This is a genomic window from Nitratireductor lacus (assembly GCF_056431025.1).
This window is the reverse complement of the sequence record NZ_JBWKMB010000002.1, coordinates 226328-272383: the sequence shown is the minus strand read 5'-3', so window position 1 is coordinate 272383 and position 46056 is coordinate 226328. Positions and strand designations below refer to the sequence as shown.

Genomic DNA, 46056 nt, shown 5'->3' with positions numbered 1-46056 from the left:
CGGATCCAGCCCAGTCCGAAACAGACATTCCAAATTCTCCTCAAGCTAAATGCCTGAGATGAATCATGATTTGGCATCAATTGCAACTGTAGTACTAGGGCATTTTGCAGTCAGGTGGAATCACCTGACGTCAGCACAAATGCAGGAAATCAACAGATAGAGCGGAGTGGCGTTTCCGTGAAACGGTGAAACGCTCTAATGGGCCCGAGGCCGCTCTTTCCGGTGGGAGATGATGGCGGGATCGGCGGGCCGGGTCTCGTTGCCAACCCGTTCTGCGACCACGATCAGACCTTCTATCGGTTCTCCACGGTCCATCCGGATCGTCGCCTTCTCGAGCAGCACGGGGTCGAACCCGGCTTCGGTAAGGACCGCACGCAGGTGTGGTTCGGAATGGGCGTAGCGGCGCGAAGCACGCAGCACCATTGCTTCGGGGCCCGTGTGATGCTCGACCGAGAAGACGAACAGCGTCCCCGGCGCGAGCGATGCACCGGCCACGGCAAACAGCCTTTCAAGTGCCCCCAGATACATGAACACATCCGCCGCCGTCACCAGATCTGCCGCGCGCGGAAGATCGGCGAGTGCTGACAGATCCGCCCGTGCCAGCCGGTCGTAGATCTGCTTGCCTTCTGCCCGCCTGAGCATCTCCGCGGAAATGTCGATCCCCTCGAGAAAGCTCACACGGGCTCTCAGTCGTTCGCCCATCAGACCGGTGCCGCAACCGAGATCAACGGCATGGGCGAAGCTTTCCCTGCCGACACGCAGAAGCGCCTCGTCCAGCAATTGCGGCACACGATAACCGAGCCTGTCCACCAGCGCGGTGTCGAATGTATCCGCATATTGATCGAACAGCGCTTCGACGAAAGCGGAAGGCGCAGCACCAAGCCCATCCAGCGCGCCGTGCAGCTCCAGCTTCAGCGCTGCCCCAAGCCGGTCTTTGGCGTCGAGCCGCAGAACCGTGCGCCAGGCTTCCACGGCGGCAGCGATTTCGCCGGCTTCAGCAAGCATCTCCCCATGGCGATAGTGTCCGGCCGCCCAGCCGGGCGCGAGCTGCAGCGCGTCGCCCAGAAGCGTGGCGGCAGCCTTAAAATCCCCAGTTTCGAAAAGCATTTCGGCGTATTCGGCCCGGCGGTCGGCCAGGAGATTGCCCGAGGTAAAGGTGAGCGGGTTCATGCGGTGCGTGTGTTCCGGGAGGGCCCTTGCGCGGGCGGTGAGCGCTTATGCTCCCGGAAATCTCTCCTGACAAGCCTGTCTTTCGCTGCCGGAAAAATATCCTATCTTCTGATGCCATGAAGCCGCAGAACCTGCTCCAGCCACGTCCGGCGGGGCTTTATTGCCCGCCCGGCGATTTCTACATCGACCCCGTGCGCCCGGTGGAGCGGGCCATGATCACGCATGGCCATGCGGACCACGCCCGCGCGGGACATGGACATGTTCTGGCGACGAGGGAGACGCTCGATATCATGGAACTGCGCTACGGCGCGGGCTTTGCGGCAAGCCGGCAGCCCATCGGCTATGGCGAGCCGCTTCAGCAGGATGGCGTCGCCGTCTCGTTTCACCCGGCGGGCCATGTGCTCGGTTCCGCACAGATCGCGGTCGAGAAGAATGGCCTGCGCATTGTCGCTTCAGGCGATTACAAGCGCCATCCCGATGCAACCTGTGCACCGTTCGAACCGGTGCGCTGCGACGTCTTCATCACCGAGGCAACCTTCGGCCTGCCGGTTTTCGTCCATCCCGACCCCATGAGCGAAATACGGCGTCTGACCGCCTCGCTGACGCAGTTTCCCGAGCGCGCGCACATCCTCGGCGCCTATTCGCTCGGCAAGGCCCAGCGCGTCATCAGCCTCCTGCGGGCAGCCGGCCATGATGCGCCCATCCTTATTCACGGCGCGCTGGAAAAGCTCTGCCATTACTATCAGGAGCAGGGCATCGATCTTGGCGAACTTGAACCCGCAACGGTCGAGGAAGGCATCGAGGACCGCGCCGCGGGCCGGGTTGTCGTCGCGCCCCCATCCGTATTCGGTGAACGCTGGACGCGGCGTTTCGCCGACCCGCTCAATGTCTTCGCCTCCGGCTGGATGCGGATTCGTCAGCGCGCGAAGCAGCGCGGTGTCGAGCTGCCTTTGATCCTTTCCGACCATGCCGACTGGAACGAGCTGACCGCCACCATCCGCGAAACGGAAGCGAACGAGGTCTGGGTGACGCATGGACGCGAGGAGGCCATCGTGCGCTGGTGTGAACTGAACGGTATCATGGCCCGCCCGCTCAATCTCGTCGGCTATGAAGACGAGGCCGAGTGATGCAGCGCTTTGCAGATCTGCTCGACCGCCTTGTCCTGACCCCGTCGCGCAACGGGAAAATCCGGCTTCTCACGGATCATTTTCGCGCCGTGCCCGATCCCGACCGTGGCTACGCTCTGGCCGCGCTGACCGGCGGGCTCGACTTTCCCGCCGTCAAGCCCGCCATGCTTCGCACCCTGATCGGCGAGCGCATGGACGAAGTGCTTTTCGCTTACTCCTACGACTATGTCGGCGATCTCGCCGAGACCATCTCGCTTGTCTGGCCATCCGCAACCGAGGGCGAGACCCGGCCACCTCCGCTCTCGGAGATCGTTGAAACGCTCTCCAGGCTTGGACGGGCCGAGGCACCCTCCGTCATCGCGGGCCTGCTCGACCGGCTCGATCCTTCCGCCCGTTTCGCGCTCATCAAGCTTGCGACCGGCGGCTTGCGGATCGGCGTTTCCGCTCGGCTTGCAAAGCAGGCGCTGGCCATTTTCGGCGACCGCGATGTGGGCGAGATCGAAGAGCTCTGGCATGGGCTCGAACCACCCTATGAAGCGCTCTTCGCCTGGCTCGAAGGAAGAGCCGGAAAACCCGTTAGCGATGCGCGGGCGCTGTTCCGCCCTGTCATGCTCGCTCATCCGGTCGGCGACGGCGACCTCGCAAAGCTCGATCCGGCTAACTATGCGGCCGAATGGAAATGGGACGGCATTCGGGTGCAGGCGGTCTGTGAAGAGGGCGTAAAGCGGCTTTATTCACGCACGGGAGACGATATTTCCGGCGCGTTTCCGGACCTTTTGGCGGAATTCCAGGCCGAAGTAACGCTGGATGGAGAGCTTCTGGTCGGAAATCCAAGATTCAGGACCGGAACATTCTCGGATCTGCAGCAGCGCCTGAACCGCAAAACGGTTTCAAAAAAGATGCTGGCCGAATACCCGGTCTTCCTGCGCTGCTACGACCTTCTGCGGATCGAAGGCGAGGATCTGCGTTCCCTTGCCTTCACCGATCGCCGGGCGGCACTGCAAAAGACGCTTCCGGCCTTGTCGCAGGACCGTTTCGACCTCTCGCCGCTTGTCGGCTTTGCAAGCTGGGAAGATCTGGATGCCAGGCGCCGCGCGCCGCCCCACCCAGTCATCGAAGGCGTTATGCTGAAACGGCGCGATTCCCCCTATGTGCCGGGGCGCCCGAAGGGGCCGTGGTTCAAATGGAAGCGCGATCCGTTTACCGTCGATGCCGTGCTGATGTATGCCCAGCGCGGCCATGGTAAACGGTCAAGCTATTACTCCGACTATACGTTCGGCGTGTGGAAAGGGCCGGAAGAGGCGCCCGAACTGGTGCCTGTCGGCAAGGCCTATTTCGGTTTCACCGACGAGGAACTGAAGCAGATCGACAAATACGTGCGCGACAACACCATCGAACGGTTCGGCCCCGTCCGCTCGGTGCGCGCCGAACGCGGTCACGGCCTCGTTCTGGAAATCGCTTTTGAAGGGTTGAACCGCTCGACCCGCCACAAATCGGGCGTCGCCATGCGCTTCCCGCGCATCTCCCGCCTGCGCTGGGACAAACCGGCAGCCGAGGCAGACCGGCTTGAAACGCTGACGGCCATGCTCGCTGACTAGATCGCCGTGCGTCCATCCGGACGCACAAAGGACGATCTAAACTATTGATGGAGCATTGGAATAATCCGAAAACCGGATCCCACTTTTCGATCCGATGCTCTAATGCATGTCGCTTTCAAATGAACTCATTTGAAAGTGTTACAGCGTCCTTTGCGCGTCTTATAAGACGCGCGGCGCTGTAGAAGCCAGAACTACCGCGTGGCTATGGCAGCGCGGATGGAGAAAACGTCAAGCGCGTGCCCTTCGCCCGTTGCATCGGGAATGATCGTGATCGTGCCGCCACCACTGGGCGACTCATTGGGCAGCTCGACTTCGAAGAGGTAGTCAGCGCGGGTTGGCCCCACCACGTAACGGGTGCGCCCGCAACCGCCGAGTGCTCCGAAATTGCAGGACAGCGAGAGCTGCGTTTCCTCGCCATCCTGCGCCCGGGCCTCGATGCTGAAAATGGCGTTTCGTCCGGAAAGTGTCTCCAGAACGCCCTGTCCGACATCGAAGGAGATGCCGGCGCTGCCAGCGGTGCTTACGCGCAGGAATATCTGATCGTCATTGCGCATCACGTCGATATTGCCGCCGTCCGGTGCCGAAACACTGGTCGGGTCGGCCGGGTCGAACACTGTGATCCACTGGCCGGCCGCCCGGCTTCCGCGTGATCCGGAAGATGACGCATCGTCGCCGCCTGAAAAACTGTCCTCCTCAAGGGCCAGCGGCGGGTTGCGCACACTGGTGTCGCGCTCATCGCTGGACATCAGGATTCCACTGGACATGGTCCACCAGAGCCCAATGCCGGCGAAAGCCACCAGGGTCGCCACCAGAAAAAGCATGGCGTAGGGACGGCGCTGCCGGGGTAGCGCCGCGCGAATACGGCGCTTTGCATCCTCCTGCGAGGGCTCATCGGGAGTGAAGCCGCGGTCACGAGGGTCAATCCGTGGTGCGAAATCGCCATTGTCGCCCTTCGGGCGCGGCGCACGGCGCGGCTCCGGCGATACGTGCGGTGAAGAAGCCTGTCGCCGACGCGGTTCGGGCTGCGAAACCGGAGGGGCCTCCGCCTTCGGCGCCGCCGGAGACGAAGGCGCGGCGGCAGGCACGAACTCCGTCTCGATCTCCGTAATCGTAGCCTTCAGATTGTCGCGTCTTGCGAGCTTCGCGTCTTCTGAAAGATCGTCGCGCGCTTCGAGCGTGCGTTCCAGTGCGGCAAAGGCAGAACGATAAACCTTCTCACGAAAAGGCCGTTTGCTCGCATCGCCCTTTTCGAACGCCTTTCTTATCGCATTTTCTATCGCGTCCAAGGCTGGCTGCCCTCTTTGCCTGTCATTGCCCCATGGTTAACCTTTGGTGAGTATGCAATCAACGGTCATAACAAGGTGTGAACAATCGGCTTCTCCCGCCCAGGCACGTGGAATCCGGTTCAATGTCCATCCCAATCATGCCCCAAGGAGTTCAGAATGCGGGATTTCGCGCTCGAGGTTCACTTTTCCCGCTGGGAGTTCAACGCCCGGCATCACATGACCGCTTCCGACATGGAGAGCATGACGCTTGGCGAACTGACGCAGATGGCCGGGCCTTCCGCGCGCGAAAATCTTGATGCGCTGTGGCTCGGCTATACGGAAACATGGGGCGCGCCCGACCTGCGCGAGGCCATTGCCGCCACCTATGACGGTCTTTCCGCGCGTGACATTCTCTGCTTCGCCGGGGCGGAGGAAGGCATCTATGCGGCCATGCGGGTGATGCTTTCATCCGAGGATCACGCCATCGTTTCCGTTCCAAACTACCAGGCTGCGGAGACCGTGCCGCTGGGGCTGTGCGCGGTGACCGGCGTTCCGCTTCTGGAAAACGACAACTGGCGGCTCGATCTCGATGCGGTGCGTGCCGCGATCCGTCCCAACACGAAGCTCATCTCGGTCAATCTGCCCAACAATCCGACCGGCGCCCTGATGCCGCAGGAGGATTTCGCGGCCCTCGTGGCGCTATGCCGCGAGCACGATCTCTACCTTTTTAGTGATGAGGTCTACCGCCTGCTCGAACGCGACGAGGCCGGGCGCCTGCCGCAGGCAGCGGAAGCCTATGAAAAGGGCGTTTCCCTCAACGTCATGTCCAAGGCCTACGGCCTGCCGGGCCTGCGTATCGGCTGGATCGCCAGCCGCGACACGGCGCTGTTGCAGAAGCTGGAGCGCTACAAGCACTATCTCTCCATCTGCAATTCCGCCCCGAGCGAACGGCTGGCGGTCATGGCGCTTTCGGTGAGCGACCGGATCCTCGCGCGCAATCGCGCGCTTATCGCAGAAAATCTGGAGAAGATGGATCGTTTCTTCGCAGAGTATCCGGACCTGTTCGACTGGCGGCACCCGGATGGCGGCTGCGTTGCCTATCCACGCTACAACGGGCGGGACGGTGTCGAGCGCTTCTGTCATGACCTCGTGGAGCAGGCGGGCGTTCTGCTGTTGCCCGCCTCGGTCTACCATTCAGAGCTGATGAAGACGCCTGCGGGGCGCTTCCGCATTGGCTTCGGACGCAGGGGCATTGAAGCCGGGCTTGCGGCGATGAAGGACTTCCTCGCGCGCCGGCACAACGACATCGCGCCCGGCTGAGAAAGCATCGGCACAAAATGTGCGGCCGGAGGTTTTCAATACGGGGTGAGATGCTGTAAAGCTTTGACGTTTACGAATACGTCAATTAAGGGGATAGCCAATGGCGCTTCCGGCCGTTTTCGACACATTGCGTTTGCCCGTCGTCGGCGCGCCGCTGTTCATCATCTCGCATCCGCCGCTGGTGGTAGCGCAATGCAAGGCCGGTGTGGTGGGCTCGTTTCCCGCGCTCAACGCCCGCCCCAAGGAACAGCTCGACGAGTGGCTTTCGCAGATCACCGAAGAGTTGGCCGCGCATGACGCACAGAACCCGGATCGCCCCTCCGCCCCCTTCGCGGTCAACCAGATCGTTCACCGTTCCAACGACCGGCTGGAGCACGATCTGAGAGTCTGTGTGGATCACAAGGTGCCGATCGTCATCACCTCACTCGGCGCGGTCGAGGAAGTAAACCAGGCCGTCCATTCCTATGGCGGCATCGTGCTGCACGACATCATTCACGACCGCCATGCACGGAAGGCCATAGAAAAAGGCGCTGACGGGCTGATCGCGGTTGCAACCGGGGCCGGCGGCCATGCCGGCACGCTTTCTCCCTTTGCCCTGGTGCAGGAAATCCGCCAGTGGTTCGACGGGCCGCTGCTTCTTTCAGGCGCCATCGCCAATGGCGGTGCGGTTCTTGGCGCACAGGCCATGGGCGCGGATCTTGCCTATATCGGCTCGCCGTTCATCGCCACACACGAAGCGCGTGCGCCGGACGATTACAAGGAAATGATCGTCTCTTCGCGCGCAGCCGATATCGTCTATTCCAACCTCATTACCGGCGTGCACGGCAATTATCTGAAAGGCTCCATCGTCAAGGCCGGCATGGACCCCGACAACCTGCCGGAAGCCGATCCGTCGAAGATGAATTTCGCCAGCGCCGATGCAAAGGCCTGGCGCGACATCTGGGGCAGCGGACAGGGTGTCGGTGCGGTGGGCGAGATCACCGGAGCAGGCGCGCTGGTGGATCGGCTTGTGGACGAGTACGCAGCCGCAAGAAAGCGGCTCTGCGGCCCTCGCTAACAATTTCGCGCATTACCCCGGCAGGCCGTCCAGCCGGGTTACCTCATCCAGCCCGTTATCCCAGTTCGCCCGGCTGGAAAGACAGATATGCGCATTGGGCCGGATATCAACGGGCGTATCTAGGCTGCCGGCAGGAACGACGATCATCGCGCCCCCCGCCTCCGCCCTCGGCAGGGCTGAACCACAGCTTCGGCAGAAGCTCCTCCTGTGTCGCGCATCGGGCACGCGATAACTCTCGATACAGTCTTCGCCTGAAAGCCAGGTGATCTCGGCCTCGCTCGAAAACAGATTGGCCGCATGGGCGGAGCCCGATCCTTTCCTGCATCGTGAACAGTGACACAGATAAAAGCGCTCGAATGTGCCTGAGATCTCAAATCTCACCGTGCCACACAGACACGTGCCGGAATGCTTCGTACTCATGGTTTGTTTCCCTCCAGACAGCGCCCCTTAGGGGCAGGACCCATTAACACATCCGGCAGAGAACCGCATTCGATGCGTACCACCCCGTACCTGCCGGAGCTGTGCACTGTCAAAAAACCGTCACCCAGGCGACATCCAGGTTTCATCCACACCCATTAGGCGAAAGAGCAACAAGGGCGGAAAGCCCGCGGGAGAGCCGCAACAAGGCGCTTAACGGGATCAGCAAATGCTTGAAATTCGACAGGTCACCCGACGCTTCGGACAGAACACGGCCGTGCGCGACGTGGAACTGGAAATCGAACAGGGCCAGATGGTCGGTGTCATTGGCCGCTCGGGCGCCGGAAAATCGACGCTTCTGCGCATGATCAACCGGCTGATCGATCCTTCAGAGGGCTCGATCTCATTTCAGGGCAAAGAAGTATCAGCTCTTAAAGGCGCGGAGCTTCGCCGCTGGCAACGCGACTGCGCCATGATCTTCCAGCAGTTCAATCTGGTGCCGCGCCTCGACGTGCTGACCAATGTCCTGCTCGGGCGCCTCAACCATCGTTCCACCGTTCTCAACCTGATGAACATGTTCACCCGCGAGGAGCGCATCCGCGCCATCGCCGCGCTGGAGCGCCTCGACATCGCCCAGACCGCGCTGCAGCGCGCCGGCACGCTTTCCGGCGGTCAGCAACAGCGTGTGGCGATCGCCCGCGCACTCATGCAGGAGCCGAAAGTGATCCTCGCCGACGAGCCGATCGCCTCGCTCGATCCGCTCAACGCCAAGGTGGTGATGGACTCGCTTGCCGATATCAACGCCCGCGAAGGCATCACCGTCATCACCAACCTGCACACGCTCGACACGGCGCGCGCCTATTGCAACCGCATTGTCGGCATGGCCAAGGGTGCTGTCGTGTTCGACGGTCCGCCGGAAGCGCTGACCAGCGAAGCGGTGCGCACGATTTACGGCGGCGAGGAAGGCGCGGAGCTTTCCGAAGCGATCACCTCCACCAGCATCAATGTCCCGGCTCCACAGCCGGCAAGAAAATCGACCGGTCAGGCTCAACCGGCGCTCGCCGCCGTCTGACCCACGGGATCGCCTGGCCCGCGTAACGGGCCGCTCTGCCTGAAAACCCGCCGGCGGGAAAAGCCGGCACCCAAATGGAGAGACGTCATGTTCAAGAAAGCTCTTATGGGCGCCGTAGCGCTCACCGCAATGATGGTCGGCGGCGCACAGGCCGAAGACCTGAAGGAATTCCGCATCGGCATTCTCGGCGGCGAAAACGAAGCCGACCGCCTGCGCAACTTCTCCTGCATGGTCGACAAGCTTCCCGAGGTTCTGGGCGTCGAGAAGGTCGCTCTGTTCCCGGCTGCCGACTATGACGGCGTGATCCAGGGCCTGCTCGGCGGCACGCTCGACTATGCCGAGCTCGGCGCTTCGGGCTATGCGAAGGTCTATCTGGAAGATCCGGAGGCCGTTGAGCCGATCCTCACCACGGTGCAGACCGACGGTTCGACCGGCTATCACTCGGTCATGGTGGCCCGCAAGGATTCCGGCATCAAGTCGCTGGAAGACATGAAGGGCAAGAAGCTCGGCTTCGCCGACCCGGATTCCACCTCCGGTTACCTCGTACCCGCCGTCACGCTCCCCAAGGCCATCAACGCTTCTGTTGAAGAGTTCTTTGGCGAAACCGGCTTTGGCGGCGGCCATGAGAACCTGGTTCTCGAAGTTGTGAAGGGCACGTTCGACGCCGGCACGACCTGGGCTTCGGGCGTTGGCGAGTTCTCCGACGGCTACACCTCCGGCAACCTGCACAAGATGGTCGAGAAGGGCATTCTCGACATGGACGATCTGGTTGAGCTCTGGAAGTCCCCGCTGATCCCGAACGGCCCGGTCGTGGTTCGCACCTCCATGGACGCCGACATGAAGAACAAGTTCAAGACCTTCATGATGGAGATGCCGGAAGCCGATCCGGAGTGCTTCGCAGCCATCCAGGGCGGTGACTACAAGGGCTACACCGAAGTGACGCCGGCATTCTACGAGCCGATCATCGACGCCCGTCGCTCCAAGATCGGTTCCTGATCCCTTTCCCGCAATCTGACGCGCCGCCGGCCCGTGCCGGCGGCGTTGTCGCACAGGCGTGCCAGACATGACAGCAACGACCCATTCCCCGCTTCTTTCCGAAGCCGGCCAGGCCGTGGAGCGCCACTGGCGCGAACTGGCCGGACGCCGCCGGCTCTACACCATTGGCGGCATCGTGTTCATGGTTCTCGCCATGAGTGGTTCGCTCTGGTTTGCCAATGAATCGAACGCCGGCAAGTTCTTCGACCGCCTGCCCTATCTGTTCGATTTCGTGGGACAGATGATGCCGCGCGATGGCTGGGAAATCTGGCGCGCCCTTTTCGACCTGCCCTCGCCCTATGACGATGGCAGCCTGAAATACAATTATCCCGATGGGCGGATCTATCTCACCGAGACGTTCTATCTGCCCGAATATTTCTATAAAATGCTGGAGACCATCAACATTGCGCTGGTTTCCACGCTGATCGGCTTCGGCCTTGGCTTCGTTCTGTGCTTCCTGGCCGCATCGAACCTGACGACCCGGCGCTGGCTGCGCTTCTTCGTGCGCCGTTTCATGGAACTGCTGCGCGCCTTTCCCGAAATCGTCATTGCCGGCTTCTTTCTGGCCGTGCTGACCATCGGCGCCGTGCCCGCGATCATCGCAGTCTCGATCCATACGATCGGGGCGCTCGGCAAAATGTTCTTCGAAGTGGTCGAGAACGCCGATATGAAAGCCGAGGAGGGCCTGCGCGCTGCCGGTGCGAACTGGGTGGAGCGCGTGTGGTTCGCCATCGTGCCGCAGGTCATGCCCAACTTCCTGAGCTACGCGCTCCTGCGTTTCGAGATCAATGTGCGCGCTTCCACAATCATCGGTGCAGTGGGGGGCGGCGGTATCGGCGAGGCGCTGCGCCTCTCGATCAGTCGCACGCATGAAGCAAAGACGCTCGCCATCATCCTTCTCCTGTTCTGCACCATCGTCGCGGTCGACCAGCTTTCGGCCTGGCTGCGCGGGCGCCTCGTCGGCAGGCAGGCATTCGAATTCGGCCGGGGAGGCTGACCATGACCGAAACCGAAGCCAACGCCATCGTCGCGCGCCACACGGATGTTTTTCAGCGCCCGCTGCTTGAGCGCTTTCGCGCCGCGCTCATCATCGCTGCCGTCGCGCTCTATATGGTCTTCGCCTGGTGGCTCTTTGCGGTGGGACAGGTGATCTCCAACGGCAATTGGGATATCGCCGGAAGCTATCTGGCCGACTGGGTTTCCTACGAGGTGCGCCCGGACATCGAATATGACGGCGAAGCGCTGGATGTTTCCTTCCCCCGTTTCTCGCCGCTGGGCGACGATCCGAAACCGGACTGGGTGGTGACGGAAACGGCGACCGTCGAACGCCGGAGCGCAACGACCAGTGCAGCCGCCGGCTCCGACGGCGGCCAAACCAGCGGCGCCGGCTTCCTCGGGTCGCTGGACACGAAACCGGCTGCGAAGGACGGCGGTGGGTTTCTTGGTGCCATGTCGTCTCCTTCCACGCCATCAGAAACTCCGTCCGTAAACACCGCACCGGCGGAACCGGTGGCGACCCGCGAGGAAGCCATTGTGAGCGCCGATGTTTCGTTCGGTGGCGACACGCATATCCGCGTTCAGCCGGGCTTTGTTTCGGTCTCGCACAATGGCGAAACACTGGAACTCGATATCAAAGAGGGGCAGACCGTTCATGCGCGCAGCCCCCTGCCCGACTGGGCAAGCCAGCGGGCACCCGGCTCCAAAGTGATCGCGCGCTTCGGCTTCGCCGGCCGCGCGGAAATCGAGGATGACGAAGTCAAGATACGCCGCCGCTTCCTCGGTTGGGAGAACTTCTTCTTCGACACGCGATCTCCCTATTGGGGCATGCCGGTCAGCGAGGTTCTGGGCACGATCTTCTTCGGCAGCCGCATCGAGGAAGGCCGCTCCAATCTGGCCGTTGCCTGGGACAACATCGTCAACAATGCCGACTGGCAGCATGGCGATGTGTGGCTGAAGCTGCTGCAGACCATCGTCATGGCGTTTGCCGGCACGGTGTTCGCCTCGCTTCTGGCCTTCCCGCTCGCCTTTGCGGCCGCACGCAACATAATGCCCAACCGTTTCATCAACCATCTCTTGAAGCGCTCGTTCGACTTCCTGCGCTCGGTGGACATGCTGATCTGGGCGCTGTTCTTCACCCGGGCGTTCGGGCCGGGGCCGCTGGCCGGCATTTCGGCGATCTTCTTCACCGATACCGGCACCTTCGGAAAGCTTTATTCCGAAGCGCTCGAGAACATCGACGACAAGCAGCGGGAGGGCGTGCGCTCCGTCGGTGCGGCCCCATCCTCGGTCCAGCGCTACGGCGTCGTGCCGCAGGTTCTGCCAGTGTTTTTGAGCCAGTCGCTGTATTTCTGGGAGTCCAACACGCGCTCGGCCACCATCATCGGTGCAGTGGGAGCAGGCGGCATCGGCCTCAAGCTCTGGGAGGCGATGCGCACCAATCAGGACTGGGAAAACGTGGCTTACATGGTGCTTCTCATTCTGCTGGTCGTTTTCGTCTTCGACAATATTTCCAACATGCTGCGCCAGCGCCTCATCGGCAGGCAATGAGGTGGATGATGACGCAGCGGAAATTGGCTGATAGCTTCTGTGGTCCTTTCGAGGGATTCGTTAACCTGTCACACAAATCGCCTATTGCACCGCAATCGGCGAGGAAAAGCTCATGCGCTACGCAATCTACTTCACACCTGAACAAGACGACCCGCTGACGCGGGCCGCCGCCCGCTGGCTGGGACGTGACGCCTTTACCGGCATGCCGCTGACCCCGGTGGAGGCCGGGCCGTTCTCGGCTGCGGAGATTTCGTTTCACACGGCTGCGGCACGCCGCTACGGGTTTCACGCGACGCTGAAAGCCCCGTTCCGGCTTGCCGAAGGCCAGAGCGAGCAGGGGTTGATCCAGGCGCTGACAAAGTTCTGCGCGCAGATGGAACCGGTAACGATCCCGCGCGCGGTGGTGCGCAGACTGGACGGTTTCTTCGCGCTGGTGCCGGAAGAACGGTCTGAACGGCTGGATGCGCTGGCGGGCAGCATCGTGGAGAGCTTCGAACCCTTCCGCGCGCCGCTGACGGCCAATGAGCTTGAACGGCGCAACCCGGAAAACCTCTCACCCGGACAGCTCAAGAATCTGCACAAATGGGGCTATCCCTATGTGTTCGAGGAATTCCGCTTTCACATGACCCTGACCGGACGCGTGCCACAGGCCGAAGCGCCCCGCATGGAACGCGCCATCGATGCCTTCTTCGGGCCGCTTTTGTCGGAACCATTGGAGATTGGCTCGCTGGCCCTGTTCATCGAGTCGGAGCCGGGCGCGCCGTTCCAGGTGAAATCCTTCCAGACGCTCGGCTGGAGCAAGACAAGAAAGACTGCCTGATAATGACGAACGAACTGGTCCTCAAAAATGCCCGCATCGTGCTGCCCGATGAGGTGATCGAAGGCAGCATCTCGATCCGTGACGGGCGCATCGTCGACATTGCCACAGGCAATACCTCTGTCGGTGAAGATATGGACGGCGATTACGTCCTGCCGGGCCTTGTCGAGCTGCACACAGACCATCTGGAGCGCCACTACGCGCCACGCCCGAAAGTGCGCTGGAACCCAATCGCCTCGGTGCTCGCGCATGATGCACAGATTGCGGCATCCGGCATTACCACCGTGTTCGACGCGCTGCGGATCGGCCTTGATGAAGACAGCAATCTCGGCGCGCCGGAAATGCGCGAGCTCGGCCACGCCATCGAAAACAGCGTGGAAGCGGGCCGCCTGCGTGCCGACCACTTCCTGCATCTGCGCTGCGAGGTCTCCGCGCCCGATTGTCTGGAGGGTTTCGAGCTTTTCAGAAACGACAGCCGGGTAAAGCTGGCTTCACTGATGGACCATTCGCCGGGCCAGCGCCAGTTCACCAGCATCGAGACCTACAAGGTCTACTACATGAACAAGACCGGCATGACGGAAGAGGATTTCCGCCAGTTCTGCGACAAGCGCATCACCCAGTCGCAGACCTATTCGAGCAGGCATCGCAACGCCATTGCCGAAATCTGCCGGGACAACGGCATCATTCTGGCAAGCCATGACGACGCCACGATGGAGCATGTGGACGAAGCCGCGACGCAGGGCGTGCGCGTCGCCGAGTTCCCCACCACGCAGGAGGCCGCCAGGGCTTCGCGCGAGGCCGGCATGCAGGTTTTGATGGGGGCGCCCAATGTGGTGCGTGGCGGATCGCATTCCGGCAATGTTTCGGCTCGCAGTCTGGCGGAAGGCAAGACGCTCGACATTTTATCCTCGGACTATATCCCGTTCAGCCTCGTTCAGGCCGCTTTTGCTCTCGGCGAGACGGTGGAGCACATCTCGCTGCCGCAGGCTGTCGCCATGGTTTCGAAGAACCCGGCAGAAGCCGTCGGGCTCGATGATCGCGGCATTCTCGAACAGGGCCGTCGCGGCGACATGATCCGCGTGCGGGTGGACGAGCATGTGCCGATCGTGCGCTCGGTCTGGCGCGAAGGAGCGCGGGTGGCATGAGGTCCTCGGCCACGCTGGAGCGCGTCATCGACGAGCAGGATTTCCCGATCCGACACGGCGTTTTCATCGCCGTCGCCGGCCCCTCGGGCGCCGGCAAGGATTCGGTGATGGACTATGCGCGCCAGCGACTTGGGCCACAGGACAGCGACGTCACCTTCGTGCGCCGTGTCATCACCCGCGAGATGGACGGTGCCGGCGAGGCCCATGACTGCCTCACCCGCGCCAGTTTTGACGAGGCGGAAAGCAGAGGCGCATTCGCTGTAAGCTGGGAAGCGAACGGGCTGAAATACGGCCTGCCCGCCAGCGTGGACGGCATCGTGCGCGAAGGTCATGTGGCAGTCGCCAACGTTTCCCGCGCCGTCATCCCGCTCCTGCGTGAACGCTATGGCAATGTCATTGCCGTGATCGTGACCGCATCCCGCGAGGTCCTTGCCGAGCGGCTTTCAAGCCGTGGCCGCGAGACCCGCGAGGAAGTGCTGGCGCGTCTCGAACGGGCGCACGCGAAGGAGCTCGCCGTGGAAGACGCAACGGTGATCGACAATTCCGGCACGCTGGAAGAGGCGGGTGAAAAGTTTCAGGACATTCTGCGCCGCGCCGCTGCCTGGAGCGCGGTGAGCGACAGCGTCTGATCCTCGCCCCTGTTTCAGATATCCTGGCTGATGCCGACAGCCCCTCTTGGCGTGACTTCTGTTCTGGTTTAGTTCTAACCCATCTTGGAACACCGGACGCACCCCATTGACGGCATTGCCGCGCCTTTCCTGCCAGCGCCCTTCAGCGAGTGGTTCGCCACGCGTGGGTGGCAGCCGCGCGCGCATCAGCTCGAACTTCTGGCGCGCGCACAGGCCGGTCGCTCGGCACTGCTGATCGCGCCGACGGGTGCCGGCAAGACGCTTGCCGGTTTCCTGCCAACGCTCACCGATCTTGCAAACCGGCCAAAACCCCGCCCCGGCGAAGCGCGGCGTGGCGTTCACACGCTGTATATATCGCCGCTCAAGGCGCTCGCCGTCGACATTCAGCGCAATCTGAACATGCCGGTGGCCGAGATGGAGCTGCCGGTGACCATGGAGACACGCACCGGCGACACGCCCACCCACAAGCGCCAGCGGCAGAAGCATGCGCCACCCGACATTCTGCTGACGACCCCCGAACAGCTTGCGCTTCTGATCGCCTCGCCCGATGCGGAGCGCTTCTTCTCGGACCTCAAATTCGTCGTGTTCGACGAATTGCATTCGCTGGTGATCTCCAAGCGCGGACATTTGCTCTCACTCGGCCTTGCGCGGCTGCGCCGTCTGCGACCGGAGTTGCAGACCATCGGGCTTTCGGCGACCGTTGCCGAGCCTGAAGCACTGCGCCGCTGGCTGGTGCCTCAGGACAGGCCCGGCACCATGGCCGATATCGTGACCGTGTCCGGTGGCGCAAAGCCGGACATCACCATTCTGGAAACGGAGGAGCGCGTCCCCTGGGCCGGGCACTCCGCGCTTTATGCCATTCCGAAGGTCTATGAGGCGATCAAGACGCATCGCACCACCCTGCTCTTCGTCAACACGCGCAGCCAGGCCGAGCTTCTGTTTCGCGAATTGTGGCGCGCCAACGACGACAATCTGCCCATTGCGCTGCATCACGGCTCGCTCGATGTCGGGCAGCGGCGCAAGGTCGAAAAGGCGATGGAGACCAACAGCCTAAGGGCCATTGTCGCCACGTCAACGCTGGATCTCGGCATCGACTGGGGCGATGTGGATCTGGTCGTGCATGTAGGCGCGCCGAAGGGGGCGAGCCGGCTGGCGCAGCGCATTGGCCGCTCGAACCACCGCATGGACGAGCCGAGCCGCGCAATCCTCGTGCCGGCAAACCGTTTTGAGGTGATGGAGTGCCGCGCGGCACTTGAGGCAAACTATCTGCGCGCACAGGACACGCCACCACTGGTGGAAGGGGCGCTCGATGTGCTGGCGCAGCATGTGCTGGGCTCGGCCTGCGCCGCCCCCTTCGACGCCGATGTGCTCTATGGCGAGGTGGCGGGGGCGGCCCCCTATGCCGCGCTCGACCGGGAGACGTTCGACCGGATTGTCGCGTTTGTGGCGACGGGCGGCTATGCGCTGAAAAGCTATGAGCGCTATGCCCGCATCCGCAGGACGAAGGACGGGCTATGGCGCATCGCCAACCCCCGCATAGCCCAGCAATACCGGCTGAATGTCGGCACCATCGTGGAATCCCCCATGCTCAACATCCGCATGGTGCGGCGCGGCCGGGGCAACGCCTCGCGCGGGGGGCCGGTGCTCGGCAAGGTGGAAGAATATTTCCTCGAAACCCTCACGCAGGGCGACACCTTCCTGTTCTCCGGCCGGGTGCTCCGCTTCGAGGGTATCCGCGAGAATGAGTGCCTCGTTTCGGCTGGCGGCGGCGAGGACGCCAAAGTGCCCTATTATGCCGGCGGCAAGTTTCCGCTCTCCACCTATCTGGCAGCGGAGGTGCGCGCCATGCTGGCGGACCCGAAGCGCTGGAAGGCGCTGCCGCCGCAGGTGGCCGAATGGCTCGCCATCCAGCGCGACAAGTCCATTCTGCCGCGCCGCGAAGACCTTCTGGTCGAAACCTTTCCGCGCGGCAACCGCTTCTACATGGTGCTCTACCCGTTCGAAGGACGGCTCGCACACCAGACGCTCGGCATGCTCCTGACCCGCCGGCTCGAGCGTGACGGCGCACATCCGCTGGGCTTCGTCGCCAACGACTATGCCATTGCCGTATGGGGCCTCAACGATATGAGCGTCATGCTGAAAAGCGGCAAGCTCAGTCTGGCCGCGCTTTTGGACGAGGACATGCTGGGCGATGATCTGGAGGCATGGATCGCCGACAGCTGGCTTTTGAAGCGCACCTTCCGCAATTGTGCGCTGATCTCGGGGCTGGTCGAAAAACGCCACCCCGGACAAGAGAAAACCGGCCGGCAGGTGACCGTTTCAGCCGATCTCATTTACGACGTTTTGCGGGCCCATGAGCCCGACCACATTCTCATGCAGGCCACATGGGCGGACGCCGCGCAGGGGCTACTCGATGTCAGGAGACTGGGCGAGATGCTGTCGCGCATTCGGGGACGAATCGTGCATAAATCGCTGACGCGCATTTCGCCGCTGGCCGTGCCCATCATGCTGGAGATCGGCAAGGAGGCCGTGGCCGGCGACGCCAACGAGGCACTGCTCGGCGAAGCTTCGCGGCTTTCCGGCGAGGAGCTAATGCAGGAGGCTCTTGAGGCATGAACAGCCTTGCACCCGCAACCGATGCAAGCACGGCGCTGACGGTCCGGATCGCCGGCCACGAGGCCGTGTGCGACTGGCGCGGTGTGCTGTTCTTTCCGGCGATGGGCCTTATGGTCGTCTCCGACCTGCATCTGGAAAAGGGGGCGGCTTATGCCAGGCGCGGGCGGATGCTGCCGCCATACGACACCGCTGCGACGCTGACGCGGCTCGAAAGCGTTTTGGCAGATTACGATCCCGAGATGGTCATCAGCCTCGGCGACAGCTTTCATGACGAAAACGGAGCCGCCGAAATGCCGGCAGCGTTCCGTGATCACCTTGTGCGGATCATCGGCAGGCGCGACTGGCACTGGATCGCCGGGAACCACGACCCTGCACCGCCACCATATCTGCCCGGTCGCTGCGCGCAGGAAATCGCCGTCGAAGGCCTCACCTTTCGCCACGAGCCCGCGCGCGGCGCCGGCCCCGGCGAGATCGCCGGGCACCTGCATCCGGGAGCGCGCATCGTAAGACGCGGGCGCTCGGTGCGGCGGGCCTGCTTTGTCTCCGACGGGGAGCGGCTCATCATGCCCGCCTTCGGCAGCCTGACCGGCACCCTCAATGTGCTTGACCGCGCTTTCACCGGTCTGTTCGCGCGTGAAAGGCTCGCGGCCTACATGCTTGGACGGCAGGGCATCTACGCCATTGCCGGCAGCATGCTGCGCTAGAGCGGTGCACCGTTTCATGGAAACGTCGCTCCGCTCCATCTTGTTATTATTGCGCAATTTCCAACAGAAAACTGGTACCCACTTTTCCTGGAATTGCGCCAGGATCAGTCCTTGCGGAAAATCAACCGCCCGAGCCAGCCTGTCACGATGGCGATCAGCACCGCCAGAATGCCGTAGAGCATGCTGTTCTGATGGGCAAACTGATAGAGGCGCTGCTCAAGCCCCGCCTTGCGGATGGTGAGCTGGGCCGACGTCTCGCGCAGGAACATGCCGTTGCGGAACAGAAAGGCGCGGGCCCTGTGCGTGCCGACCGCAACGTTGGGTGCCAGCCGCAGCGAAGCCCGGAAGAGGCTTTGCGACAGAAAACGCACCGCGCCCGCCCGCGTCGAATAGAGCCCCTCGGCCTCTTTACGCTCCCGCAAAGCACGGGTGAACTCCTCGATCGTTTTCGGATCGCCATCCGCATCGAGCGGCTGCAGATGCAGATTGTCCGCCCCAAGCGCGAGCTGCCGATAGCCATCCGGCGCGGTGATGTCCTGGGGCGCGCGCGTCAGCGCCATGGAATAGGACGCCGGCACATCGCGGAAGATGACGGACTCCGTGTTGATCCACATGCCAGTGACACGGGTTTTCTTGCGCACCGTTACGGCACGCGGTGGCCCTTCCAGAACCACGATCACGTCGTAGCGCCCCTGCCGGGAAACCAGTGGGTCGGCGTTGTCCAGCGCGCCGAAAATTGTGAGTTCCGCGCCGCTGAAATCCGAGGTGATCGAAACCTGGTCCGTGGACAGACCAATCTGGATGTTTTCCGGGATGTGGTCCTGCGCCCGGGCGGCCAGCACGGGCACCAGAAGGGCAAGCGTGGATAGCATTGCAAAACGCATCGCTCACACCCCTCCCATAGAGAGGGAGTAGACGCTCTCGGGCCGAACGAAGAGGTCGAACCCCAGACGAAGCGCCACCGCCAGAACGAGCAGCGCCAGAAGCGCCCGCAACTGCTCGCCGCGAAGCTTTTGCCCGACCCTTGCGCCATATTGCGCACCGGCAACGCCACCGACCATGAGGAGAAAAGCGAGCACCACGTCGACGGTCTGGTTGGCCGTCGAGTGAATGATCGTCGTGAAGGCCGCCACGAAAATGATCTGGAATAGCGACGTGCCAATCACGACATTGGTCGGCACTTTCAGAAGGTAGATCAGCGCCGGCACCATGATGAAGCCGCCACCGACACCCATGATCGATGCCAGGAAACCGATGAACGCCCCTAAGGCCAGTACCGGTATCACGCTGACAAAGAGCTTTGAGGCGCGAAAACGCATTTTCAGCGGCAGGCGATGAATCCAGTTGTGCTGGCCGGGTTTGCGCAGCGTCACCGTCTGGCCGCCGCGCGAGCGTCTGATGGCACGCACGCTTTCCATCAGCATCAGACCGCCGACCACGCCGAGAAACGCCACATAGAGCAGCGAGACGATCAGGTCGAGCTGTCCCAGCCGCCGCAGATAGGCGAAGACGGAGACACCCAGCGACGCACCGACAATGCCGCCGGCCAACAACACCGTGCCAAGCTTGAGGTCGAGCGACTTGCGCTTGAAATGCGCCAGCGCGCCGGAGAAAGATGAAGCGATCACCTGGTTGGCGCCAGTGGCAACCGCAATGGCGGGCGGGATGTTGTAGAAGATCAGAAGCGGCGTGATGAGAAACCCGCCGCCGACGCCGAACATGCCGGAGAGAAAGCCGACCGCGCCGCCCATGGCCAGCAGCACGAAGACATTGACGGACATTTCGGCGATTGGGAGATAAATACCCACCCGCGGCACCCGAATAACTGTTTCCCCGACGGCGGCGCCGGGCGAGATGTGGAAGCATTATGCGTGCTTCCGTTCTGCGCTCTGGCGATCACGAAGTCAAACCGAGTTGTCTCCGAATCGGGAAAAGTTTGAACGACTTGCCCGGCGAAGGTGAAGTGCGTCCGTTCGGACACACTTAGGGTCATGACCCTAAAAGCCGGCTGTCCATCAAATGCGAAGCCGCCTTACTGAGCAGCAGCCGCTGCCTTGTTCTTTTCCAGAAGTGCGCGCACCAGCGCCTCATCGACCTCTCCGGTCGGCGTCATGCCGTTGGCCTTCTGGAATGCGCTGATCGCCGTCTTGGTCCTGGCGCCCATGATGCCGTCCGGCTTGCCCGCATCAAACCCCTGCTGATTCAGGATGAGCTGAATGTTGGTGACCGCCTTCTTCATGTCGACGCTGGCGGTCAGCTCACGGCTCTCACGCCAGGATTCAGGCACATCGACCATGTTGACGGCAGGATCGATGGATTTGGCCTTCCACAAAGCGGTCTTGTTTTTCGCCTGTTCCAGTTTTTCAGGCGAAAGGGCAGCCGCGATCTCGTCGCGCTTGCTGGCAGCATCCCTGTCACCGCCATTGGCGACGATGGCAAACCACTTATAGGCTTCGGTCAGGTCCTGCGGCACCCCCATGCCCTTGGCCGAAAGAATGCCAAGGTTGAACTGGCTGTCCTTGACGCCATGCTCCGCCGCTTCAAGGAACCAGCGTGCGGCAGAGCTGTTGTCTGCCGGCCCGTCGGCACCCATGGCATAGAGAACACCCAGATTGTGCATGGCACCTGCATTGCCCTGCTGCGCCGCAAGCTGGAACCACATCTTCGCCTTTGCCGCGTCGCGCTCGACACCGGTACCCTTCTGGTAGAGATCACCGACCCGGTATTGAGCGGGCGCGAAGCCGGCTTCAGCGGCCTTCGTGTACCATTCGACGGCCTTCGCCATGTCCGCCGTCGTCCCGCGTCCTTCCGCATAACGGCTGGCAATTTCGAAATACGCCTTCGGATCTCCTTCGGCAGCCGCTTCGCGAAGCGGTATCGGCCCGGCATCCATCGGGATTTCATCCAGCGAAACCGTTTGAACGGCTTCCACAGGCGGTGCTTTCGGAAGGCTGACCGTCTCGGTTGTTAAAAGTGGTTCCTCGAACTTGCCCTGCGCAGGCGCGTCCATCTGCGGCATGGAGGCCAGCGTGTCGACGGTCTCATCGACTGCCTGGTTGGGAGTCGACCCGTCCAGCGGCTGCTCATCCACAACACGCACCCGGCGATCTTCCGCCTTTGAGCTGGTGCCGGCCACAACGGCTGCAGGCTCCGGCGCCGAGCTATCGCTTGCGACTGGCATCGGGATGGACGTCGAGTTCGACAGGTATGCCTTGCCGACCTGATAGCCGCCGGCGGCGACAATGCCGGCTCCAAGCATTACCATAAGCGGTTTTCTGCTGCGCTTCAGGAGGCGCCCGAGACCGAAGCGGCCGGTTTCTTCCGTCGCTTCGGCCCTGCGCTTCTTCAGGATCTCTGCCTCGGCCGCTGCAGCCTGCGCCGCCCGCCTTGCCGCAGCAATGAAATCCGATTTCGCAGCGTCGTCCGTCTCCGAGCGAACCGGTGCCTTCTTCTCATCACGCACACGGCGCAGGATTGCATTGAGATCGGGAGCACCAGAGCCCGGTTCGAGTGGCTCATTGATGCGTTCAGCATCCAGCTCCACCGCCTCAAGGCTTCCATCGGCCTCTTCGAAAACGTCTTCCTCGATATCAGCCTGCTGCTTTTCGCCGCGCGTGCTCCATGCCCGCGACAACCCGCCAAGAAGCGAGGTGCGCCCTGGCTTTACCTGCTCCTTCTGCCCGTCCTCATCCAGAGCCGCACGGGCCGCAGCAGCGGCAGCCTCGGCCGGCGAACGGTTTGGTGCCGGTTCATAATCGCGCGTCACCGTTTCCACGGCCTCATCGCCTGCCGGCGAAATCGACGGTGCGGCTGCAACGGCAATTTTCACCGCATCGCCACCCGCGCCGGCCTTCGACGTGCTTTCCACCGTGCCGATGCGGTCGACAATCTTGAGGAGCGTGTCGTGAATGGCTTCGAAGGTCTTGGTGTTGCGTTCGTCCGACTTGCGCGTGAGCTCCTCGAGAGCCCGCAGTTCGGCCCGCAGCTCGCGATCGAATGCCTCCGCCTGGGAAGCGTTTCCGAGTGCGCCGATCGCCTGCTCCGCAGCGTGCCGTGCTGCTTCCACAACAGCGGCACGGTTCTCGTGAATGGAGCGCTCGATGTTCTCCAGACGCGGGCCCAGATCCTCGAATTCCGGCAGGTCGGCACCGGGGCGCGAAAGGTGTTCGGAAAGGCTGCGCACCTGTGCTTCGAGATTCCGGATCACTTCGGGATCGACGGAAGAGGCCTGTGAAGAAGAGGCCTGCAAACGTCCCGAGATGTCGTCGAGCCGCGCCTCGAGCGCGCGAAGCGCTTCACCATCGCGGGTTTCACCAGCTCCAACGTCGAGGCGCGCGGCCAACTCGTTGAAGCGCGCGTCGATTGTCGCCATGATGCCTGCTTCGGCATGAGCCGGATTGCCGCGCTCATCGATCCGCGCGGAAATCTCCTGCAGGCGGCGCTCCAGCTCGTCAACCAGCGTCCGGCCCTGCTCGGCGACATCGCCCTGCCGCTCCTCAATGAGCTGGGAAAGATGCGCGAACCGATCCTCTATGCCGCGCAGCATGTGCTCCGCGATCTGCGGCTGCGGCTGCGGGGCGGTATCGAGTTTTTCGGCGATGACGGCGATCTGGCCGGCCAACCGTTCAACCGTCTGTTCCGGCATGTCGATACGGCGGGCGATATCGTCGACCCGCTGTGACAACGAATAAAGCTGTTCGCTGAGCTGGCCGACCGCCTCGCCGCCCGAACGTTCAGAAAGCAGTTCGGACACCTGACCGGCGAGAGAGGAGATCCGCGCCTCGATACGCTCGAAGGGCTGTGGATCGAAACTCGCGGCCTGCGCCTTCGGAGCGGAGGCCGCGATTGCCCTGCTGATCTCGTCAAGACGTTCATCCAGGGCAGCATAAACCTCGGGGTTGCTCTGCTGCTTGCGCTCCAGCAACTGGTCGAGTGCGCCCGCAAGCGTGCGTACCCGGTCCTCAAGCGACTGGATCGAGAGGGATTCCGGCAGGCTATTGACCGCATGGGCGATTTCTTCGATGCGCTGATGCAGCATCTCGATCGCCGGGTCGCACCTGCGAATGTCATTGGAAACACGATCCTCGAACGCGCTCCAGCGATCGTCGAGCGCATCCCAGCGCTGGTCGACGGCCCGCAGCGTCTCCTCGCGCGCGAGATTGGAGATGGACGATTTCAACTCCTCCATTTCCAGGCGCAGCATTTTGACATTCTTGTCATCGCTGCGCTCGGCAAGCTGTGCGATAGCATTGGACAGGCGTTCAAATTCAACCACAAGCTCGCTGCTCAACGCACTGTTGGGCACCGAGGCCATAATGCCTGCCAGTTCGCGGCGCAGCGTGGTGAACTCGTCGTTGAGGCCGGAGCGCATTGCATCACGAAGGTCCGAGCGCAGGGTCTTCAGCTCGCTGGCGATGCTGCCAATCGATGAGACTTCGCGCTCCTGCCTGTGGCTGCGCTCAAGCTCATGCGCTGCGCGTTCGAAATAGGCCTGCGGCGCGACCTTGTGCCTGTGCGGCGCCGGGCGTTCGCTTGGCCGCGCATAGGTCTGGGACACCGTTTCCGACAGTTCCTGGATGCGCCGGGCGACCTCGTTTTCCTCGGCCTGCTGGTCGAAACGACCGGTGGCGCGGCCGAGTCGATGCTCCATCTCTTCGAGTGTGCGGCTGATCTCATCAAGAGACGCGTTGGCCCGTGGCCGCCGACGACGACCGGCATTTATGTTTTCCAGATAGGAACGCTTGTTGTTCATCGGAACGCCCGCCTCTCCACCGGTTGCCGGTTGGCCATCGATAGTTCTTGCCGCGCGGGCCCTTCAGCTTTGGTACGCCGGGAAGGCAGAAGACAAACACTTCAGAGACACCCACGGTCAGGCCGCCATGCCCAGGCTTCGAACGCGAACGGCATGGTCTGCTGACGGGTCCACCATTCCCCGATCATGGTAAACACGGAGTTAACATTTCTTACCGGCGATTAAGCATACGCGCGAAAATCCGGCAAAAAGGTTGTTGGCAAGCCGTTCACAATTTGGCCAAAGGCCCTTGTAATGCCGTATTCTGCAACGCATAAGCCCGCCTTCTAAACATGTCTGAGCGGTGCGTCCTTCGCCCGTCGGCGAAGTTTGGCCGTCAGGCATGTCACCATTCCGGTTCCCCCGCCGGAGTGTTCATTCGATACGGAACAGTGATCATGACGAACATTGCAATGGCTGTCGAAAAGACCGCCGAGGGAAATGATTCTCCCGAGACCTCCGAAGAATACACCCGCATTGGCGAGATGGCGCGCGAGTTCGGCGTCACCCTTCGCGCCCTGCGCTTTTACGAAGACAAAGGCCTTCTGACGCCGGAGCGCGTGGGCACGACACGCCTCTATTCGCGCAACGACAAGCTCCGCCTCCAGCAGATATTGCTTGGCCGCAAGATCGGCTTCTCGCTGAGCGACATAAAGGAAGTGCTTGATCTGCACGACCCCAAGGCGGACCGCAAGAAGGGCAATGTCGAGCAGTTGCAACTCGTCCTGACGAAATCCGAACGCCAGATGGTGCGGCTTGAGAAGCAGCACCGCTCCATAGAGGATGCCATTTCCGAGCTGAAGAAGCTGATCGCGGACGTCAGCGACCGGCTGGATACCGCCTCGGCTCTGGGCACCGCCGGCTGATTTCGCCCGACACATCCGGACTGAAGTCTGGCGAAGCACCGTCAGCGGTTTTTCTCCTCCCGGCATTTGCGCGCACGGCCGAAATGGACGGGATGCGGATGCCGGGAGCAAACCGCCAGGCCATGGACCGGTCCGCCGCGTCATAGAAGCACTGCCCCGGCACCCTGTCATCATCTGAATTTCTGCAGATGTCAGGCCATTCCACCTGACTGCAGATTGCTCCGGCGCGCTCTCCGCTGCGGGGCCGCAGCTTCAGTTTCATTCCAGAACTCACCGTGCCGGCACTGGTCGGCACGGGGCATTGTGACGCCGTGCGTCGTTTTTGACGTTTACGCAAACGTCAAAATTTGCTAGAGCGCTTTCGATGCTGCGCGAAAGCTCTGTTCGCGCCTTTGTTCCGAGAGCTGGAGGAGTCTCATGCCGACCTACCGTGCGCCCGTGCGCGATACGCTGTTCGTGCTCAACGATGTTCTTGGCTACGGCAATTACGACAATCTGCCGGGCTTTGCCGACGCCTCGCCGGACATCGTCGAAGCGATCCTGAGCGAAGGCGCGAAACTGGCCGAAAACGTGATGCAGCCACTCAATCGCACAGGCGACATGGAAGGCTGCACCCGCCTTGAGGATGGTTCCGTCACAACGCCGAAGGGCTTTGGTGATGCCTACCGTCAATATTGCGAAGGCGGCTGGCTGGGCCTTTCCGTGCCTGCGGAATATGGCGGCCAGGGCCTCCCCTACACGGTGCACTCTGCCGTCAGCGAGTATCTGGTTTCCGCCAATATGGCGCTGATGATGTATCCCGGCCTCACGCAGGGCGCCATCGCAGCGATCCTTGCGCATGGGACCGAGGAGCAGAAGCAGAAGTGGCTGCCGAAGATGGTGGAAGGCGCCTGGACCGGCACCATGAACCTGACCGAGCCCCATTGCGGCACCGACCTTGGCCTTCTGACTTCCAAAGCCGTGCCAAACGGCGACGGAAGCTACAAGATTTCAGGACAGAAGATCTTCATTTCCGCCGGCGAGCACGATCTCTCGGAAAACATCATCCATCTGGTTCTGGCCCGCATCGAGGGCGCGCCGGCCGGCGTGAAGGGCATCTCGCTCTTCATCGTGCCGAAGGTGATGGTCGACGATGCCGGTACGCCCGGTGCGCGCAATGCCGTTTCCTGCGGCGCCATCGAGGAGAAGATGGGCATCCACGGCAATGCCACCTGCGTCATGAACTATGACGACGCGACCGGCTATCTGCTTGGCGAGGAACATGGCGGCCTCAAAGCCATGTTCACGATGATGAACGAGGCACGCCTCGGCGTCGGTCTGCAGGGCCATGCCATTGGCGAAGCGGCGTATCAGGGTGCGGTGGAATATGCCCGCGAACGGCTTCAGGGTCGCTCGCTCACAGGGCCGAAAGCGCCTGAAAAGAAGGCCGATCCGATCATCGTCCACCCGGATGTGCGCCGCAATCTGATGACCATGCGCGCCTTCAACGAGGCCGGACGTGCGCTGATCCTGTGGACCGCGCTCAAATCCGACATCGCACATCTCTCCGAAGACGAGAAGGACCGCGAAGCGGCATCCGATCTCCTGGCGCTGATGACGCCCGTGATCAAGGGGGTGCTCACCGACAAGGGCTTCGAGCACGCCGTCATGGCGCAGCAGCTTTTCGGCGGTCATGGCTATATCGAAGAGCATGGCATGAGCCAGTTCGTGCGTGACGCCCGCATCGCCATGATCTACGAGGGCGCGAACGGCATTCAGGCGCTGGACCTGGTGGGCCGCAAGCTGCCGGCCAAGGGTGGCCGCGCCGCGCAGGCCTTCTTCAAGGAGGTGGGTGATTTCTGTGAGGCCCATCGTGGAGACGAGGCGATGGCCCCCTTCACGAAGGCGCTCAAGAAAGGCCTTAACGACCTGCAGGCCGCTTCGCTCTGGCTGATGCAGAACGCCGTCCAGAAGCCTGACAATGCGGGTGCGGCCTCCCATGACTACATGCATCTGATGGGCCTTGTGGCGCTTGGCTACATGTGGGGCCGAATGGTCAAGAAAGCGCAGGAGCAGATTGCCGCGGGTGCCAATGGCGACGCCTCGTTCCTTGAGGCCAAGATCGCCACCGGCCGGTATTTCATGGAGCGCGTCATGCCCGAAACCGCGGCGCATCTTGCCCGTATCTCCACCGGCGCCGACGCGATGATGGCACTGCCGGAAGAGGCGTTTTGACTGGCATGAAAACCGTGCTCGTTCTAGGGTCAGGACCCATTAATATGACCACAATGGCGATCGATAGACCAAGAGATGCAAGGAAAAGCCCGCAGAGCGGGGTCCTTCCCCCGGTCAAGGGGTTTGACGTGGCAGGTCGCCGGTCTATCGAGCGTCCTTCGGATCGGCCTGATTTGCACGGCCTACTTTGTCGCAAGACCTTGAAAGACATGAAGTCTTCCTGTGGTCTTGCTTCGCGTATCCGCACAAATCAGGCCGACCATTGTGGTCATATTAATAGGTCCTGACCCTAGCGTGCTTTCGCTAGAGCGCAGTGCTGTCAGCGAGGAGGCGTAGAGTGGCAGACCCGCAGTCCGTACTTGGCCTTTCCCGGCCCGACTGGGCCGGTGAAGACGTCGCCATGCTCTATGACATGGCGAACCGCTTCCTGACGGAAGAGATTGCGCCTCACTATGAAGCGTTCGAGAAGGCGGAGATCTTCGACCGCGCAAGCTGGGAGAAGGCCGGCGCGGCGGGCCTTCTCTGCGCCTCGATGCCGGAGGAGCATGGCGGTGCGGGCGGCACATACGCCCACGAAAGCGCGATCATCGAAGCGATCAGCCATGTGGGCGTCGATGGTTTCGGCATCGCGCTCCACAACGCCATCGTCGCGCCATACATCCTCCATTACGGCTCGGAAGAGCAGAAGCAGCGCTGGCTGCCGAAGCTCGCGAGCGGCGAGCTGATCGGCGCGATCGCCATGACCGAACCCGGAGCCGGGTCCGATCTTCAGGGTGTGAAAACGCGGGCGGAGAAGGACGGAAACCATTACCGCCTCAACGGTTCCAAGACCTTCATCACCAACGGGCAGTTAGCCAATCTCGTCATCGTGGTGGCCAAGACGGACCCGAGCCAGGGCGCGAAGGGCACATCCCTGATCGTGGTCGAAACCGACGAGGCCGAAGGGTTTGAGCGCGGTCGCAACCTCGACAAGATCGGCCTCAAGTCCAACGACACTTCGGAACTCTTCTTCAACGATGTGCGTGTGCCGACCGCCAATCTTCTCGGTCATGAGGAAGGCCAGGGCTTTGTGCAGCTCATGCAGCAACTCCCGCAGGAGCGGCTCCTGATCGGCGCTCAGGCCATCGCCATGATCGAGCGCGCGCTGGCCGTCACCATCGACTATGTGAAGGAGCGCAAGGCCTTCGGCCAGAAGGTGATCGACTTTCAGAACACCCAGTTCAAACTGGCGGAACTGAAAACCGAGGCAACGGTCGGCCGCGTTTTCTACAATGATTGCGTGGCACGTCACCTCGCCGGAAATCTCGATACCGCCACCGCCTCCATGGTCAAATACTGGCTCACCGATCTGCAGTGCAAAGTGGTCGATGAATGCCTGCAGCTCCATGGCGGCTATGGCTATATGAACGAATATCCCATCGCGCGCATGTATCGCGACGCCCGCGTGCAGCGCATCTATGGCGGCACCAACGAGATCATGAAGCTGGTGATCGCCAGAACCCTTTGAACCAATCGCACGACCCCGCGTTGGGTCGGTAAAGCAGGGAGACCGATATGGCTGACGCTTATGTATATGACGCCGTGCGCACGCCGCGCGGACGGGGCAAGAAGGACGGATCGCTGCACGAGGTGCCCGCCGTGCGCCTTGGCGCGAAGGTTCTCGAAGCCGTGCGCGACCGTAACGGCCTCGATACCGCCAAGGTGGACGACATCATCTTCGGCTGCGTCGATCCGGTCGGCGAAGCCGGTTCCGTCATCCCACGCTCGGCCGCCTTCGAGGCGCGCTACGCGAACGCGGCTCCGGGCATGCAGATCTCGCGCTTCTGTGCGTCGGGCCTCGACGCCATCAATCTGGGCGCAGCCAAGATCGCCGGCGGTTCCGACGAGATCGTCATTGCCGGCGGCGTGGAGAGCATGTCGCGCGTCGGCATGGGTATGTCCGGCGGTGCATGGTTCATGGACCCTTCGGTCGGCATTCCCTCCTACTTCATGCCACAGGGCGTTTCCGCCGATCTGATCGCCACGAAATATGGTTTTTCACGCGACGATGTGGATGCCTATGCCGTTGAGAGCCAGAAGCGCGCCAAGAACTCCTGGGACAAGGGCTATTTCAAGAAGTCCGTGATCCCGGTGGAAGACCAGAACGGGCTGACCATTCTCGATCATGACGAGCACATGCGCCCCGGAACCGACATGCAGGCGCTTGGCCAGCTCAACCCCTCCTTCGTGATGCCCGGTGAGATGGGCGGTTTCGACGCCGTCGCCGTGCAGCGTTATCCGGAGCTTGAGAGCATCAACCATGTGCACCATGCCGGCAACTCGTCGGGTATCGTCGATGGCGCGGCCGCCGTGCTGCTCGGCTCTCGCAAGGCCGGCAAGTCCATGGGGCTTGAGCCGCGCGCGAAAATCCGCGCCTTCACCAATATCGGCTCCGAGCCCGCCATTATGCTGACCGGCCCGGTCGACGTGACGGAAAAGCTTCTGAAGAAAGCCAAGATGAAGCTTTCGGACATCGATCTGTTTGAGCTGAACGAGGCTTTTGCCTCGGTGGTGCTGCGTTACATGCAGGCCTTCGAGATCGACCATGACCGGATCAATGTGAATGGCGGCGCGATTGCCATGGGCCACCCGCTGGGTGCGACCGGCGCGATGATCTTCGGCACGGTTCTCGACGAGCTTGAGCGCCGCGACCTGAACACAGCGCTCGTGACGCTGTGCATCGGCGCGGGCATGGGCACCGCAACCATCATCGAACGCGTTTGAGCTGTCGGGGAGAGATCAGACCATGACCGACTACAAGAATTTCACCGTTGACGTGGACGCAGACGGCATCGCGCTCGTCACCTGGGACATGCCGGACCGCTCCATGAACGTCTTCACCGAAGAGGTGATGAACGAGCTGGACGCGATCATCGACCAGATTGCCAGCAGCGATGCGATCAAGGGCGCTGTCATCACCTCGGGCAAGGAGACCTTCTCCGGCGGCGCGGACCTGACCATGCTGCAGAAGATGCTCGGCCAGTTCGAGAAGGAAAAGGCCAAGGACCGCAAGAAGGCGGTCAAGCTTCTGTTCGACAATGCCGGCCGCATGGGCTGGCTCTGGCGCAAGCTTGAAACCTCCGGCAAGCCCTGGGTCTCGGCCATCAACGGCACCTGCATGGGCGGCGCGTTCGAGCTGTCGCTTGCCTGCCATGGCCGTGTCGCAGCCGACAGCCCGGCAGTGAAGATGGCGCTTCCCGAAGTGAAAGTGGGCATTTTCCCCGGCGCGGGCGGCACCCAGCGCGTGCCGCGGCTGGCGAAACCGCAGGAAGCCCTGCAGATGCTGACCACCGGCCAGACGCTGACGCCGCAGAAGGCGAAGGCCATGGGGCTGATCCACGAGATCGCCGCGCCGAAGAAGCTGGTCGAGACAGCAAAGAAGATGATCCTCGACGGCCTGAGCCCGGTTCAGCCGTGGGACGAGAAGGGCTTTAAACTGCCGGGCGGCCCCGTCTACTCGGCAGCAGGCGCGAACCTCTGGCCGCCGGCAATCGCCATTCTGCGCCGTGAGACCTACAACAACTACCCGGCCGCAGCCGCGATCCTGAAATGCGTCTATGAGGGCATGCTGGTGCCCTTCGAGACGGCGCTGACCATCGAGCAGCGCTATTTCACCGAGATCATGCAGACGACCGAAGCGAAGATGATGATCCGCTCGCTCTTCGTCTCGCTGCAGGAGCTCAACAAGGGCGCGCGCCGTCCGGACGACGTGCCGGCCAAAAAGTTCAGGAAGATCGGCGTGCTCGGTGCCGGCTTCATGGGCGCAGGCATCGCCTTCGTCACGGCCAAAGCCGGCATTCCGGTCGTTCTGATCGACCGCGACACGGCATCCGCCGAAAAGGGCAAGGCGCATTCCGCCGACCTGATGGACAAGGCCATCAAAAAAGGCCGCGCCACCGCCGAGGACAAGGAAAAGCTCCTCTCGCTCATAACGCCGAGCGACGATTATGCCGAGCTTGAAGGCTGCGATCTGGTGATCGAGGCCGTGTTCGAGGATTCGGAGATCAAGAAAACGGCGACAGAGAAGGCCGAGGCGGTTCTGAAGCCGTCCGCCGTGTTCGCCTCCAACACCTCGACCATTCCGATTTCCGGCCTGGCGAAAAACTCCAAGCGACCGAAGAACTTCATCGGCATCCACTTCTTCTCGCCCGTCGACAAGATGATGCTGGTCGAGATCATCATGGGCAAGAAGACCGGCGACAAGGCGCTCGCCATGGCGATGGACTATGTGCGCGCCATCAAGAAGACGCCGATCGTCGTCAACGACACGCGCGGCTTCTACGTCAATCGCTGCGTCCTGCGCTACATGCAGGAGGCCTTCTCCATGGTCATCGAAGGCGTGCCCGCCCCGATGGTGGAGAATGCGGCGAAGATGGCCGGCATGCCGGTCGGCCCGCTTGCGCTCACCGATGAAACGGCTGTCGATCTCGCCCAGAAGATCATGAAGCAGACCGTGCGCGATCTCGGCCCCAAGGCCGTCGACCCGCGCCACATGGAGCTGATCGACACGCTGGTCGACAAGCATGGCCGCCTTGGCCGCAAGAATGGCAAGGGCTTCTATGACTATCCGGCCAAGCCCGCGAAGAAGCACCTGTGGGCTGGCCTGAAGGATCTCTATCCGCAGAAGAACCCGGACAAGATCGATGTCGAGGAGCTGCAGGAGCGCTTCCTCGCCACGATCGCGCTGGAAGCGGCCCGCATCATGGAAGAAGGCATTGTCGTCGATCCGCGCGAGGCGGATGTCGGCTCCATTCTCGCCTTCGGCTTCGCGCCCTACACGGGCGGCGCCCTCTCCTATATCGACGGGATGGGAGCGGAGGCCTTCGTCGCCATGACCAAGCGCCTTCAGAAAAAGTATGGCAAACAGTTCAAGGCTCCGAAGCTGCTTCTCGACATGGCGGAGAGCGGCGAGACTTTCTACCAGCGCTTCGCGCCTGAAAAGGCGGCAGAGAAGAAGGCCGCTTGAGGCGCGCGACTTGAAATGAAAAGCCCCGTCCCGGTAGCGTTCCGCATCCGGGGCGGTGGATACGACGGCAACTCAAATGGCTGTTTCCCAAAAACGCCTTAAGCGTTAGGCGAGGCACCGACCGCAACGCCAACCCGATCAGGATAAGAAAATCATGTATGTCTGGATGCGTCTTCTTCGCGTGGCCGCTACACGCAAGAGCCGGGGCGTCTATCGGCTGGGCGATGAGAGCAAGCTCTCCTTCCGCTGCCTGCCCACCGACATCGACATGAACATCCACCTCAACAACGCCCGCTACATGATGCTTGCGGACATGGGACGGATCGACATCTTCCTGCGCAGCGGGCTGATCGGTGCCGCGCGCGAGCGCGGCTGGGCCCCGTTGCTCGGTGGACTGCAGACCGCCTATGTGCGCGAGGTTCGCCTGTGGCAACGTTTCGATGTGGTCTCCACCATCGAGACGTGGGACGGCACGCAGATTATCGGACAGCATCGTTTCGTCCTCCAGGACGGACGTATCGCCGCCATGATCCTCACCACCGGAGGTGTCTACGATTATCGCGGAAAGCGCTTCGTTCCGATGGACGAGTTGATGAGCGCGCTCGGCGTCGATACGGCACCGCGCGCTCCCAACGACGAGGAAAAGGCTTTCATGGCCTCGCATCAGGGCCTGCGCGCTCGCGCAAAAGTGTTGTCCTGACGTCTATCGGTGCGGCGCCTGGCTCGCTAGATTCTGCGTCCTGAAATGTACCGGAGACACTCATGCCAGCCACCGTCGACTACTATTTCACATCCGCTTCGCCCTTCACCTATCTGGGTCATCAGCCGTTGCGGACGGTTCTGTCCAAACATGGCGCGAACGTGCGGGTGAAGCCGGTCAACCTGATGGGCGTGTGGGAGATTTCCGGTGCGGTCCCGCCGGCAAAGCGCCCTCCGGTTCGCCAGCGGCTGCGGCTGGTGGAACTGCAGCGCATCGCGGACTTCCGCGGCATGCCCATCAACAAGACGCCAAGGCACTGGCCTGTCGACCCGGCTCTTTCAGACCATGTGATTGCGGCCCTGGTCGCCGAGGGGCACGACCCCATGAGCTATATGGAGCGTGTTTTCGCCGCCGTGTGGGCGAACGAGGAGAACATCGCCGATCCCGACACGCTGGCGAAGTATCTGGAACTGGAGAAGTTCGACGCCGCATCCATTCTCGAAGCCGCCCAAAGCGAAGCGATTGCCGCAATCCGCGCGCAGAATACGAAAGACGCGGTCGAGGCCGATGCTGTCGGCGTGCCCACCTATGTGCTGAACGGCGAGGCGTTCTTCGGGCAGGACCGTGTCGAATATCTCGATCACGCCCTTGCGACGGGCCGCGCACCCATCACGCCCTGAGCCTCAGCCTGCCTCGCCTTCGGCAAGCGGGACCTCGATGCCGGCAAGCTCCGCAGCGGTAACACGTGCAGCACCCGCCCGCGCAAAGCGCAGCATCATCGCCTTGCGAGTGGCGGCGGCGAGCCGGTGTTCGTCGGGCTCGCGCAGGATCTCGGCCCCATAGCCGTCAGACAGGATAAAACCGCACTCCTCGGGGAAAATCTCTGCCGGCACTTCCGGGTGGGTCGCAAAGAAGAAGCGATCGGAGTGCCGGCGGTAATCCGGCCATTTCCGGTCTACCCGAAAATCCTCAACCGACGACTTGATCTCGATGATCCAGATGTCGCCTTTCCGCGTCAGCGCCACGAGATCGGCGCGACGACCGGTGGCAAGCGTCAACTCCGGCAACACAACGGCCCCCATGCTCATCAGCAGGCGTTGCACGCCACGCCGGATGACCATGGCGCGATCCGACTGGCGCCCATCGGCGAGAGGATTGACGGGAATCGGAGAGATGATCGGCATTGCGGAATTATGCCATCCTCATAGCCCCGTTTGAAGCCTTACCGTGCTCCGGCGATGTCATTGAGGATTGGGCAATCGGGACGTTCATCGCCCCGGCAGGCAAGGATCAGCTTGTTGAGGACTGCGCGCATGGATTGGAGTTCAGCAATCTTGTCGTCGATTGCCGCCACATGGGACACGGCTATATCGCGCACGTCCTGGCTTGCCCGCTCTTTATCCCGATAAAGAGCCATGAGTTGCCGGCATTCGTCGATGGAGAAACCCAACCCCCGCGCGCGCTTCAGAAATGTCAGAAAATGCAGATCCTGATCGCTGTAAGCGCGATAGCCGTTGCCCGCACGCTGCGGCGCTATCAAGCCAATTTCCTCATAATAGCGAATCGTCTTAGCCGGTAATCCCGAACGGCGGGCGGCCTGTCCAACATTCATGATGCGACTCCTGCGCTTTCATCAATGCAGAACTGGGGATTGTGTTGCCTGTTTGCAATAATGAGAGTCAATAAGGGGCTTCCGCTACGTCAGCGCAGTCGAAGCCTTGGCAATTTGTTAACCAAGAATTTAACAATGATGATCAGATTACGACGCGCTTCAGGCATAATTAAGGTATCCGGGCTGGGGGAACATATGAAATTCAAATCCATCGCCGTCGCTGCGGCACTGGGGCTTGCAACGGCACTTGCCGGCTGTACGACGGGCGGTCCTTTCAAGGTTTTCACGTCCGACTACGGCACGGTGAAAGACGCTGGCTACCAGCTTCCCCGCATTCCGATCAATGAAGTTCCCCGGCAATACCATCGCCAGATCGTTTCCTATGAAACCAAGGAAAAGCCTGGCACCATCATTGTCGACACCAATGCCAAGTTTCTCTACCTCGTGATGGATGGCGGCAAAGCCATGCGCTATGGCATCGGGGTCGGTCGCGAGGGTTTTGAATGGGCGGGCACGGCACGCATCGCCATGAAGCGCGAATGGCCGACCTGGACGCCGCCCTCTGCAATGATCGGTCGCCAGCCGGAGCTGGCGAAATGGCGCCAGGGCATGCCGCCCGGCCTTTCCAATCCGCTCGGCGCACGCGCGCTCTATCTGTTCAACCGCGGTGGCGACACCGGCTATCGCCTGCACGGCACGCCGGAATGGCGCTCCATCGGCAAGGCAATGTCGTCGGGATGCATCAGATTGATGAATCAGGACATCATTGACCTTTACAACCGTACCGAAGTTGGTGCTAAAGTAATCGTTAAGCGGTAGAAACCGTCTCAGCGACCGGGGTCAATCGATCCGACCCTGAAAAAAACCGGGCCCTGGAGCCCGGTTTTTTCTTGTCTTGATCCTGACGCGGGAGCAATCAGAGCACCTGTTCGACTTCCCGAACTTCCGGAACGAAATGATGGAGCAGGTTCTGGATGCCGTGCTTCAACGTGGCTGTGGAAGACGGGCAGCCCGCGCAGGCACCCTTCATGTGCAGAAAGACGGTGCCCTTCTCGTAGCCGCGAAAAGTGATGTCGCCGCCATCCTGGGCAACCGCCGGGCGTACACGCGTATCGAGTAGTTCCTTGATGGTCGATACGATTTCCTCGTCCGCCTCGTCGTAGAACTCGCCTTCGTCGGAAACCGGAAGACCGCCGAGCCCTGCCTTGGCCATGACCGGCTGGCCCGACATGAAGTGTTCCATGATGGTGCCGAGAATGGCCGGCTTCAGGTGCTGCCAGTCCGGACCGTCCTCTTTGGTGACGGTAATGAAGTCATACCCGAAGAAGACGCCAGTCACGCCGGAGACAGAAAACAGCCGCTCGGCCAGAGGCGATGTCTCTGCCGCCGACTCCGCCTCGCGGAAATCGGCCGTTCCTTCTTCCAGAACCACCCGGCCAGGCAGGAATTTCAGCGTCGCGGGATTGGGGGTCGCTTCAGTCTGAATGAACATGGTGGTTTTCCGATCTGGCGTTTCTTGGAATGATTCTAAAATAGGTGGAATCGCTCCGGTGTTCAAGCGCACATATGGGGAGCGTCGCGCCCCTATGCCAGGCTTTCGATTTCCTCGTCGCTCAGATTCTGCGGCACGACGGTGACGGGGATGGGAAAAGCGGCCGTCTTGCCGGCAATGGAAGAGACCAGCGGCCCCGGCCCTTCCTTGGAACTGCCCGCCGCCAGAACCAGGATGGCGATATCCTGATCCTCTTCGATCAGCTTGTGAATCTCGTCGGCGGACTTGCCTTCGCGCACCACGAGTTCCGGCTCGATGCCGATTGTCTCGCGCACCTTGGTGGCGTGCGTGTCGAGCGCCGCATTGGCCGTTGCCGTCGCTTCCTCACGCATGATCTGCTCGACCCCCAACCAGTGCTGGAAATCGCCAGGTTCGATCACGAAAAGAAGCACCAGAACGCCATTTGTCGACTGGGCGCGCCGCGCCGCGTAGGCAACGGCCCGCTCGCATTCGGGCGTGTCATCAATGATGGCAAGGAATTTGCGGCGGTGCCCCGCCTCGCGGATCAGTCGCTTGGAGACCATTCACACGTCCTGTTTCGCCGGCGAGTGACCCGCCAATTCCGCGCAATCTGCCATCGCGAAGGGCTTTCGGCAAGACGGGGTGTTCAACGGGTTCACCCGTCGATGAGCCCGATGATCCCGCGCACCATCTTCATGGTCGCTTCCGCCTTCTCGCGCGCCCGGCCAGCACCTTCACGCAGAACACCGTCAATATAAGCCGGATCCGCAAGAATGCGGCGCATCTCGCCGGCGATCGGCGAGAGTTTCTCGACCGCAAGCTCCGCCAGCGCCGGCTTGAACTCGGAGAACTGGCGCCCACCGAACTCTGCAAGCACATCGGCCTTGCCGACACCGGAAAGCGCGGCATAAATGCCGACAAGGTTCTGTGCCTCGGGGCGATCGGCCAGGCCCTCCACTTCTGAAGGCAGAGCCTCGGGGTCGGTCTTCGCCTTCTTTATCTTTTTGGCGATGGCGTCAGCGTCGTCCGTAAGATTGATGCGCGACAGGTCGGACGGGTCCGATTTGGACATCTTCTTGGAGCCGTCACGCAGGCTCATCACACGGGTGATCGCGCCTTCGATGAGCGGTTCGGTCAACGGGAAGAAGCCGTTCACCTTCTCTTCGCCCACCTCCATCTCCACACCATAGCCAAGCTCGGCAATGCGCCCGGAAAAGTCGTTGTTGAATTTCTGCGCAATGTCGCGCGTCAGTTCGAGATGCTGTTTCTGGTCGTCGCCCACCGGCACGTGGGTGGCGCGGTAGACGAGAATGTCAGCCGCCATCAGGCTCGGATAGGCGAGCAGGCCGAGCGACGCGTTCTCACGGTCCTTGCCGGCCTTGTCCTTGAACTGCGTCATGCGGTTCATCCAGCCGATGCGCGCAACGCAGTTGAAAATCCATGCGAGCTCAGCGTGCTGCAGCACCTGGCTCTGGTTGAAGACGATGTTCTTCTTCGGGTCGATGCCGCTCGCCAGGAAGGCGGCGGTGATCGAACGTGTCTGGTCGGCCAGATCGTCATGCGCCATGGTCGCGGTCAGCGAGTGCAGATCGACGACGCAATAGATGCACTCATGGCTGTCCTGCAGCGCGACAAACTTCTGCAGCGCGCCCAGATAATTGCCGAGGTGAAGATTGCCCGTCGGCTGAACGCCGGAGAAGACGAGCTCCCTGAATTCGCTCATGGATCTTTCCTGAATGCCCTGTGGAGCGCGAAAACCGCGCGCCATGGCTTATGAACGACGCGAAACCGGCAATCAAGCCCCACGCACCGATTGCGTTTCCGCGCCACCGGCCGGAAGCGGCTTTCCCCGCGGCGGAAGGCCGACCAGAAGGCCGGCACGACCGGGCAGAAGCTCGACCGCGATGGCAAACAGGAACGAGCCGACAAACGTCGCAGCCAGAACCAGCGCGTATTCGGTCCAGACGCCAAGCCCGAGCGGCAGAACATAATAGAGCGCTGCCACCACCACGGTCTGATGCACGATATAAAGCGGGAAGACCTTGCGATTGAGCCAGGAGACAGTGACGCTCGGTGCGTTCAGGTGTTTCGCTGTAAACCCGCACAGCGCCAGGATCATCGTCCATGCCAGCGCCATCAGGAGCGTCTTGAAGAGCGGCGTCATGGTTTCATAGTCGCCGATGAATGCACCGCCGGCTCCTGTCCAGGAAAAGAGGTAGAGCGCCGCCGTCAGCGCTGCTGCCAACCCGGCGCTTTGCCATCGCAAGCCCACCACGGTCCCGATCAATGCCTGATGGTATCGGGCAAAGAGGAAACCAAGCCCGAACCAGCTCGCCCATACTGCAAACCATGCGCCGTCATTGTAGAGCGCATTGGTCTGGCGCGGGAAAACGGGTGACAGCGCCAGATTGAGCACGAGTGGGAGGAGAAAAAGCAGATAGACCCGGGGCGAGGCGGCTATCCGCTGGAACCAGTCGGTCATCGGCTTCATGAAGGGCTGGTCGATCAGCCGGAAAACCGGATAGCAGACGAGGGTCATCACCAGCAGGTAGGCAACAAACCACATATGCGCCCAGGTGAAATTCCCCTCCGGATACTTGCCTTCGGTGAAATAGCGCGTGAGCCAGAAGGTGAGGAACGAACCCTGATAGCCCTCCTCATACATGCGTTCATACCAGACCTGCGGAACGATGATGACGCACATGGCGAAGATCAGCGGCGGGAAGAGGCGCGTGAACCGGCCGGTCAGGAAGCTGAGATCGTGGCACCGCCGGTAGACGAACCAGGTTCCCATGCCTGACACGAAGAAGAGCAGGGCAAGCCGCCAGGCGCGCGGATGTTTCATGATCAGCGACAGGGTGGCGCTGCCCTCCGGCGCCTCGATCAGCCATTTCATGTCCGGGAAGAAGGCGACCGAAGCGTGATAGGCGATCAGCAGCATGAACGCGGAGACACGCAGAAAATCGATATAGTAGAGCCGTTGCTGCATGCCTCTCCCCCGAATGATGAAGGCGATGCTAGATGCACCGCCTTCGCATTCCGTTAATGGGAGACGTTCTTGCGGTCCCGTCGCCGGGCACGGGCGAGCTCCTTCCGGTCGATCCCGCCGGTCGCGAGTGCCACGCCGAAATAAGCAACCGCCGCGAGCACGACGATGGCGACAACGGTGAGAATGCGCACGAACAGAAGGTCGTGCCCGACAAACTGCGGTAGACCTGTCAGCATTCCCCACACGACCACGCCCATCACTGCGCTGGCGAGCAGCATGAAAGCGATGCGCCGCAGTGTCAGCGACGAAGGTCGGAAGTCGCCGCGCCGCCAAAGGGTGACCGCCAGAAGAAGCACATTCACCCAGGCCGAAAGCGAGGTTGCCGCGGCGATCGCCACATGGCCGTAGACGGGGAAGAACAGCAGGCTCGCTGCAATGTTCACAACAACCGTGACCAGCGAGAACCACATCGGCGTTCTCATGTCTTCGCGCGCGAAGAAAGCCGGCTGGAACACCTTCGTCAGCACATAGGCCGGCAGGCCGCTGGCGAAGGCGGCGAGCGCCGCCGCCGTCATTGCGGTATCGAGTGCCGTGAACTGACCACGCTCATACAGAAGAGCGACGATCGGCGCTGGCATCACCATGAGCCCCACGGCGGCCGGCAGTGTGAGCCCCAGCGCGAACTCCATGGAGCGGTTCTGCAGATGCTGCGCATCGGCGTGATCGCCGGCCTTCAGGGCGCGGGAAAGCTCCGGTAGAAGCACCACGCCCACGGCGATACCGATGACGCCGAGCGGCAGCTGGTTGATGCGGTCGGCGAAGTTCAGGAGGCCGATCGCGTTGTCCTGCGTGGAGGCGATGATCTGCCCGACCAGGAGGTTGATCTGCATGATGCCGCCCGTCAGAAGCGCCGGCGCCATGAGCACAAGCAGACGCTTGACACCCGGCGTGAGGCGCGGACGCCGCACCCGCATGGAGTAGCCTGTGCGGCGCGCGCCCTGGATGAGAAAGAAGAGCTGCGCCAGACCCGAGGCAAACACGCCCCAGGCAAGCCAGATGCCCGTCTGGCGCGGGTCGAACTGCCAGAAAAGCGCGACGAGCAGAACCCCGATCAAAATCACATTGAGAAGCGTCGGCACCAATGCCGCCAGGAAATAGTGGCGCATCGCATTTAGAATGCCGGAGAACATGGCGACCAGCGACATGCAGAACAGATAGGGGAACATGATCCGCGTCATGATCACCGTCAGGTCGAACTTCTCCGGCGAAGCGGCAAAGCCCGGTGCGATGATGGTCGAGACCAGAAACGGCATTGCGAGCATGGCGGCGGCCGAGAGCGCCAGAAGCACCGTCATCAGGATGGCCAGCACATCCTCGCCAAAGCGCCGTGCGGCCTCCACACCACCGCCCTCCATCTCCTTGGCGAAAAGCGGGATGAAGGCGGTGTTGAACGCCCCTTCGGCGAAGAGCCGGCGGAAGAGGTTGGGAAAGCGGAACGCAGCATAGAAGGCGTCCGTAACCGGGCCCACGCCAATGGCGGCCGCAATCAGTGCTTCGCGCGCAAAACCGAGAATGCGGCTTGCCATGGTGGCGCTGCCGACACTGGCGAATTTTCCGATGAGACTCATGGGAGGGAAGACCTGAAAATGGGCGCGGAAAGCCGCCCGCGACTGAGAAATTGGGCCTGCATGGCTGCTCTGGCATGGAACCTCGGGTCAAGCCCGGGGATGACGAACTCAATGGGAACCCTGAGCGCCCCGAGACAAGCGCGCAAGCGGACAACATTCCTCTTCGTCATCCTCGGGCTTGGCCCGGGGATCCATGCCGGAACGCTGCTCCCGCCGCCGCCCTGCAAGGCTCCCTCCCCCGCCGTTCCGCTCATTCGGCAGCCGTCCGAGATTTGCCTTTGGCCGGTCGCTCGACACCGCTTTCCAGCGTTTTCAAAAGGGCCTTGCGGATCGTGTCCAGCCTGTCGGTGCTGACGATCTTCTGGCCGGTGAGATCGGTCACGTAAAACGTGTCGATCACCTTTTCACCAAACGTGGTGATGTGTGCCGAGGCAATGTCAAGCGAGAGGTCGGAGAGCGTTTCGGTTACTTCCGAAAGCAGCCCCGGACGATCGAGGCCCTTCACCTCGACAACGGAAAAACGGTTCGACAGGGTGTTGCCGATCTCCACGCGCGGCTCGACGCGGAATGCGCGGGTGCCGCGGCGCGGCTTGGCGCGCTTCTCGATCATTTCGGGGAGATAGGATTTGCCCGAGAGCACATCCTCTATCAGCCTGCGCACGCTTTCGGCGCGGCGGCGCTCATCGGCATCGAAATCGAACTCGCGGTTGATCAGGATTGTATCCAGCGCGCGGCCATGGGTGGTGGTGAAAATCTGCGCATCGACGATGTTCGCTCCCGCCGCCGAGCACGCGCCAGCGATGATCGACAGGAGGCGCGGGTGATCCGGCGCGAACACCGTGATCTCCGTCACCGCCTCGAATGTATGCGGCTTCACCATCGTGGCAAGAGGCCGTTCCTGCCTGTCGGCTTCGCGGATGAAATCCGCATGGCGTATCTGGTCATCCAGATCGACGGCCAGCAGGTAGGCCGAATAATGCAGATCGAGATAGTCCTCGATGTCTTTTTCGGGCCAGCCGTGCTCTTCAAGCGCGCCTGCCAGCCGCTGGCGCGCCTCGTCCGCACGGGTGGAGCGCGGCGCTTCGGAGAAGCCACCGGTCAGAAGCACTTCGGTCTCGTAATAGAGCGTGCGCAGGAGCTGCCCCTTCCAGCCATTCCACACGCCTGGCCCGACGCCGCGAATGTCGCATACGGTCAACACCAGAAGCAGCTTCAGCCGCTCCACGGACTGCACCATGTCGGCAAAGTCCTGAATCGTCTTGCGGTCGTTCAGATCGCGCGTCTGGGCAACCATGGACATGTCGAGATGATGCTCGACCAGCCAGGCGATCATCTCCGTTTCCTTGGGATCGAACCCCATATGCGGGCAGAGCCTGCGGGCAATCCGCGCACCTGCCGTGGAGTGATCCTCCGGCCTTCCCTTGGCGATATCGTGCAGGAGAAGCGTCGTGTAGAGCACTTCGCGCCACGGCTTCAGCGACGGCATCAGCGAATGGGAAAGCGGATGCAGCTTCTCGCCATCGCCATGTTCGATTTCCGAAAGCACGCCGATGCAACGGATGAGGTGCTCGTCGACCGTATAGTGGTGGTACATGTTGAACTGCATCATCGCCACGATCTTGTTGAAATCGGGGATGAGCTTGCCCAGCACACCGGCCTCGTTCATGCGCCGCATGTTGAGCGCGGGGTCGCGGTCAGATGTCAGCACATCCATAAAGAGGCGGTTGGCCTCCCTGTCGCGGCGCAGATTGCGATCGATCAGCTTGAGCGAACGGGTGAGCAGCTTCAGCGCCTCGGGGTGATATTCGAGACCGTGTCGGTCAGCAAACCAGAATAACCGCAACAGGTTCACCGGATCCCGCTCGAACACGCCTTCGTCCGCCACATTGATGCGGTGATTGTCGACGATGAAATCGCTGGTGCCGGCAAGTTTTCTGCGGCGGCGCGAGAAGTTCATGAAGAAGCGGTTGAAGCCGGGGACATGCTTGCCCTGCTCCTCCTCAAGAGCCGCACAGAAGATGCGGGTCAGGTCGCCCACGCCCTTGGCCGTCAGGAAGTAGTGCTTCATGAAGCGCTCGACCGCCGACAGGCCGGGATGGCTCGTATAGCCAAGTCGCTCTGCGATATCGCGCTGAATATCGAAATGCAGCCGCTCCTCCGCCTTTCCGGTGAGAAAGTGCATGTGGCAGCGCACCGCCCACAGGAAATCTTCCGCCTTGCGGAACTGGAGATATTCCTTGCGAGTGAACACGCCCTGCCCCACCAGGTCTTCCGCGCGGCGCACGCGGTAAAAATATTTGCCGATCCAGAACAGCGTGTGCAGATCGCGCAGGCCGCCCTTGCCATCCTTCACATTCGGTTCCACCAGATAGCGGCTCTCGCCCGCCTTGGCATGGCGCAGATCGCGCTCGGCGAGCTTGGCCTGGCTGTATTCGGCGCCCGTGTCCTTGACCACTTCCTCGTCGAAACGCTCGACCATCTCTTCATAAAGAGGTTTTTCGCCGCAGATGAAGCGCGCTTCCAGAACGGCAGTGCGGATCGTCATGTCGGTGCGCGCCTGGCGGATGCACTCGTCGATATTGCGGGTGGCATGACCGACCTTCAGCCCCATGTCCCACAGCATGTAGAGCACATATTCCACGATCTGCTCGCCCCAGGGCGTCTGCTTGTAGGGCAAGAGAAAAAGGAGGTCGATGTCGGATCCGGGCGCCAGCGTGCCGCGCCCATAGCCGCCGACGGCGACAATCGCCAGGCGCTCCGCCGACGACGGGTTCTGCGTCGGATAAACATGCATCGCCGCAAAATGCTGCACCTCGGAGATGATCACATCCATGAGGTGCGAGAGCCGCGCCGCGCAGGCCGTGCCGCCGCCATCGTTCATTAACATGGTTTCGGCCGCCTTGCGGCCTTCCGCAATGCGCGCCTTCAGTGCTTTCATCACGCTTGTGCGCAGATCTGAGCCGCTCGACTTTTCGGCATAACCTGCGAGCTCGGCGCGCAGGACTGCGCCGTCTATGATCTGGTCGAGCTTGAGTGGAACCTTGGCCATGAGCTTCCCGAATTGGCGGCGCTGTATAGCCTGTTTTCGCGCGCTGCGAAATGGCTGTCAAAAACTGCGGTTGCGAGGCTTCGGCCCTGCGGCTATGTCGCATGGGTTTCGCACAGCAAGCACACGGGTTTCAAATGGAGCTTCCCGCCCCGCTGCGACAGGCAGTCGACGCGTTTCTGGAAGGCACGCCGCTTTCCGAGATTCAGGACGCAGCCCAGCGCCTCTCAAAACGCTATCGCGCCGAAACCCGTGACGGAAGCCTCCATGTGGGCGATGCGCTGGCGGCAAAAGCCTATCTGGCAACCCGCCTGCCCGCCACCTACGCCGCCGTGCGCCAATGCCTTTCAGAAACGGCGGACCGCCATGAGGGTTTCACGCCGGCGCGCATGCTCGATGTGGGCGCCGGCCCCGGAACGGCGCTCTGGGCGGCTCGCGCAGAATGGCCGGAGCTCGACACCGCAACGCTGGTCGAAACAAGTACTGCCATGCGTGAGACCGGCGCGAGGCTTGCTGAAGCTCTTCCCGTGGCAGCCATGTGGCATGCGGCAGGCATCGAAGACGGTCTCACCGATATCGCGCCCGCCGACCTCGTGACGCTCTGCTACGTTCTGGACGAGCTTGCTCCGGCGGTACGCGATACGCTGATCGACCGTCTCTGGGCGCTGACCGCCGACACGCTGGTGATTGTGGAGCCGGGCACCCCTGCCGGGTGGCAGCGCATTCTTGCCGCGCGCGACCGGCTGATCGCCCTCGGCGGCCATATTCTGGCCCCCTGCCCGCACCACGCGCCCTGCCCGGTGGCTGCGCCCGACTGGTGCCATTTTTCGCGCCGCGTCGCCCGCTCGCGCCTGCACCGCACAGCCAAGGGCGGCGAGGTGCCGTGGGAGGATGAAAAATTCAGCTATCTGGCGGTGTCTCGCCACGCGCCCGACGTGCGCCCCGACCGCGTGCTCGCCCCACCGAAAACATCCAGCGGCATGGTGCGTCTGAAACTGTGCACCAGCGACGGTGCCCTGGACGAGCGCCTCGTCACCCGCCGCGAAGGCCCCTCCTTCAAGGCCGCCCGCAAGGCCGACTGGGGCGATGTGCTTTAGGCGACCCTGCTGGAATGTTCAGGCATGGATCCTCGGGTCAAGCCCGAGGATGACGACGGGGGAGTGATCTCCAGTCCGGCCTGGATACGGTTGCGAACAAGCGTCAAAACACACTCGTCATCCTCGGGCTTGACCCGAGGATCCATGCCGGAGCGTCAAAGCATCACGACCAACCCCACCCACGCAAAAGTTCGTTCCACTCCGGTTTGGTTTTCTCGATCAAGTCGATTTTCCACTGACGCGACCAGCGTTTCAGCGACTTCTCCCGCTGGATGGCGTCGCGCATATCAAAATGCTCTTCGTACCAGACAAGCCGGGTCACTCCATATCGACTGGTGAAGCCGGGAATCCGACCTTCCTTGTGCTCTACGATTCGCCGTCCCAGATCGTTGGTAACGCCGATATAGATCGTTCCCCGTTTCTGGCTCGCTAGCATGTAGACATAGCCGGTCACAGAACAGCCTTTCCCGTTCAACCCGGCAACAACACCTCAGCAGGAGAATATCGGCAAGCCCAGCCATAGCGAGCTTCCACGCAGCCCGTTTCTTCGTCATCCTCGGGCTTGACCCGAGGACCCATGCCAGACCGCCTGCCGTCGCGCAGCCTATTTCTCAGCCGCAAGCTGCTTCAGCCGATAGAGCGCCTCCAGCGCTTCACGCGGTGTCAGATCATCCGGGTTGATCGCCAGCAGTTCCTCGCCAATCCGATCCGGCGTCTTCGACGCTTTCGCTTCCTGTTTCGCCGCCACCGAGAAGAGCGGCAGATCGTCGATCAGTTTCGACGCCTTGCCAGAGGTCTCGCCCTCTTCGAGCTGCTGGAGCACTTCGCGCGCGCGCTCCACCACCGCATGGGGCAGACCGGCGAGCCGCGCCACCTGCACGCCGTAGGAACGGTCGGCCGCGCCGCGTCCCACCTCGTGCAGGAACACCACATCGCCCTCGAATTCCTTCACCCGCATGGTGACATTCGACAGCCGTCCGAGTTTTTCCGAAAGCGCGGTCATCTCGTGGAAATGGGTGGCGAAGAGCGCCCGGCAGCGGTTTTGTTCATGCAGATATTCAACCGCCGCCCAGGCG

The 46056-nt window shown here is 62.0% G+C and carries 38 protein-coding genes (1 of these 38 running past the window's edge); 22 read left to right on the top strand and 16 right to left on the bottom strand.

Features of this window, described 5'->3' with window-relative positions; all coding sequences use genetic code 11:
* Positions 1 to 195: 195 nt before the first annotated feature.
* Positions 196 to 1170 carry a class I SAM-dependent methyltransferase gene (locus AC07E3_RS03050; RefSeq protein WP_478360262.1) on the bottom strand — a complete coding sequence of 325 codons (975 nt, stop codon included), beginning with the start codon at positions 1168 to 1170 and terminating at the stop codon, positions 196 to 198.
* A 116-nt stretch (positions 1171 to 1286) separates the two neighbouring features.
* Between AC07E3_RS03050 and AC07E3_RS03045 the strand changes: the two genes are divergently transcribed.
* Together AC07E3_RS03045 and AC07E3_RS03040 are read left to right on the top strand one after the other, a co-directional pair.
* Positions 1287 to 2297: a ligase-associated DNA damage response exonuclease gene (locus AC07E3_RS03045; protein WP_478360261.1), complete on the top strand. Its 1011-nt coding sequence runs from the start codon at positions 1287 to 1289 to the stop codon at positions 2295 to 2297.
* Complete coding sequence (locus AC07E3_RS03040; RefSeq protein ID WP_478360260.1) at positions 2297 to 3895, top strand: cisplatin damage response ATP-dependent DNA ligase; 1599 nt, start codon at positions 2297 to 2299, stop codon at positions 3893 to 3895. The genes AC07E3_RS03045 and AC07E3_RS03040 overlap by 1 nt, the downstream gene beginning before the upstream one ends.
* A 191-nt stretch (positions 3896 to 4086) precedes the next feature.
* On the opposite strand, the gene AC07E3_RS03035 is transcribed toward AC07E3_RS03040, so the two are convergent.
* On the bottom strand, positions 4087 to 5181 hold the full coding sequence (locus tag AC07E3_RS03035; RefSeq protein ID WP_478360259.1) for a hypothetical protein: 1095 nt from the start codon (positions 5179 to 5181) through the stop codon (positions 4087 to 4089).
* Between the two features lie 156 nt (positions 5182 to 5337).
* Here AC07E3_RS03035 and AC07E3_RS03030 point away from each other — a divergent pair, with 156 nt between their 5' ends.
* Both AC07E3_RS03030 and AC07E3_RS03025 read left to right on the top strand, forming a co-directional pair.
* Positions 5338 to 6480 carry a pyridoxal phosphate-dependent aminotransferase gene (locus AC07E3_RS03030; protein WP_336071950.1) on the top strand — a complete coding sequence of 381 codons (1143 nt, stop codon included), beginning with the start codon at positions 5338 to 5340 and terminating at the stop codon, positions 6478 to 6480.
* A 100-nt stretch (positions 6481 to 6580) separates the two neighbouring features.
* Complete coding sequence (locus AC07E3_RS03025; protein ID WP_478360258.1) at positions 6581 to 7537, top strand: NAD(P)H-dependent flavin oxidoreductase; 957 nt, start codon at positions 6581 to 6583, stop codon at positions 7535 to 7537.
* Between the two features lie 12 nt (positions 7538 to 7549).
* Here the strand turns inward: AC07E3_RS03025 and AC07E3_RS03020 are convergent, their stop codons facing one another.
* On the bottom strand, positions 7550 to 7957 hold the full coding sequence (locus AC07E3_RS03020; protein WP_336071948.1) for a GFA family protein: 408 nt from the start codon (positions 7955 to 7957) through the stop codon (positions 7550 to 7552).
* 226 nt (positions 7958 to 8183) lie between these two features.
* On the opposite strand from AC07E3_RS03020, the gene phnC reads away from it, so the two are divergent.
* From phnC to pdeM, 9 genes are all read left to right on the top strand, one after another.
* Positions 8184 to 9026: a phosphonate ABC transporter ATP-binding protein gene (phnC, locus tag AC07E3_RS03015; RefSeq protein WP_336071947.1), complete on the top strand. Its 843-nt coding sequence runs from the start codon at positions 8184 to 8186 to the stop codon at positions 9024 to 9026.
* Positions 9027 to 9113: 87 nt separating this feature from the next.
* Positions 9114 to 10022 (top strand): phosphonate ABC transporter substrate-binding protein, encoded by a 909-nt coding sequence (gene phnD, locus AC07E3_RS03010; RefSeq protein WP_336071945.1) that lies wholly within the window; start codon positions 9114 to 9116, stop codon positions 10020 to 10022.
* A 67-nt stretch (positions 10023 to 10089) separates the two neighbouring features.
* Positions 10090 to 11058, top strand: a complete 969-nt coding sequence (phnE, locus tag AC07E3_RS03005) for a phosphonate ABC transporter, permease protein PhnE (protein ID WP_336071943.1) — start codon at positions 10090 to 10092, stop codon at positions 11056 to 11058.
* A 2-nt stretch (positions 11059 to 11060) separates the two neighbouring features.
* Entirely contained in the window at positions 11061 to 12608 is a 1548-nt protein-coding gene (gene phnE, locus AC07E3_RS03000) for a phosphonate ABC transporter, permease protein PhnE (RefSeq protein ID WP_478360257.1), read from the top strand.
* A 112-nt stretch (positions 12609 to 12720) separates the two neighbouring features.
* Positions 12721 to 13428: a DUF1045 domain-containing protein gene (locus AC07E3_RS02995; RefSeq protein ID WP_065817239.1), complete on the top strand. Its 708-nt coding sequence runs from the start codon at positions 12721 to 12723 to the stop codon at positions 13426 to 13428.
* Between the two features lie 2 nt (positions 13429 to 13430).
* The gene (locus AC07E3_RS02990) at positions 13431 to 14570 is read left to right on the top strand and encodes an alpha-D-ribose 1-methylphosphonate 5-triphosphate diphosphatase (RefSeq protein ID WP_065817240.1); all 1140 of its coding nucleotides are present in this window, start codon (positions 13431 to 13433) and stop codon (positions 14568 to 14570) included.
* Positions 14567 to 15199, top strand: coding sequence for a phosphonate metabolism protein/1,5-bisphosphokinase (PRPP-forming) PhnN (gene phnN / locus AC07E3_RS02985; RefSeq protein ID WP_336071936.1), 633 nt, complete (start codon positions 14567 to 14569; stop codon positions 15197 to 15199). Before AC07E3_RS02990 ends, phnN begins: the two co-directional genes overlap by 4 nt.
* A gap of 84 nt (positions 15200 to 15283) precedes the next feature.
* Positions 15284 to 17815 (top strand): ligase-associated DNA damage response DEXH box helicase, encoded by a 2532-nt coding sequence (locus tag AC07E3_RS02980; protein ID WP_478360256.1) that lies wholly within the window; start codon positions 15284 to 15286, stop codon positions 17813 to 17815.
* Positions 17812 to 18519, top strand: a complete 708-nt coding sequence (gene pdeM / locus AC07E3_RS02975) for a ligase-associated DNA damage response endonuclease PdeM (protein WP_478360255.1) — start codon at positions 17812 to 17814, stop codon at positions 18517 to 18519. The genes AC07E3_RS02980 and pdeM overlap by 4 nt, the downstream gene beginning before the upstream one ends.
* Before the next feature lie 104 nt (positions 18520 to 18623).
* On the opposite strand, the gene AC07E3_RS02970 is transcribed toward pdeM, so the two are convergent.
* The 3 genes from AC07E3_RS02970 to AC07E3_RS02960 all read right to left on the bottom strand — a co-directional run bounded on the left by AC07E3_RS02970 (position 18624) and on the right by AC07E3_RS02960 (position 24271).
* Positions 18624 to 19403, bottom strand: a complete 780-nt coding sequence (locus tag AC07E3_RS02970) for a TIGR02186 family protein (protein WP_478360254.1) — start codon at positions 19401 to 19403, stop codon at positions 18624 to 18626.
* 3 nt (positions 19404 to 19406) lie between these two features.
* Positions 19407 to 20327, bottom strand: coding sequence for a sulfite exporter TauE/SafE family protein (locus AC07E3_RS02965; protein WP_007008155.1), 921 nt, complete (start codon positions 20325 to 20327; stop codon positions 19407 to 19409).
* Between the two features lie 224 nt (positions 20328 to 20551).
* Positions 20552 to 24271, bottom strand: coding sequence for a peptidoglycan-binding protein (locus AC07E3_RS02960; protein WP_478360253.1), 3720 nt, complete (start codon positions 24269 to 24271; stop codon positions 20552 to 20554).
* 437 nt (positions 24272 to 24708) lie between these two features.
* Between AC07E3_RS02960 and AC07E3_RS02955 the strand changes: the two genes are divergently transcribed.
* The 7 genes from AC07E3_RS02955 (at position 24709) to AC07E3_RS02925 (ending at position 33775) form a co-directional block, all read left to right on the top strand.
* Complete coding sequence (locus tag AC07E3_RS02955; RefSeq protein ID WP_065817246.1) at positions 24709 to 25176, top strand: MerR family transcriptional regulator; 468 nt, start codon at positions 24709 to 24711, stop codon at positions 25174 to 25176.
* A gap of 417 nt (positions 25177 to 25593) precedes the next feature.
* On the top strand, positions 25594 to 27390 hold the full coding sequence (locus AC07E3_RS02950) for an acyl-CoA dehydrogenase C-terminal domain-containing protein (RefSeq protein ID WP_478360252.1): 1797 nt from the start codon (positions 25594 to 25596) through the stop codon (positions 27388 to 27390).
* A 400-nt stretch (positions 27391 to 27790) separates the two neighbouring features.
* Positions 27791 to 28897, top strand: coding sequence for an acyl-CoA dehydrogenase family protein (locus tag AC07E3_RS02945; protein WP_478360271.1), 1107 nt, complete (start codon positions 27791 to 27793; stop codon positions 28895 to 28897).
* A gap of 47 nt (positions 28898 to 28944) precedes the next feature.
* A complete protein-coding gene (locus AC07E3_RS02940; RefSeq protein ID WP_336071928.1) occupies positions 28945 to 30153 on the top strand; it encodes an acetyl-CoA C-acetyltransferase in 1209 nt (402 codons plus the stop codon).
* A gap of 22 nt (positions 30154 to 30175) precedes the next feature.
* Positions 30176 to 32395 (top strand): 3-hydroxyacyl-CoA dehydrogenase NAD-binding domain-containing protein, encoded by a 2220-nt coding sequence (locus AC07E3_RS02935; RefSeq protein WP_478360251.1) that lies wholly within the window; start codon positions 30176 to 30178, stop codon positions 32393 to 32395.
* Positions 32396 to 32549: 154 nt separating this feature from the next.
* The gene (locus AC07E3_RS02930) at positions 32550 to 33095 is read left to right on the top strand and encodes a thioesterase family protein (protein ID WP_322339876.1); all 546 of its coding nucleotides are present in this window, start codon (positions 32550 to 32552) and stop codon (positions 33093 to 33095) included.
* A 62-nt stretch (positions 33096 to 33157) separates the two neighbouring features.
* Positions 33158 to 33775, top strand: a complete 618-nt coding sequence (locus tag AC07E3_RS02925; RefSeq protein ID WP_336071926.1) for a 2-hydroxychromene-2-carboxylate isomerase — start codon at positions 33158 to 33160, stop codon at positions 33773 to 33775.
* A 3-nt stretch (positions 33776 to 33778) separates the two neighbouring features.
* Here AC07E3_RS02925 and AC07E3_RS02920 read toward each other — a convergent pair whose 3' ends face one another.
* Together AC07E3_RS02920 and cueR are read right to left on the bottom strand one after the other, a co-directional pair.
* A complete protein-coding gene (locus AC07E3_RS02920; RefSeq protein WP_478360250.1) occupies positions 33779 to 34279 on the bottom strand; it encodes an MmcB family DNA repair protein in 501 nt (166 codons plus the stop codon).
* A gap of 38 nt (positions 34280 to 34317) precedes the next feature.
* The gene (gene cueR, locus AC07E3_RS02915; RefSeq protein ID WP_007008145.1) at positions 34318 to 34707 is read right to left on the bottom strand and encodes a Cu(I)-responsive transcriptional regulator; all 390 of its coding nucleotides are present in this window, start codon (positions 34705 to 34707) and stop codon (positions 34318 to 34320) included.
* A gap of 195 nt (positions 34708 to 34902) precedes the next feature.
* Here cueR and AC07E3_RS02910 point away from each other — a divergent pair, with 195 nt between their 5' ends.
* A complete protein-coding gene (locus AC07E3_RS02910; RefSeq protein WP_336071921.1) occupies positions 34903 to 35526 on the top strand; it encodes a L,D-transpeptidase in 624 nt (207 codons plus the stop codon).
* Between the two features lie 97 nt (positions 35527 to 35623).
* Here the strand turns inward: AC07E3_RS02910 and AC07E3_RS02905 are convergent, their stop codons facing one another.
* The 6 genes from AC07E3_RS02905 to AC07E3_RS02880 form a co-directional block, all read right to left on the bottom strand.
* Positions 35624 to 36199 (bottom strand): NifU family protein, encoded by a 576-nt coding sequence (locus tag AC07E3_RS02905; RefSeq protein ID WP_007008143.1) that lies wholly within the window; start codon positions 36197 to 36199, stop codon positions 35624 to 35626.
* A gap of 92 nt (positions 36200 to 36291) precedes the next feature.
* Positions 36292 to 36783 carry a universal stress protein gene (locus AC07E3_RS02900; protein WP_007008142.1) on the bottom strand — a complete coding sequence of 164 codons (492 nt, stop codon included), beginning with the start codon at positions 36781 to 36783 and terminating at the stop codon, positions 36292 to 36294.
* A 92-nt stretch (positions 36784 to 36875) separates the two neighbouring features.
* On the bottom strand, positions 36876 to 37943 hold the full coding sequence (gene trpS, locus AC07E3_RS02895) for a tryptophan--tRNA ligase (RefSeq protein ID WP_336071918.1): 1068 nt from the start codon (positions 37941 to 37943) through the stop codon (positions 36876 to 36878).
* 72 nt (positions 37944 to 38015) lie between these two features.
* On the bottom strand, positions 38016 to 39209 hold the full coding sequence (locus AC07E3_RS02890) for an acyltransferase family protein (RefSeq protein WP_478360249.1): 1194 nt from the start codon (positions 39207 to 39209) through the stop codon (positions 38016 to 38018).
* A 53-nt stretch (positions 39210 to 39262) separates the two neighbouring features.
* On the bottom strand, positions 39263 to 40837 hold the full coding sequence (gene murJ, locus AC07E3_RS02885; protein WP_478360248.1) for a murein biosynthesis integral membrane protein MurJ: 1575 nt from the start codon (positions 40835 to 40837) through the stop codon (positions 39263 to 39265).
* A 250-nt stretch (positions 40838 to 41087) separates the two neighbouring features.
* Complete coding sequence (locus AC07E3_RS02880; protein ID WP_478360247.1) at positions 41088 to 43886, bottom strand: [protein-PII] uridylyltransferase; 2799 nt, start codon at positions 43884 to 43886, stop codon at positions 41088 to 41090.
* Positions 43887 to 44020: 134 nt separating this feature from the next.
* Between AC07E3_RS02880 and AC07E3_RS02875 the strand changes: the two genes are divergently transcribed.
* Positions 44021 to 44980, top strand: coding sequence for a small ribosomal subunit Rsm22 family protein (locus tag AC07E3_RS02875; protein WP_478360246.1), 960 nt, complete (start codon positions 44021 to 44023; stop codon positions 44978 to 44980).
* Positions 44981 to 45143: 163 nt separating this feature from the next.
* On the opposite strand, the gene AC07E3_RS02870 is transcribed toward AC07E3_RS02875, so the two are convergent.
* Positions 45144 to 45434, bottom strand: a complete 291-nt coding sequence (locus AC07E3_RS02870) for a GIY-YIG nuclease family protein (RefSeq protein WP_478360245.1) — start codon at positions 45432 to 45434, stop codon at positions 45144 to 45146.
* Positions 45435 to 45584: 150 nt separating this feature from the next.
* Positions 45585 to 46056 carry the end of a DNA mismatch repair protein MutS gene (gene mutS / locus AC07E3_RS02865; protein ID WP_478360270.1) on the bottom strand. It continues 2177 nt past the right edge of the window, so 472 of the gene's 2649 nt are visible here — the last part of the coding sequence; its start codon lies off the right edge, out of view; the stop codon is at positions 45585 to 45587.

Bases quoted from the DNA above. Each gene is read 5' to 3' on its own strand.
- AC07E3_RS03050 (WP_478360262.1), bottom strand. From the start codon at position 1,170: ATGAACCCGCTCACCTTTACCTCGGGCAATCTCCTGGCCGACCGCCGG.
- AC07E3_RS03045 (WP_478360261.1), top strand. From the start codon at position 1,287: ATGAAGCCGCAGAACCTGCTCCAGCCACGTCCGGCGGGGCTTTATTGC.
- AC07E3_RS03040 (WP_478360260.1), top strand. From the start codon at position 2,297: ATGCAGCGCTTTGCAGATCTGCTCGACCGCCTTGTCCTGACCCCGTCG.
- AC07E3_RS03030 (WP_336071950.1), top strand. From the start codon at position 5,338: ATGCGGGATTTCGCGCTCGAGGTTCACTTTTCCCGCTGGGAGTTCAAC.
- AC07E3_RS03025 (WP_478360258.1), top strand. From the start codon at position 6,581: ATGGCGCTTCCGGCCGTTTTCGACACATTGCGTTTGCCCGTCGTCGGC.
- AC07E3_RS03020 (WP_336071948.1), bottom strand. From the start codon at position 7,957: ATGAGTACGAAGCATTCCGGCACGTGTCTGTGTGGCACGGTGAGATTT.
- phnC (WP_336071947.1), top strand. From the start codon at position 8,184: ATGCTTGAAATTCGACAGGTCACCCGACGCTTCGGACAGAACACGGCC.
- phnD (WP_336071945.1), top strand. From the start codon at position 9,114: ATGTTCAAGAAAGCTCTTATGGGCGCCGTAGCGCTCACCGCAATGATG.
- phnE (WP_336071943.1), top strand. From the start codon at position 10,090: ATGACAGCAACGACCCATTCCCCGCTTCTTTCCGAAGCCGGCCAGGCC.
- phnE (WP_478360257.1), top strand. From the start codon at position 11,061: ATGACCGAAACCGAAGCCAACGCCATCGTCGCGCGCCACACGGATGTT.
- AC07E3_RS02995 (WP_065817239.1), top strand. From the start codon at position 12,721: ATGCGCTACGCAATCTACTTCACACCTGAACAAGACGACCCGCTGACG.
- AC07E3_RS02990 (WP_065817240.1), top strand. From the start codon at position 13,431: ATGACGAACGAACTGGTCCTCAAAAATGCCCGCATCGTGCTGCCCGAT.
- phnN (WP_336071936.1), top strand. From the start codon at position 14,567: ATGAGGTCCTCGGCCACGCTGGAGCGCGTCATCGACGAGCAGGATTTC.
- pdeM (WP_478360255.1), top strand. From the start codon at position 17,812: ATGAACAGCCTTGCACCCGCAACCGATGCAAGCACGGCGCTGACGGTC.
- AC07E3_RS02970 (WP_478360254.1), bottom strand. From the start codon at position 19,403: ATGCGTTTTGCAATGCTATCCACGCTTGCCCTTCTGGTGCCCGTGCTG.
- AC07E3_RS02960 (WP_478360253.1), bottom strand. From the start codon at position 24,271: ATGAACAACAAGCGTTCCTATCTGGAAAACATAAATGCCGGTCGTCGT.
- AC07E3_RS02955 (WP_065817246.1), top strand. From the start codon at position 24,709: ATGACGAACATTGCAATGGCTGTCGAAAAGACCGCCGAGGGAAATGAT.
- AC07E3_RS02950 (WP_478360252.1), top strand. From the start codon at position 25,594: ATGCCGACCTACCGTGCGCCCGTGCGCGATACGCTGTTCGTGCTCAAC.
- AC07E3_RS02945 (WP_478360271.1), top strand. From the start codon at position 27,791: ATGCTCTATGACATGGCGAACCGCTTCCTGACGGAAGAGATTGCGCCT.
- AC07E3_RS02940 (WP_336071928.1), top strand. From the start codon at position 28,945: ATGGCTGACGCTTATGTATATGACGCCGTGCGCACGCCGCGCGGACGG.
- AC07E3_RS02935 (WP_478360251.1), top strand. From the start codon at position 30,176: ATGACCGACTACAAGAATTTCACCGTTGACGTGGACGCAGACGGCATC.
- AC07E3_RS02930 (WP_322339876.1), top strand. From the start codon at position 32,550: ATGTATGTCTGGATGCGTCTTCTTCGCGTGGCCGCTACACGCAAGAGC.
- AC07E3_RS02925 (WP_336071926.1), top strand. From the start codon at position 33,158: ATGCCAGCCACCGTCGACTACTATTTCACATCCGCTTCGCCCTTCACC.
- AC07E3_RS02920 (WP_478360250.1), bottom strand. From the start codon at position 34,279: ATGCCGATCATCTCTCCGATTCCCGTCAATCCTCTCGCCGATGGGCGC.
- cueR (WP_007008145.1), bottom strand. From the start codon at position 34,707: ATGAATGTTGGACAGGCCGCCCGCCGTTCGGGATTACCGGCTAAGACG.
- AC07E3_RS02910 (WP_336071921.1), top strand. From the start codon at position 34,903: ATGAAATTCAAATCCATCGCCGTCGCTGCGGCACTGGGGCTTGCAACG.
- AC07E3_RS02905 (WP_007008143.1), bottom strand. From the start codon at position 36,199: ATGTTCATTCAGACTGAAGCGACCCCCAATCCCGCGACGCTGAAATTC.
- AC07E3_RS02900 (WP_007008142.1), bottom strand. From the start codon at position 36,783: ATGGTCTCCAAGCGACTGATCCGCGAGGCGGGGCACCGCCGCAAATTC.
- trpS (WP_336071918.1), bottom strand. From the start codon at position 37,943: ATGAGCGAATTCAGGGAGCTCGTCTTCTCCGGCGTTCAGCCGACGGGC.
- AC07E3_RS02890 (WP_478360249.1), bottom strand. From the start codon at position 39,209: ATGCAGCAACGGCTCTACTATATCGATTTTCTGCGTGTCTCCGCGTTC.
- murJ (WP_478360248.1), bottom strand. From the start codon at position 40,837: ATGAGTCTCATCGGAAAATTCGCCAGTGTCGGCAGCGCCACCATGGCA.
- AC07E3_RS02880 (WP_478360247.1), bottom strand. From the start codon at position 43,886: ATGGCCAAGGTTCCACTCAAGCTCGACCAGATCATAGACGGCGCAGTC.
- AC07E3_RS02875 (WP_478360246.1), top strand. From the start codon at position 44,021: ATGGAGCTTCCCGCCCCGCTGCGACAGGCAGTCGACGCGTTTCTGGAA.